This is a genomic window from Streptomyces sp. NPDC048269, from assembly GCF_040652395.1.
Lineage (GTDB): Bacteria > Actinomycetota > Actinomycetes > Streptomycetales > Streptomycetaceae > Streptomyces.
In genome coordinates this window covers 1-44,695 of the sequence record NZ_JBEZLW010000054.1, presented here as the reverse complement: position 1 = coordinate 44,695, position 44,695 = coordinate 1, and the positions used below count along the sequence as shown (strand labels likewise).

Annotated in this window: 42 protein-coding genes and 3 pseudogenes; 27 read left to right on the top strand and 18 right to left on the bottom strand. The window is 71.5% G+C overall.

The genetic code is table 11. The features are described from left to right. Positions 1 to 27: 27 nt before the first annotated feature. The gene (gene fusA, locus AB0D48_RS33035; protein WP_362405454.1) at positions 28 to 2,106 is read right to left on the bottom strand and encodes an elongation factor G; all 2,079 of its coding nucleotides are present in this window, start codon (positions 2,104 to 2,106) and stop codon (positions 28 to 30) included. Between the two features lie 469 nt (positions 2,107 to 2,575). Between fusA and AB0D48_RS33030 the strand changes: the two genes are divergently transcribed. From AB0D48_RS33030 to AB0D48_RS33015, 4 genes and pseudogenes are all read left to right on the top strand, one after another. Then, a complete protein-coding gene (locus AB0D48_RS33030) occupies positions 2,576 to 2,950 on the top strand; it encodes a hypothetical protein (protein ID WP_362405451.1) in 375 nt (124 codons plus the stop codon). 170 nt (positions 2,951 to 3,120) lie between these two features. Beyond that, positions 3,121 to 4,074, top strand: coding sequence for an NmrA/HSCARG family protein (locus tag AB0D48_RS33025; protein WP_362405449.1), 954 nt, complete (start codon positions 3,121 to 3,123; stop codon positions 4,072 to 4,074). Between the two features lie 58 nt (positions 4,075 to 4,132). Then, positions 4,133 to 4,339: pseudogene (locus AB0D48_RS33020) on the top strand (helix-turn-helix domain-containing protein); the annotation flags it as partial. A 22-nt stretch (positions 4,340 to 4,361) separates the two neighbouring features. Beyond that, positions 4,362 to 5,294 (top strand): MerR family transcriptional regulator, encoded by a 933-nt coding sequence (locus tag AB0D48_RS33015; protein ID WP_362405446.1) that lies wholly within the window; start codon positions 4,362 to 4,364, stop codon positions 5,292 to 5,294. 11 nt (positions 5,295 to 5,305) lie between these two features. On the opposite strand, the gene AB0D48_RS33010 is transcribed toward AB0D48_RS33015, so the two are convergent. Beyond that, positions 5,306 to 5,671: a hypothetical protein gene (locus AB0D48_RS33010; protein WP_362405444.1), complete on the bottom strand. Its 366-nt coding sequence runs from the start codon at positions 5,669 to 5,671 to the stop codon at positions 5,306 to 5,308. A 196-nt stretch (positions 5,672 to 5,867) separates the two neighbouring features. Between AB0D48_RS33010 and AB0D48_RS33005 the strand changes: the two are divergent. After that, positions 5,868 to 7,761: pseudogene (locus AB0D48_RS33005) on the top strand (NAD-binding protein). Between the two features lie 54 nt (positions 7,762 to 7,815). On the opposite strand, the gene AB0D48_RS33000 reads toward AB0D48_RS33005, so the two are convergent. Further along, on the bottom strand, positions 7,816 to 7,971 hold the full coding sequence (locus AB0D48_RS33000) for a DUF6131 family protein (RefSeq protein WP_362405441.1): 156 nt from the start codon (positions 7,969 to 7,971) through the stop codon (positions 7,816 to 7,818). A 216-nt stretch (positions 7,972 to 8,187) separates the two neighbouring features. Between AB0D48_RS33000 and AB0D48_RS32995 the strand changes: the two genes are divergently transcribed. The 3 genes from AB0D48_RS32995 to AB0D48_RS32985 all read left to right on the top strand — a co-directional run bounded on the left by AB0D48_RS32995 (position 8,188) and on the right by AB0D48_RS32985 (position 11,175). After that, on the top strand, positions 8,188 to 8,715 hold the full coding sequence (locus AB0D48_RS32995; protein WP_362405439.1) for a hypothetical protein: 528 nt from the start codon (positions 8,188 to 8,190) through the stop codon (positions 8,713 to 8,715). A gap of 167 nt (positions 8,716 to 8,882) precedes the next feature. Then, complete coding sequence (locus AB0D48_RS32990; protein WP_362405436.1) at positions 8,883 to 10,034, top strand: alpha/beta hydrolase-fold protein; 1,152 nt, start codon at positions 8,883 to 8,885, stop codon at positions 10,032 to 10,034. Positions 10,035 to 10,089: 55 nt separating this feature from the next. Continuing rightward, the gene (locus AB0D48_RS32985) at positions 10,090 to 11,175 is read left to right on the top strand and encodes an RICIN domain-containing protein (RefSeq protein WP_362405433.1); all 1,086 of its coding nucleotides are present in this window, start codon (positions 10,090 to 10,092) and stop codon (positions 11,173 to 11,175) included. 296 nt (positions 11,176 to 11,471) lie between these two features. Here AB0D48_RS32985 and AB0D48_RS32980 read toward each other — a convergent pair whose 3' ends face one another. Then, complete coding sequence (locus tag AB0D48_RS32980; protein WP_362405430.1) at positions 11,472 to 12,761, bottom strand: alpha/beta family hydrolase; 1,290 nt, start codon at positions 12,759 to 12,761, stop codon at positions 11,472 to 11,474. 165 nt (positions 12,762 to 12,926) lie between these two features. Here AB0D48_RS32980 and AB0D48_RS32975 point away from each other — a divergent pair, with 165 nt between their 5' ends. Then, entirely contained in the window at positions 12,927 to 13,481 is a 555-nt protein-coding gene (locus AB0D48_RS32975; RefSeq protein WP_362405428.1) for a DinB family protein, read from the top strand. Between the two features lie 131 nt (positions 13,482 to 13,612). Here AB0D48_RS32975 and AB0D48_RS32970 read toward each other — a convergent pair whose 3' ends face one another. Then, complete coding sequence (locus AB0D48_RS32970; RefSeq protein ID WP_362405425.1) at positions 13,613 to 13,813, bottom strand: hypothetical protein; 201 nt, start codon at positions 13,811 to 13,813, stop codon at positions 13,613 to 13,615. A 158-nt stretch (positions 13,814 to 13,971) separates the two neighbouring features. On the opposite strand from AB0D48_RS32970, the gene AB0D48_RS32965 reads away from it, so the two are divergent. Further along, complete coding sequence (locus AB0D48_RS32965; protein ID WP_362405422.1) at positions 13,972 to 15,357, top strand: MFS transporter; 1,386 nt, start codon at positions 13,972 to 13,974, stop codon at positions 15,355 to 15,357. A gap of 111 nt (positions 15,358 to 15,468) precedes the next feature. Continuing rightward, positions 15,469 to 16,365, top strand: a complete 897-nt coding sequence (locus tag AB0D48_RS32960) for a DNA-binding protein (protein WP_362405419.1) — start codon at positions 15,469 to 15,471, stop codon at positions 16,363 to 16,365. 10 nt (positions 16,366 to 16,375) lie between these two features. On the opposite strand, the gene AB0D48_RS32955 is transcribed toward AB0D48_RS32960, so the two are convergent. The 6 genes from AB0D48_RS32955 to AB0D48_RS32930 form a co-directional block, all read right to left on the bottom strand. Next, a complete protein-coding gene (locus tag AB0D48_RS32955) occupies positions 16,376 to 16,651 on the bottom strand; it encodes an isoamylase early set domain-containing protein (protein WP_362405416.1) in 276 nt (91 codons plus the stop codon). A gap of 161 nt (positions 16,652 to 16,812) precedes the next feature. Then, positions 16,813 to 18,183, bottom strand: coding sequence for an FAD-binding oxidoreductase (locus tag AB0D48_RS32950; protein WP_362405413.1), 1,371 nt, complete (start codon positions 18,181 to 18,183; stop codon positions 16,813 to 16,815). A gap of 195 nt (positions 18,184 to 18,378) precedes the next feature. After that, on the bottom strand, positions 18,379 to 18,636 hold the full coding sequence (locus tag AB0D48_RS32945; protein ID WP_362405410.1) for a dihydrofolate reductase family protein: 258 nt from the start codon (positions 18,634 to 18,636) through the stop codon (positions 18,379 to 18,381). 30 nt (positions 18,637 to 18,666) lie between these two features. After that, positions 18,667 to 20,010, bottom strand: coding sequence for a radical SAM protein (locus tag AB0D48_RS32940; protein WP_362405407.1), 1,344 nt, complete (start codon positions 20,008 to 20,010; stop codon positions 18,667 to 18,669). Between the two features lie 171 nt (positions 20,011 to 20,181). Beyond that, positions 20,182 to 20,688, bottom strand: a complete 507-nt coding sequence (locus tag AB0D48_RS32935; RefSeq protein ID WP_362405405.1) for a MarR family winged helix-turn-helix transcriptional regulator — start codon at positions 20,686 to 20,688, stop codon at positions 20,182 to 20,184. Positions 20,689 to 20,809: 121 nt separating this feature from the next. After that, the gene (locus AB0D48_RS32930) at positions 20,810 to 21,763 is read right to left on the bottom strand and encodes a helix-turn-helix domain-containing protein (protein ID WP_362405402.1); all 954 of its coding nucleotides are present in this window, start codon (positions 21,761 to 21,763) and stop codon (positions 20,810 to 20,812) included. Between the two features lie 149 nt (positions 21,764 to 21,912). Here AB0D48_RS32930 and AB0D48_RS32925 point away from each other — a divergent pair, with 149 nt between their 5' ends. The 3 genes from AB0D48_RS32925 (at position 21,913) to AB0D48_RS32915 (ending at position 24,254) form a co-directional block, all read left to right on the top strand. Further along, positions 21,913 to 22,914 (top strand): alpha/beta hydrolase, encoded by a 1,002-nt coding sequence (locus tag AB0D48_RS32925; RefSeq protein ID WP_362405400.1) that lies wholly within the window; start codon positions 21,913 to 21,915, stop codon positions 22,912 to 22,914. An 82-nt stretch (positions 22,915 to 22,996) separates the two neighbouring features. Further along, positions 22,997 to 23,578 carry a TIGR03086 family metal-binding protein gene (locus AB0D48_RS32920; RefSeq protein ID WP_362405397.1) on the top strand — a complete coding sequence of 194 codons (582 nt, stop codon included), beginning with the start codon at positions 22,997 to 22,999 and terminating at the stop codon, positions 23,576 to 23,578. Between the two features lie 49 nt (positions 23,579 to 23,627). Beyond that, positions 23,628 to 24,254, top strand: a complete 627-nt coding sequence (locus tag AB0D48_RS32915) for a nucleoside/nucleotide kinase family protein (protein ID WP_362405394.1) — start codon at positions 23,628 to 23,630, stop codon at positions 24,252 to 24,254. A 29-nt stretch (positions 24,255 to 24,283) separates the two neighbouring features. On the opposite strand, the gene AB0D48_RS32910 is transcribed toward AB0D48_RS32915, so the two are convergent. After that, complete coding sequence (locus tag AB0D48_RS32910) at positions 24,284 to 25,120, bottom strand: alpha/beta hydrolase (protein WP_362405391.1); 837 nt, start codon at positions 25,118 to 25,120, stop codon at positions 24,284 to 24,286. A 204-nt stretch (positions 25,121 to 25,324) separates the two neighbouring features. Between AB0D48_RS32910 and AB0D48_RS32905 the strand changes: the two genes are divergently transcribed. Continuing rightward, positions 25,325 to 25,879 carry a hypothetical protein gene (locus AB0D48_RS32905; RefSeq protein ID WP_362405388.1) on the top strand — a complete coding sequence of 185 codons (555 nt, stop codon included), beginning with the start codon at positions 25,325 to 25,327 and terminating at the stop codon, positions 25,877 to 25,879. A 124-nt stretch (positions 25,880 to 26,003) separates the two neighbouring features. Here AB0D48_RS32905 and AB0D48_RS32900 read toward each other — a convergent pair whose 3' ends face one another. Then, on the bottom strand, positions 26,004 to 26,729 hold the full coding sequence (locus AB0D48_RS32900; RefSeq protein WP_362405385.1) for a nucleotidyltransferase domain-containing protein: 726 nt from the start codon (positions 26,727 to 26,729) through the stop codon (positions 26,004 to 26,006). Between the two features lie 55 nt (positions 26,730 to 26,784). Then, positions 26,785 to 27,225 carry a hypothetical protein gene (locus AB0D48_RS32895; RefSeq protein WP_362405382.1) on the bottom strand — a complete coding sequence of 147 codons (441 nt, stop codon included), beginning with the start codon at positions 27,223 to 27,225 and terminating at the stop codon, positions 26,785 to 26,787. Positions 27,226 to 27,554: 329 nt separating this feature from the next. Between AB0D48_RS32895 and AB0D48_RS32890 the strand changes: the two genes are divergently transcribed. From AB0D48_RS32890 to AB0D48_RS32860, 7 genes are all read left to right on the top strand, one after another. Then, positions 27,555 to 28,835 (top strand): family 16 glycosylhydrolase, encoded by a 1,281-nt coding sequence (locus AB0D48_RS32890; RefSeq protein WP_362405379.1) that lies wholly within the window; start codon positions 27,555 to 27,557, stop codon positions 28,833 to 28,835. After that, on the top strand, positions 28,832 to 31,051 hold the full coding sequence (locus AB0D48_RS32885; protein ID WP_362405376.1) for an RICIN domain-containing protein: 2,220 nt from the start codon (positions 28,832 to 28,834) through the stop codon (positions 31,049 to 31,051). The genes AB0D48_RS32890 and AB0D48_RS32885 overlap by 4 nt, the downstream gene beginning before the upstream one ends. 19 nt (positions 31,052 to 31,070) lie before the next feature. Continuing rightward, the gene (locus AB0D48_RS32880; RefSeq protein WP_362405465.1) at positions 31,071 to 31,445 is read left to right on the top strand and encodes a hypothetical protein; all 375 of its coding nucleotides are present in this window, start codon (positions 31,071 to 31,073) and stop codon (positions 31,443 to 31,445) included. A gap of 227 nt (positions 31,446 to 31,672) precedes the next feature. Beyond that, positions 31,673 to 32,566: a hypothetical protein gene (locus AB0D48_RS32875; protein WP_362405373.1), complete on the top strand. Its 894-nt coding sequence runs from the start codon at positions 31,673 to 31,675 to the stop codon at positions 32,564 to 32,566. Positions 32,567 to 32,624: 58 nt separating this feature from the next. Next, positions 32,625 to 32,840 (top strand): hypothetical protein, encoded by a 216-nt coding sequence (locus AB0D48_RS32870; protein ID WP_362405370.1) that lies wholly within the window; start codon positions 32,625 to 32,627, stop codon positions 32,838 to 32,840. Positions 32,841 to 32,948: 108 nt separating this feature from the next. Beyond that, complete coding sequence (locus AB0D48_RS32865) at positions 32,949 to 33,353, top strand: luciferase family protein (protein ID WP_362405366.1); 405 nt, start codon at positions 32,949 to 32,951, stop codon at positions 33,351 to 33,353. Between the two features lie 457 nt (positions 33,354 to 33,810). Then, positions 33,811 to 34,638 carry a methyltransferase domain-containing protein gene (locus tag AB0D48_RS32860; protein ID WP_362405363.1) on the top strand — a complete coding sequence of 276 codons (828 nt, stop codon included), beginning with the start codon at positions 33,811 to 33,813 and terminating at the stop codon, positions 34,636 to 34,638. On the opposite strand, the gene AB0D48_RS32855 is transcribed toward AB0D48_RS32860, so the two are convergent. Beyond that, a complete protein-coding gene (locus tag AB0D48_RS32855) occupies positions 34,628 to 36,307 on the bottom strand; it encodes a carbohydrate binding domain-containing protein (RefSeq protein WP_362405463.1) in 1,680 nt (559 codons plus the stop codon). The genes AB0D48_RS32860 and AB0D48_RS32855 overlap by 11 nt on opposite strands. Positions 36,308 to 36,778: 471 nt before the next feature. Here AB0D48_RS32855 and AB0D48_RS32850 point away from each other — a divergent pair, with 471 nt between their 5' ends. From AB0D48_RS32850 to AB0D48_RS32835, 4 genes are all read left to right on the top strand, one after another. Then, a complete protein-coding gene (locus AB0D48_RS32850) occupies positions 36,779 to 37,546 on the top strand; it encodes an ABC transporter substrate-binding protein (RefSeq protein WP_362405460.1) in 768 nt (255 codons plus the stop codon). After that, entirely contained in the window at positions 37,543 to 38,343 is an 801-nt protein-coding gene (locus tag AB0D48_RS32845; protein WP_362405360.1) for an amino acid ABC transporter permease, read from the top strand. Before AB0D48_RS32850 ends, AB0D48_RS32845 begins: the two co-directional genes overlap by 4 nt. 34 nt (positions 38,344 to 38,377) lie before the next feature. Next, complete coding sequence (locus AB0D48_RS32840; protein WP_362405457.1) at positions 38,378 to 39,196, top strand: amino acid ABC transporter ATP-binding protein; 819 nt, start codon at positions 38,378 to 38,380, stop codon at positions 39,194 to 39,196. 303 nt (positions 39,197 to 39,499) lie between these two features. Beyond that, positions 39,500 to 40,471 (top strand): TAXI family TRAP transporter solute-binding subunit, encoded by a 972-nt coding sequence (locus AB0D48_RS32835; protein ID WP_362405357.1) that lies wholly within the window; start codon positions 39,500 to 39,502, stop codon positions 40,469 to 40,471. A gap of 49 nt (positions 40,472 to 40,520) precedes the next feature. Here the strand turns inward: AB0D48_RS32835 and AB0D48_RS32830 are convergent, their stop codons facing one another. From AB0D48_RS32830 to AB0D48_RS32820, 3 genes are read right to left on the bottom strand one after another with little or no spacing between them, the layout of a single operon-like run. Next, positions 40,521 to 41,888 carry a HAMP domain-containing sensor histidine kinase gene (locus tag AB0D48_RS32830; protein ID WP_362405354.1) on the bottom strand — a complete coding sequence of 456 codons (1,368 nt, stop codon included), beginning with the start codon at positions 41,886 to 41,888 and terminating at the stop codon, positions 40,521 to 40,523. Beyond that, entirely contained in the window at positions 41,885 to 42,613 is a 729-nt protein-coding gene (locus AB0D48_RS32825; RefSeq protein WP_362405351.1) for a response regulator transcription factor, read from the bottom strand. Before AB0D48_RS32825 ends, AB0D48_RS32830 begins: the two co-directional genes overlap by 4 nt. 33 nt (positions 42,614 to 42,646) lie before the next feature. Beyond that, a complete protein-coding gene (locus AB0D48_RS32820; protein ID WP_362405348.1) occupies positions 42,647 to 44,023 on the bottom strand; it encodes an MFS transporter in 1,377 nt (458 codons plus the stop codon). A gap of 397 nt (positions 44,024 to 44,420) precedes the next feature. On the opposite strand from AB0D48_RS32820, the pseudogene AB0D48_RS32815 reads away from it, so the two are divergent. After that, positions 44,421 to 44,695, top strand: a pseudogene (locus AB0D48_RS32815) (hypothetical protein); the annotation flags it as partial.

Here is a 44,695-nt window from a genome sequence, read left to right as displayed (position 1 = left end):
CGGGGGGCGGGGCGGCCGGACCGGCCGCTACCGGGTCAGCAGGGTGCCCGCGACCGAGGCCGGGACCGGCGCCAGGCCGGCCGGGCGGGTGGTGAAGGCGCCCCGGCCCTGGGTGCGCCCGCGCAGCCGGGACGCGTACCCGAAGAGCTCGGCCAGCGGCACGGCCGCGGTGATCACCGCGCTGCCGGACTCGGACGTGGACCCCGAGACCCGGCCGCGGCGCGCCGCGAGATCACCGAGCACTCCGCCCACACCGTCTTCCGGAACCGTCACCGTGACCTCCACGACGGGCTCCAGCAGCTCCATCGTGCTGAGGCGCAGCGCCTCGCGCAGCGCGAACCGGCCCGCCGCCCGGAACGCCATCTCCGAAGAGTCCTTGGAGTGCGTCGCCCCGTCGGTGAGCGTGACGCGGAGCCCCGTCACCGGGAAGCCCCCGAGGGGGCCCTCCGTGAGGGCGTCCCGGCAGCCCGCCTCCACGGCGCGCGCGTACTCCTGCGGCACGCGGCCGCCGACGACCGCCGACCGGAACTCGAAGCCCACCTCCTCCAACGGCTCGACATCGATGACGACGTGCGCGAACTGGCCCGCGCCACCGTCCTGTTTGACATGCCGGTGGACGAGCCCGCTCACCCCGCGTACGACGGTCTCCCGGTACGAGACCTGCGGCCGCCCGACGACGACCTCCACCCCGTGGCCGCTGCGGATCTTCTCCACCGCGACCTCCAGGTGGAGTTCACCCATCCCCGACAGCACGGTCTGCCCGGTTTCCGGGTCGGACCGCACCACCAGCGACGGATCCTCCTCGGCGAGCCGCGCCAGCGCGGCCGAGAGGCGCCCGGTGTCGGAGCTGCGGCGGGCCTCGACCGCCACCGAAACCACCGGATCGGCCACCGAGGGCGGTTCGAGGACCACGGGCGCGCCCGGCGCGCACAGGGTCGAGCCCGCCCGGGCCGCCTTCAGCCCGATCACGGCGACGATGTCACCGGCGACCGCCTGCTCCCGCTCCTCGTGCCGGTCGGCCTGCACCCGCAGGATCCGGCCGACCCGCTCCGTACGGCCCGTGCCGGAGTCCAGCACGGACTCGCCCTTGTGGAGCGTGCCCGCGTAGACGCGCAGGTAGGTGAGCCGGCCGGTCGCCGTCGCCGTCACCTTGAAGGCGAGGGCCGCGAACGGCTCCGCCGGATCGGGCGCGCGCTCCTGCTCCGTGCCGTCGGCCGCGCCGCGTACCGGCGGCATGTCGGCGGGCGACGGCAGGTACGCCAGGACCGCGTCCAGCAGCGGCTCGACACCGCGGTTGCGGTACGCCGAGCCGCACAGCACCACGACGCCGTCCCCGCGGAGCGTCAGCTCCCGCAGGGCGCGGGCCAGGGTCCGTTCGGTCAGTGCCGACGTCGCGCAGAACTCCTCCAGGGCGTCCGCGTGGAGCTCGGCCACCGTCTCCTCCAGGAGCCGGCGGCGCCGGTCCGCCTCCTCGCGCAGCGGCTCGGGTACCGGCCCCGTCTCGTACGAGTCGTGGCCGGCGCGCCAGAGCAGCGCGCGCATCCCCAGCAGGTCGACGACGCCGGTGAAGGCGTCCTCGCTCCCGATGGGCAGCTGGACCACCAGGGGAACCGCGCCCAGCCGCTCCCGGATCGAGGCGACGGCCGTGTCGAGGTCGGCGCCCGCCCGGTCCAGCTTGTTGACGAAGGCGATCCGCGGCACGCCGTGCCGGTCTGCCTGCCGCCACACGGACTCGCTCTGCGGCTCGACTCCGGCGACGGCGTCGAACACCGCGACGGCCCCGTCCAGCACCCGCAGGGACCGTTCGACCTCGTCGGAGAAGTCGACATGGCCCGGAGTGTCGATCAGGTTGACGCGGTGTCCTTTCCAGGTGCAGCTGACGGCCGCGGCGAAGATGGTGATGCCCCGGTCGCGTTCCTGGGCGTCGAAGTCGGTGACGGTCGTACCGTCGTGCACCTCGCCCCGCTTGTGGATGGCACCGGTCGCGAACAGGATGCGCTCGGTGATCGTGGTCTTGCCGGCGTCGACGTGGGCGAGGATGCCCAGGTTCCGGATGGCGGTGGTGGCGGGGGAAGTGGTGGCGAGAGGTCGCCGGCTGGTGCGCATGGCCCGAGGCCTTTCGAATGATTTCGAAGATGAGCAAGAGGGCAGCGCGATTCCCGGACGCGGTCCCGCCCCGCCCCGCGCGGCCGTGCCGCCGTCTGTCCGGGCAGGCCCGGGCGGACGGCGTAAAGGAAGCGGGGGAGAAGGGAACTAACAGTGCGTCACGGGCATACGGTGACGGCCGCGCAGCCGGCACCGCGCGCCGTGAGACACCGGGATCACGTCGTACCGGGACGGGGGAGCGACGGCGGCCGCGGTGCGGTGGATGCACATGGCCCGGCTCCCCTTCTCTTGTCTTCACTCGGCATGAGGCGTGCGACACCGCCCTGTCGGCGGCGCGTACGGCGAGTGTAGTGAGCGGGTCCGGTCGAGGGCACGGCATTTTCCGCGGCCCGGAAGCCGCGCCCAGACCATTACAAATGGGCATACTCCGGTCAGGAGGACCAGATTCTCGGCTGCAAGGGGGTGCGTCATGGCGCGGGTGTGTGTCGACGGTGACGATCTGGTGGTCCGGTTGGCCTGGTGGGAGAGGCCGGTGGCTCGGCGCGGTGACGTACGGGTCCCGCTGGCGAGCTTGACCCGCGTCGGGACCACGAGGGACTGGTGGCGCGCCCTGCGCGGAGTACGGGCTCGGGGCACGCTCGTTCCCGGCGCGCTGTGCCTGGGGAGGTGGCGGCACGCCACCGGCGAAGACTTCGTGGCGGTCCGGCGTACGCACCCGGACGTCGTCTTCGTCGACCTGCGGCCGCCGTCGCCCTTCGCCCGGATCACCGTCAGCGGCCCGCACTCCGAGCGCGTGGCCGCGACCGTGCGGGAGGCCATGGCAAGACCGAGGGCCCGGGGGTGATGGTCTCCCCGGGCCCTGGGCCGCGTACACCGCGGGGGACGCGGGGGACGCGGGTGTGTATCTGCGACATCCAGAGAAACGATCCGCCACCGGTGGGGTTACGGGGTAGGCAGCACCGGATCCGCGTGGCGTGACGACCCGGACGCGGAGAGTGTGCGAAGAAAGGAGTCATGGGCGAGAAGAAGACGATCACGGTGTTCGGTGCGACCGGCGCGCAGGGCGGTGGCCTGGTACGGGCGATCCTGGCGGATCGGGAGGGCGACTTCGCGGTGCGGGCGGTGACCCGCCGCGCGGACTCCGAGAAGGCCCGGGAGCTGGAACGGCTCGGGGTGCAGGTGATCCAGGCCGACATGGACGACGAGGCGAGCCTGGGACCGGCCTTCGAGCACGCGTACGGCGCCTACCTGGTCACCGACTTCTGGGACCACATGTCCGCCGAGCGGGAGAAGGCCCAGGCGCTGGCGCTCGCCCAGGCCGCGTCGCATGCCGGGGTCCAGCACGCGATCTGGTCCACGCTGGAAGACACGCGCGAGTGCATCCCGCTGGAGGACACGCGGATGCCCACGCTCCAGGAGCACTACAAGGTGCCGCACTTCGACGGCAAGGCGGAGGCCGACCGGTACTTCACCGAGGCGGGCGTACCGACGACCTTCCTGCGGTCCACGTTCTACTGGGAGAACCTGCTCGGCATGTTCTCCCCGCAGCGCGCGGAGGACGGCGCCTTCGAGCTGGTCCTCCCGATGGGCGACAGCAGGCTCTCCGGCATCGCGGTGGACGACATCGGCAAGACCGCACTGGCCGTTTTCAAGCGCGACACCGACCTCATCGCCGCCACCGTCAGCATCGCCGGTGAGCACCTCAAGGTCGCCGACATGGCGTCGGCGCTCTCGGAAGCCCTCGGCCAGACCGTGCGGTACCGACCGGTCACCGCGGGCGCGTTCCGGGCGCTGGGCTTCCCGGGCGCCGACGAGGCCGGGAACATGTTCCAGTTCTACGCCGACTGCGAGGACCACTTCACCGCGGCCCGCGACCTCATCGCCGTCCGCGAGCTCAATCCCGCGCTCCAGGACTTCCGGACCTGGCTGGCCGCCCATGGAGAGGAGCTGCGCGCCGCGTGGGCGTGATGCCCGGCCGTAGCGCGTGGGTGTTGATGCCCGGGACCACCGGGGCGACCTGGGGGACGCTCGGCAACTGGCGGTCCTGCGCAAGGCCAGCCTGGTGACCAGCCGCCGTGAGGGCTCCCACGTCCACTACGCGCTCACCAGCCCCCGGACCGCCGAGCTGCTGCGGGTCGCCCGCAGCATCCTCTCCGGCGTCCTGGAAGACCGGGCCGGACTCCTCGCCGACCCTGCGCGCCGCGGGGCCGCCGCGGGGTTGAGTCTCCCGTAGGGGGAGACGGCAAGGTGGGGGCATGGACAGCGACGCGCTCTACTCCATCGGGGAACTGGCCCGGCGGACCGGCCTGACGGTGAAGACCGTCCGGTTCTACTCCGACGAGGGGATCGTGCCGCCGACCGAACGGAGCCCGGCGGGCTACCGGCTGTACGACGTCGACGCGCTCGCCCGGCTGGACCTGGCCCGGACGCTGCGCGATCTCGGGCTCGACCTGGACACCGTACGGAAGGTACTGGACCAGGAGGTCTCGGTACCGGACGTCGCGCGGGCCCATGCCGACGCCCTGGACGTCCAGATCCAGACCCTTCGCCTGCGCCGGGCAGTACTGCGAGCAGTCGCCCGACGCGGCCCCACCCCCATGGAGTTGAACCTCATGCACCGACTCGCCAAGCTCTCGGAGGCCGAACGGCACCGGCTGGTCACCGACTTCGTCGACGACACCTTCGGCAGCCTGGACGCCAACCCCGAGTTCGTGGCCCTGATGCGATCGGCCATGCCCGTGCTCCCCGGGGACCCCACGCCCGAACAGGTCGAGGCCTGGGTGGAACTCGCCGAACTCTGCCAGGACACCGGCTTCCGTGAGGCCGTACGCCGCATGGCCGAGTACCAGGCACAAGAGCGCTCCCAGGGGGACGCCGGCAGCCTGCACCACGAACTCAACGAAGCCGTGCGCGAGCGGATCGACGAAGCCCTCGCGGCCGGGATCCTCCCGGCCTCCGCCGAGGCGGCGCCGATCACGGACTCCCTGGCCGCCCTCTACGCCCACGCCTTCGAGCGCGCCGACGACGGTGACCTGCGCCGCTGGCTCCTGGCCCGCCTGGAGACCGCCGCCGACCCGCGCGCCGAGCGCTACTGGGAGCTCCTCGCCACGATCAACAGCTGGCCGGTGTCGCCGAGCCTCGCCCCGGTGTTCACGTGGTTCACCACCGCCCTGAGCCCGCACCGGTGAGAGCGGTCGGCTCAGCCTCGGCCTTTGATGTGGTCGATGACTTCGGTGAAGGCCCGGGTGGGGGAGAAGTCGATGTATTCGCAGTCTTCCAGGGCCACGGGTGTGTGGCCGGGGGGCCAGTAGAACACCTGACCCGCCTCGTAGAGTTCGTCGCCGTCCGGCGTGCGCATCTTTAGCCGCCCCTTGACGAGGTGGCCCCAGTGCGGGCAGGGGCAGAGACCGTCGGGCCGTAGACCTTCAAGGGCCGGACCCATGTCCGTGCCCGCAGGGAAGCGGACGAAGGCGACCGACATGTCGCCGCCGATCTCCTGAGTCCGAAGTTCCACGCCTCCGCCTTCGATTGCGACAGGCGTGTCCTCGCGTGTGGTTGCTGTCATCGGGCGCGCTCCCTTGTCGGGGTGGTCGCGGTGGAGCACAAGACTCCACTCCAGCTTGGACCCGCGACCGGAGCGCCGCGAGAGGGGCGGGCCGGGGTGCGGCGGGTCCGCCGGGATCGTCGGCGGGACCGCAAGGCATGCTGGTCCGGTGCAGATTCCGCAGCAGGTTCTTCAACCCCCGGGCGCCGCGGACCGGATGGTGGTGTGCGGTGACGACGGACTGGCCCGCAGGCTGGCGGCCGAGCTCGGTGAGGTGTACGGGGAGCGGGTGACGCTGGTGGTGCCCCCCGCGAGCGCGCCACCGCTCGCGGTGGGCCCGCCCGCGCGGCGGGTGCGCTGGGGCCGCATCCCGTCGGCCAGGGCGTTGCGCGCGGCGGCGGGGGAGCGGCTTCCGGAGGAGCCGCAGGTCGTGGAGGCCGCGGAGCCGGACGAGGAGGTGCTGTCCGCCGCGGGAGTGGCCGGCGCCGCCGCACTGGCGCTCGTCTACGAGGACGACGACAGGAACGTACGGGCCGCCCTGGTGGCGCGGCGGCTCAACCCGAGGCTGCGGCTGGTGATCCGACTCTACAACCGCAAGCTCGGCCAGCACCTGGAGGACCTCCTGGACCAGGCGGCGATCGTCGCCGAACCCGGGCTCGACCCGCGCGAGCGGGACTCCGCCACGACCGTCCTGTCCGACGCCGACACGGCCGCGCCCGCACTGGCCGCCAGCGCGGTCGCGGGGACGAGCAAGGTGGTCCAGGCGGACGGTCTGCTGCTGCGGGCGGTCGAACGGATGCCTCCCGGCCGGGGCCGGACCGCCGACCCCGGCCTGTGCACCCTCGCGCTGCTGTCCGCGACATCCACCGACCCGGCCGGCAGCGAGAGCTCCGTCCTCGGGGATGAACGCGGGCTTCAACTCCTTCCCGACGACCGCGCGGTGGCGGCTGCCACGGGACGTGGCACCGTGGCCCTGGAAGCGGTTGCCCACGCGGCCCCGGCGCAGGCGGCGCCGCCCAGACTCGGAGCGGCTTCGCTGCCGGTGGCCTACCTGTTCTCCCGACGGCTGCGCTGGTCACTGGGCGGCATCGTCGCAGCCGTCACCGCACTCGCCGTGGCGTCCTGGCTGACCACGGGCGATCACCCCCTGCACGCCGCGTACATCACCCTGCTCGACATCTTCGCGATCAACGATCCGGCGGTCGGAGACCCCACACAGCGGCAGGTGCTGCAGATCCTGTCCGGATTCGTCGGTCTGCTCCTCCTGCCGGTACTGGTGGCGGCCGCGCTCGAAGCGCTGGGAGCGTTCCGCACGGCCACCGTGCTGCGCCGGCCGCCCCGCGGGCTGTCGGGGCACGTGGTGCTGCTGGGACTGGGCAAGATCGGTGCCCGGGTGCTGGCGCGGCTGCAGGAGCTGGAGATCCCGGTGGTGTGCGTGGAATCGGACCCGCAGGCCCGGGGTGTGGCACTGGCCCGCCGCCTGCGGGTGCCCGTGGTCGTCGGCGACGTCACCGACGAGGGCGTACTGGAGGCCGCCCGCATCCACCGCGCGCACGCGCTGCTCGCCCTGACCAGCTCGGACACCACCAATCTGGAAGCCGCGCTGTACGCCCGCGGGGTCAAGCCCGATCTGCGGGTCGTACTGCGCCTGTACGAGGACGACTTCGCGACCGCCGTGTACCGCACCCTGAAGGTCGCCCACCCGGACGCCCTCACCCGCAGCCGCAGCGTGACCCACCTCGCCGCCCCCGCCTTCGCAGGGGCGATGATGGGCCGCCAGATCCTCGGCGCCATCGCGGTGGAACGCCGGGTGCTGCTCTTCGCCGTCGTCGACGTGGCGGGGCACCCGCAGCTGGAAGGGCGCTCGATCACCGAGTCCTTCCGTCCCGGTGCCTGGCGGGTGATCGCCCTTGACACGGCCTCCCCCGAAGACCGCCGCCCCGACCTGGCATCCCTCCCCCGTGAGGGAGCTTGGGCCGGGGCAGGGACTGGTGTGGGAGCTGCACCCCGGTTACGTGCTCAAGCCCGACGACCGGGTCGTGCTGGCCGCCACCCGCCGCGGCCTGGCCGAACTCCTCGGCCGCGCCGGCGCACCTGCCGCCCGGCCCTGACCGGGCCGTGTACGGCAGGGGAATCGCGCCGGCCGACGGAGACGAATGGTGCCGCTAGTAGTAGTGGCGTCGACCTCCGACCGAGTGGCCGACGGCCCCCAGGATCCACAGGACCGCGCCGACGACGAGCAGGATGATGCCGATGGTCCAGAGGATCGAGATACCGGTGAGGAAGCCGATGATCAGCAGGATTACGCCAAGGACGATCATGATGTTCTCTCCAATCTCGCAAACGGCTCCTGCCCCGTTTCGGCGGGGTAATGCGCCGCTCCGGAATTCCGCGCACCCGGCCGGGTGACGGCCCGTGTCCGTGCGACAGCCTGCTGTGCCCGGTCCGCGGGGCCGGGCCGTACCCGCACCTCCGTGGCAGACTTCTTCCTTGATCACGAGGGCAACGGGCCCGCGTGCACACGGGAATGGGTTGAAGTGCGCAAGGCGAGGTGGGCGGCAGCGGCTGCCGGTGTGGTGCTGTTGGTCGCGGGTTGCGGCAGCGAGGGCGGTTCGGACAAGGGCAAGCCGGGTGACGTACCCTCCTCCGGCTCTTCCGCCCCTGCCAAGGCGGGGTCGGCCGGCACCCTGGACTCAGCGGCGGTGAAGAAGGAGATCGAGGGTGCGGCCACGGCGGCCGGATTCGCCGAGAAGGCGGGGGACGACGTCCCGGCGGCTCTCAAGTCCTGCATGGTCTCCTGGGCCGCGGACACCAAGAAGGCCGCCGACTCGAAGAAGTCCTACGACGACACGGTCGCCGCCCTGACCAAGGGCGGATGGAAGGAATCTCAGACCCTCGACCAGAAGCTCTCGGTCATCAAGACGCTGGACAAGAGCGGCTGGAGCATGAAGGCGAGCCACCACGGCAAGGCCGGTGCCATGCTGATGGTGTCGTTCATCGCCACGGACACCAGCCCCGCCTGCGAGAAGCTGTTCCAGGAAGACCTGGCCAAGAACAAGCAGTAGCCGGCGACACCCGGGCCGAGGACGCGAGTTCGCACTCGTGGCCTCGGCCCCCGGCTTCACAGCTCCGGCCGGCGCCGTCGGCATGACGTGGTTCCGGCCATTCAAAGCGGAGAAATTTTCTAGAACTAGACTCCAAATTGACGTGGCGTCTGGGCCACACTCGGCCCATGGCCAACAATCCCCTTCGAACATCCTCGACGAGACGGCGCTCATCCGCCCGGCTGCTGCGCGCGAAGGCGGCGGTCATCGCCTTGACGGCCGCCGTGCTCCTGCTGGGCACGCCGCCCGTGCACGCCGACCCCCAGGGGCCGCCCGCCATGACGGACGGGTCCGGCCTGACCCAGGTCTCCGCCGTGACGGGGACCGGGACCAACTTCGTGGTCACCGTTGTCACGCCCGAGGTGGCCGGCGAGCACCGCATCCGGATCCTGCTGCCCGCCGACTACGCGGCCAACCCGGCCAGGCGCTACCCGGTCCTCTACTTCCTGCACGGCGCGTCCGACAACCCCGGGAACCCCGCACTGGCCTACCCCGCACTCACGGCCGCCCAGTCGATGATCACGGTCATTCCGGACGGGGGCCTGCGCGGCTGGTACGCCAACTGGCTCGACCAGAAGACCGCCGCGGGGGCGCAGAACTGGGAGAACTTCCACATCAAGCAGGTGATCCCCTTCATCGACGCCAACCTGCGCACCGTCACCGGCAAGCAGGGGCGGGCCGTCGCGGGCATCTCCATGGGGGGCTTCGGCGCCCTGCACTACGCCCAGCGCCACCCCGACCTGTTCAGCCAGGTCGCGACCTTCTCCGGCGCCAACGACCTGTCCAGGGACCACGCGGTCATCCGCGCCGCCGTCGTCGCCACCCTGACCAACATCGGCGCCCCGCTCTGCGGCGCCGGCTCCGGTCCCTCCTGCGCCCTCGACTTCGGGCCCGCGGTGTCCAGCGACGCCGTCTTCGGCACGCCCTATCCGGTGTTCGACGCCGACTGGCGCTGGAACGCGGCCGATCCCACCGCGCACATGGCCGCCCTGGCAGGCATGGGCATCGCCGTCTACACCGGCAACGGAGGCGGGAATCCGGCCGACGGCGAGTTCTGGGTCGAGTCCGCGGCGCGGCACACCAGGGACCGGCTGGACGCCCTCGGGTTTCCCTACCACTACGTGAACTACGGCAACGGCTCCGGCTGGGGCGAGAACTGCCGCGGCGGCCACACCAGCGGCTGCTGGAGCCAGGACCTCGTGGACTACGTCCCGCGCCTGGAGTCGGCGTTCGCCGCCGGCGCGGCTCATGAAGGCCTCCTCACCCCGGTCACCCAGTGACCCCGGCCACCCCAGTGACCCCAGCACTTCCCGACCGAAACGAAAGGCCCCACCCATGACGTCAACCCCGGCCTCCGCGCCGGAACGCTCCACGGCCCTCCTGCGCATGCTCGCCGCCGCCCTGGCGACGTGTTGCGTCGCCCTGGGCATCATGGCCTCCCCCCTGGCGGCGGCCACCGCCCACGCGGACGAGACCTGCGGCTCCCCGCTCCAGTGCGTGAGCCTCAAGTCCGTCAGCAACGGCCGGCAGCTCGACGTACAGAACGGCTCGCGTGACGACGGGGCGTACATCGTCACCAACTCGGCGCCCGGCTACCACCAGTCCTGGAACCTGAACGTCGACCCGGCGGACTTCAGCTTCACCATCGTCAACGGCACCACCGGCAAGTGCATCGACCTCAGCTGGCCCGCGCTGCGCCAGCAGACCTGCCGCGGCCAGAAGAGCCAGAAGTGGTACTTCCAGCCGGTGGCGGGCTCCACCACCGCTTTCATGATCCGCAACGAGAGCGACAACTCCTGTCTCGACCTCATCGGCAACGCCCAGTACGACGACGCGTGGACCGGAAAGTCCAACTGCCACGCCGGCGTCAACCAGCGGTGGAGCACGAACTCGGCGGCCGCCTTCAACCTGGCCGTGGACCACGGCGCCCGGACCTGCCAGAAGGACCCCTCCAGCTGCTCCTGGTCGGTGAAGAGCGAGGCCCCCGCCGCGCCCCTGCCGAAGGTCTGCGCCTCCGCGGTCTGGTACAACAACTCCGGTTCCCCGGTCGCCCAGACCTTCTCGGTCACCAAGACCACCGGCTGGCAGAGCAGCATCACGACCCAGCTGTCGACGGACCTCAGCGCGGGCGCCGCCCCGGCACTGATGACGAGGATCAGCACCAGCCTGTCGTTCACCAACGTCTGGCAGGGCTCCACGAGCGTGGGCGACGCCATCCAGGTGTCGGTCCCGCCCGCGCAGTACGGATGGGTGACCCTGTCCGTGCTGGCGAAGAAGGTGACCGGCAACTGGACGTTCGACGCGCGCGGATTCCCCTGGAAGGCCGACGACACCATTACCGTCCCCGTCAAGGACGACCCGACCGGCGGTGCGACCCTCTACATCGCCAACACCAGCCCGACCTTCACCACCTGCTCCTGATCCCGGCCGCGCCGCCGTTCCCGGGACGGCGCTGACCACCGTCCGCCCCCTGTCGCCCGGACCCGCCGGGCGACAGGGGGTCGGGCCGGTGCGGCCGCAACGGACCCTTCCGATCGGCTTGTTGACCTGGTCATCATTCGATCAGGCTGCGCACATGGCCTCCGGACTCCCCGCCGACAACCGTGACTCGAGCCCCTTCACCGGCTGCGTCATCGAGGTGCGGTGGGCGGACGACGGACCAGGACCCGGATCGCCTTCGAGCCCGCCGCCGTGGAACACCTGCCTCCGGACAGGAGCTAGCCGGCCGGAGGCATGAGGTGCCTCGTGAACCAGTCGCGGGCGAGGCCGGCCACCGCGTCCAGCGTTCCCGGCTCCTCGAACAGGTGGGTGGCGCCGGGCACGACCTCCAGGCGGTTCTCGCAGCGCAGCTGTGCCTGGGCCTGCCGGTTGAGGTCGAGCACCGTCGTGTCGCGGCCGCCCACGATGAGCAGGGTCGGCGCCCGCACGCCGGCGAGCCGTGACCCCGCGAGGTCGGGACGGCCCCCGCGCGAGACCACGGCGCCCACGTCCGCGCCCGCGTCCGCCCCGGCGGACGCGGCCCACAGCGCGGCGGCGGCCCCGGTGCTCGCCCCGAAGTAGCCGATGGGGAGGGCTGCCTCGCGGCGCCTCAGCCAGGCCGTGGTCTCCGTCAGCCGCCGGGCCAGGGTCTCGATGTCGAAGACGTTCGCCCGGTCGGCCTCTTCCGCCGGTGTGAGCAGGTCGAAGAGCAGGGTGCCCAGGCCCGCCTGCCGCAGGGCCGCCGCCACCGACCGGTTGCGCGGGCTGCGGCGGCTGCTGCCGGAGCCGTGGGCGAAGACGACGACCGCCCCGGCGGCCGGCGGCAGGACGAGGTCACCGGCCAGCCCGACGCCGCCCGCGTCCACCTCGACCTCCGCACCGCGGGGCGGGGGGCGGTCGGCGCTCTGTGCCAGCAGGGAGACGACCTCCTCGTCGGGGGTCTGGGAGAAGTCCTGGTACCACTGTCCGACGGCGGAGAAGCCACGGGGCGTGGATAGGCACACCACGTCGTCCGCCGCGGAACGCAGCCAGGCGACCGCATCCGGTGGCGCCACCGGAACGGCCAGCACCACGCGCGCCGCGCCCATCGCCCGTACCACCTCGCAGGCTGCCGCGGCCGTGGCGCCGGTCGCGATCCCGTCGTCGACGACGATCACCGTCCGGCCGTCGAGCGGCACCCGCGTCCGGCCGGCCCGGAACCTTTTGGCCTGCCGGGCGAGTTCCGCCTCCTCGGCGCGCTCGACGGCGTCCAGATCCTCCTTCCGGACCCCGCTGCGGGCCACGATCTCCTCGCTGATGACCCGCACTCCGCCCTCGCCGATGGCGCCGAACCCCAGCTCGCGGTGGTAGGGCACGCCGAGCTTGCGGACCACGATCACATCGAGCGGGGCTCCGAGCGCCCGCGCCACGTGGAAGGCCACCGGTACACCGCCGCGGGGCAGGCCCAGGACGACGGGGTCCTCCTGCGACAGGTGCCTGAGCACTTCGGCAAGGCGCCGGCCGGCGTCCGCGCGATCGGCGAAGAACACGGTGGTGCACCCCCAGACCGAGGGGAGACGGAAACCACGTACGCACTTACTTCGAAACAACCCCAGATACGGGTTCCCCGCAAATCGGCGGCGCCCTGGCCCGACCTGCCGGACCCTGCCCGACCCGGGAGGAGTCGTCGATCACGGCCTCGATAGCCTCCCGCCATGACGACCCCACGCAGCAGAGCTGAATTCTTCGTCGGCCCCGCGCAGGACGGGCGGTTCCGCGGGCCCGCGACCGGTGACGAGCGGAGCATGCTGGTCGGCTTCCTGGCGGATCAGCGCGCGACCCTGGAGATGAAGTGCGCGGGCCTGGAAGCGGAGTTGTCCCGGCGGTCGGTGGAGCCGTCGACGCTCTCGCTGCTGGGCCTGGTCCGGCACCTCGCCGACGTGGAACGCCGCTGGTTCCGGCAGGTTCTGGCCCGTCAGGACGTGGCTCCCCGCTTCTCCTCGGAGGCCGAGCCCGACGGGGACTTCGACGGGGCGGAGTCCGGGGACGCCGAGGCGGTCCGCGCGGCCTGGGAGGCGTGGCGGGCCGAAGTGGCGTTCGCCGACCGCTTCGTCGCCGGAGCGCCCGACCTCGACGTCGAGGGCGACGACGCGTGGCGCGGGAGGGTGTCACTGCGGTGGGTGCTCATCCACCTGGTCGAGGAGTACGCCCGGCACAACGGACACGCGGACCTGCTGCGCGAACGGATCGACGGGGCGATAGGCGTGTGAGCGGCGGCCGGGTGGCGGCGTAGGCGCTCACCCCGGACATCGGCCGGACGAGGCCCCGGCCGGACGAGCGGCCCGGCCGGGCGACTGCCGCCCGGCCGGGCGCGCTGCGTGCGTGGGCGAGGGAGCTCCGGTCAGAGCTCCTCGTCGCTCAGGTCCTCCTTGTCGCGCATCAGGTCTTCCTCGCGCCGACGCTTCATTTCGTCGGGGCCCTTCCCCCCGGGGGAGGGCCGGCTCGGCTCGGGGTGGACCGGGTCCTGGCCGGGGCGCATCAGGCGCTCCTGCTCCTCGCGGCCCTTGCCCGGTTCCTGGCGCTTGGCCTTGCTACCGCCCATGAAGGTCACTCCTTGGATGCGTGTGGAAGGGGTCGTGCTCCACCCACGCTGACACGGAAGGTTGCCGAGCGCTCCTTTTGGTCACCCGATGCCGAAACGAGAGGCGCGGGGGATCATGAGTACGTACCGCATCGAACGGACGGGCCGCCATGACCTCCGTGAGCAAGCGAAGCCCGGGTCTCTTCACCACGCGAGACCGCGCCGTCATCGCCGCGGCCGCCCTCTCCATGCTGCTGGTGCAGATGGACTGGTTCGCCCTCAACCTGATGCTCCCCGTGATCGCCCGCGAGTTCCGCACACCGACGACCGACCTGCAGTGGCTGGTGAGCGGCTACATGCTGGCGCTGGGCGCGCTGATGATCGTCGGCGGTCGGGCCGCCGATCTGCTCGGCAGGCGCAGGGTGCTCGTGTGGGGCCTGGGGGGCTTCGCCGCGCTGTCCGTGGTGTGCAGCGCCGCGCAGAGCGTCGGGTGGCTGATCGCCGGACGGGTCGTCCAGGGGGCTGCCGCGGCGTTCGTCTTCCCCGTGGCCGTCGCCGTCGTCACCGCGTACTTCCGGGACGACCGCCAGGGCAGGGCAGTGGCCACGGTGCTCGCGTTCAGCGCCGTCGGGACCGCCCTGGGCCCCTTCGTGGGCGGTGCCTTCGCCGAGCACGTGAGCTGGCGCGCGGTCTTCCTGCTGAACGTGCCCTTCTGCGTGGTGGCAGCCGTACTGATGCTGCGCTCCGTAACTGAGACGCGCGACGAGCAGGCGGTGCGCGGGCTGGACGTCCCCGGCGTCGCCACCCTCGCTGGCGGCATCAGCGGCATCATGCTCGCGGTGGACCAGGGCACGCACTGGGGGTGGGGTTCGCCGTCCACCCTGCTCTGTCTGACCGGGGGCGCCGCGCTGCTGGCCGCCTTCGCCGTGATCGAGCGCCGGGCCGATGAGCCGCTGCTGGACCTCGGGCTGCTCCGCAACGGCCCGTTCGTCCTCGTCACGGCCGCCGGTTCGCTGTCCAACGTCGTGTACTGCCTGGTGGCGGTGCTGTCCGCGCTGTACCTGCAACAGGCCCGGGGGCTTTCGCCGCTGGAGTCGGGGCTGGTGTTCCTCGCGCTGTCCGGCGGAGCCGGGGCCGCGAGCTACTGGTCGGGCCGGCTGGCCCGGCGGTGGCGGGCGGAATCGCTCATGGCCGCCGGGATGCTGCTGAGCGGAGTCAGCCTGTTCGCCCTCACCTGGGCCACCTCCCTCGCCCTGTACACGGCCGTCTTCGCCCTCGTCGGCATCGGGGTGGGCCTGGGCTGGGCGCTCACCCAGGTGGCGACCCAGTCCTACGTCCCCGCCTCCCGCCTCGCGGCGGCATCCGGCTTCGTCCTCACCTCGCTGGTGCTGCTGGGCGCCGTGGCGGTCGCCGTGGCATCCACCGCACTCGAAGCGGTCAGCGGCTCCGCGGCCGGAGCGGCCGCCGACGGGCCCGCGACCGAGGCGGTCCTACGGGTGGCAGCCGCCCTCTCCCTCGCGGGCGCGGCCGCCCTCGCCGCACTGGCCCGGCCGCGGACCGGATGAGCCGAGGACCGGGCGAATTCCGGTAGGAGGCAGCGGGCTCGTGCAGCATGCTGGGGTCCGGGGTCCGCAGACACGCCGGGCCGGGGACCGCGGTGGGGCAGGGGGCTGAACGTGCCGGAACTCCCGGTGGACGAGGTGAGGGCCGCGACCGAGAGGCTGGTGGCACTCGACGTGACCGCCGGGGCCCGGTGGGCGGCGGGAGCGGCACTGGACGCCGTACGCGGCGCCGGCCGGCGCCCCGCGCGCAGCGACGCGGAGCGGGCCGCGCTCGCCGAGCTGTTCCAGGTCGCGGCGTGGATCACCTTCGACGCCGAGCAGCACGACACCTCGTACCGGCTCCATCTCCGGGCCCTGCGACTGGCCCGTGGCGGCAGGGACGGACCGGCCGCCGTCGAACCGCTGATCCTCGCGGTACTCGGCATGCAGGAGGAACACCTGGGCCGGCCCGCCCGTTCGCTGCGGATCGCCTCGTCCGTCCTGGCCCGCGAAGACCTTCCGGGCCGGGTGGCGGCGATCTTCCACGTACGCGCCGGCCGGGCCCTGGCCCGTATGGGGCGCGGGCCGGAGGCCCTGCGGTCCCTGCACACCGCCGCCCAGCTGCTCGCGGACGGCCCCACGGACCGGGACCCCGCGTGGGCCTGGTGGTTCGACCAGCGGGAATTCGACGGCCACCACGGACTCGCGCGGGCCGCGCTGGGGGAATGGGACAGGGCGGCCGCGCTGCTCCACGGTGCGGCACACGCCGACGCCGACGGACCCGCCTACCGTGTGCTGTTCGCCGCCGAACTGGCCCGGACCCTGGCCCGCGCCGGTGACTGGCGCGAGGCCGACTCGGCCATGTCGACGCTGGTGAGGGCCGTGCCGGCCGTCGGATCGGTCCGCGCGCTGCGCGCGGTGGGCCACGCGACCCGGCTCGTCGAGCGCGGCCGGCGCGTACCGCGCCGCACCCGCGACACCGCCCGCCACCTCGCCCTGCTGCTTCCGGGGCGGCGCAGCGGTCCGGCCTGAGGGATCGGGTTCAGGTGTGCAGGCGGCTGTTGGGGCCGTCCTGGTCGCCGGCGGTCTCGTCGTTGAACCAGTAGTCGCCGGCGGCCAAGTACCGGAAGGAGTGGGTCCGCTCGCTCGGCAGCTCGACGGTCACCGCGCGCTTGCCGTCCTTGCGGGGCCGGAGCGTATGGGTACCGGGCTGCCAGTCGTTGAAGTCGCCCACCACGCTCACGGGACCCGGGGGCCGGTCGGCGGGCAGGATGAAAGTGACCTCGGTACGGTCCTTGCGCAGCTTGCGTTCCAGCACGGCAGAGGCTCCTTCACAGGGGTCGGGGCCTCCAGCGTGACACACATGGTCACGACCGGCACGACGATCATCGCGGACTGTCACTGCGGTGACCGGTGCCTGTGAAGACGAAGGGATCCCGGGGGAGTTGCTCTGCGAGGATGGTGCTGACGGCCCGCTGACTAGGGCTTGATGTTCTGGTTGAGGTGGAACAGGTTGCCCGGATCGTACGTCCGCTTGACCTGCACGAGCCGGTCGTAGTTGCCCTTGTAGTTGGACCTGATGCGGTCCTGGTCGTCGTCCGCCATGAAGTTGATGTACCCGCCCTCCTCCGAGTGCGGGGCGGTCGCCTCGTAGTAGTCGCGGACCCAGGCGGTGTTGGCCTCGTTGTCGGCGGGGTCGGGCCACATGCCGGCGATGACGGTGGCGAACGTGGCGTTGCGGTAGGCGAAGGCCGTCGCGTCCTGCGCGACGCGGTGACAGGCGCCGTTGATGGGGTAGATGTGCACGGTCGAGTTCACGGCCGGCAGCTTCGGTCCGTGCACGAGATGCGCCTCGATCGCGGCGTCGCTCAGCTCGGTCACGAAGTTGGCCTTCCAGTAGTGCTGGAGGCCGGGCGGTACGAGCGCGTCGAAGGCGCTGTTGAGCGCGGGATACGGCATGGGGCCTACGTGCTCGGCGACCACCGGCGCGATGTCGTGGAACGCCTGGAGGGCACGCTCTCCCTCCTCGACGGGACCGGACCAGCACGACACGATCAGGATGAAGGCGTCGCCGTGCCGGTTCTCCGGGATGAAGGGGAGCGGCGGGGCGAGCTGGAAGGCCGGGAACCCGCCGAGTTGCTCCGGCGCGTCGGCGATGAGGTCCTGGAAGGACCGCAGGACGGTTGCGGCGTCGTCCAGTTCGTAGAGGATCGGGCCGCCGTAGATGTCCTTGACGGGGCTGAGCCGGAATTCGAAGGACGTCACCGCGCCGAAGTTGCCGCTGCCGCCGCGCAGGGCCCAGAAGAGGTCCTCGTTCTCCTCCTCGCTCGCGACGACGAGCCGGCCGTCCGCGGTCACCACGTCGGCCGAGATCAGGTTGTCGCAGCTGAGGCCCAGTCCCCGGGACAGGTAGCCGATGCCGCCGCCGAGGGTGAGCCCGCCGACACCGGTGGTGGAGATGATCCCGCCGGTCGTGGCCAGACCGAAGGCGTGCGTAGCCGCGTTGAAGTCGCCCCAGGTCGCCCCGCCCTCGGCCCGCGCCGTCCGCCGCGCGGGATCGACACGGACCCCTCGCATCCCGGACAGATCGGCCACGACGCCGTCGTCGCAGGTACCGAAGCCGGGCACGCTGTGCCCGCCGCCACGGACCGAGAGGTCGAGCTCGTTCTCCCGTGCGAAGTCGACCGCGGCCATGACGTCACCCGCGTTGGCGCAGCGCACGACGACGGCCGGCCTCCGGTCGATCATCGCGTTGTGGACCCTGCGCGCCTCGTCGTAGGCATCGTCCTCGGGGGTGACGACCGCCCCGCGTGCGCGTTCCCGCAGTTGCTCGATCGAGGGCTTGCCCATGGCGATCGCTCCTGTGCGTGGGGGGAGGTGCAGCCGGCTGTGCCCGCTCCTGCTCGGACGGCCGGCTCATGCCACGCCCGCCGCCGGACTGCCTCTGTTTCCACGCTACGCCGCTGGGACGAAGCCTCAACCGGAGGCCTCAGCCCGAGGCCTCGACCCCAGGTCCCGGCCGGGCCGACCGCCTCCGGTCAGGACCTAGTGATCGGATGGCGACAGGTGCGTCTTGGCGTCGACGTAGGTTGCCCGGCCCGGTGGTTCGGCAGGGGCGTAGTGGAGGTTCAGTACGCCGGTCCGGAAGGTCTCGGAGGAGATCAGCTCGAGCGGGATCGCGGCGCCGTCCTCCTCGAAGAGCCGCATGCCCTTGCGCACGGCGATCGGATGCACCAGCAGGTGCAGCTCGTCGAGCAGCCCCGCGGCCAGCAGCTGCCGCACGACGGAGACCGAGCCGCTCATCCCGATGACGGCGGCGCCCGGCTCGGTCCGTCAGGAAGCCGTCTCCTCCAGGCCTTCCAGGCCCTCCAGGCTGTCCATGAACGAGCTGACGGAGAACACCGCGCGGCCGGGACCGGCCGGGCCGTAGCCGGGCGGGGAGCTGAGGCCGTACTCCTCCAGCGTCGCCCGGTAGGTCTCCAGCAGCCGGATGTGGTATTCGAGCGGTGCGCCCTGCGGATTGGCCTTGCCCAGGGGTGTCGTCGGCTCCGGGCACCAGGTCGTGAAGCGCGGAACGACCCCGTTCGACATGAAGAACCGCAGACCCTCGGCGGTCGACTCGATCGCCTCGCCCACCTTCGTGAAGCCGAAGGGCTCGGCCATCTCGATGCCCGCCACGAAGTTCGGGATCACATTGCGCGCACCGAACACCTCGGTGGAGTCCAGGATCCTGCGGTGCCACTCGTCGCGGCCGACGTAGCGTTCCTTCCCCGGGCAGTGCAGCTGGAACAGCCGGCGGTCCCACACCTCGAAGTTGGGGTGGTAGATCCGGATGCCGTGGTCGTGGAAACGCTGCACGTCGTCACGGGGCAGCGCCTGGGCGACGACCTTGCCGATCCAGCGGCCCGGAAACCGCTCCTCGATGGCCTTCGCGTAGTGGCCGTAGAAGTCCGCTTCGTCGCGGCCGGCGACCTGGGAGGTGATCGAGCCGCCCGTGAGGGTGTAGGCCCGGGAGGTGCCGGCGGTGTCGTACCGATCGATGATCTCCAGGGCCTCCAACACCTCCTCCACCGGCTTCACCCCGGTGTACGGCCGTCCGGCCGCCTTGTGCTGGCGCCAGTTGTGGTTGATGTCGCAGAACTGGCACTCCTCCTTCGCCCCGAAGTACTGGCACACCCGGAAGACCGTCAGGTAGACGAGGTAGCCCCACTGGATGGTCGGTGCCACCTCCATCACCGACTTGCCGTTCGACAACGTGTGCCGGTAGTACTCCGGCATCGGCGGCAGCCCGACGTCCGCGATCCGTACGCCGTCCAGGTACAGGCCGAGCGTGCCGTCCTCACCGCCACGCACGACGTACGGGGAGTCCGGATTGACCCGTACGGACACGACGGTGCGGCGCAGCTCGTACGGTCCGCCCGTGAGCACGATCTCCTCGGGAGGCCGGTTCAGCGCGGCCGCACCGAGCTCCGGCAGCGTGCGGTGGTCGAAGGAGAAGATGAAGTAGGACTTCGGCTTGACGTCGCCTGAACCCCCGTCGGCGGTGCCGCTGAGCGCGGACTCGTCGAAGGCCATGCCACCCCGCAGGAGGTCCTCCTTGATCACGGCTTCCCGGGGGACGTGCGGGAAGCGCCCCATCAGGTCCTCGACCAGTGCGGTACGGCTGATGCTCGCCACGTGTGGCTCCATTCCTGATTTGATTCGACTGCGGGCGTGGAGCACCGCATGCCCCGTGCGCCCGTGCGCCCGTGCGCCCGTGCGCCCGTGCGCCCGTGGCTTCGTGGGTGAACTCCAGCCCTTCGCGGAACGGCATGGAGCAGGTCCGCGAGGTGATGGGCCACTGCGGCCCTACGCGCTCCCGGGGCGGAGCAGCGGTGGGGTCTCTCCGGTACGGACCCAGTCGGCGAGGCCGGCGAGGCCGGCGAGGTGGACAGTGGCCCGGGCCGCTTCGAGTTCGGCGCCCAGGGCGGCCCGGTAGGTGGACGTCGCCGCCGCGTAGCGTTCCCGCCCGGCATCGGTGACGGCGGCGGTCACCGCCCGGCCGTCACCGGCGCCGGGAGTCCGTTCGGCCAGTCCCTGGGCTTCCAGGCGGGCGATCAGCCGGGTGGTCGAGCTGTCCTTCATCCCGATGCGCTCGGCCAGTTCGCCCATCCTCAGCGCACCCCCGCTCTCCGGGCGGCTCAACGCGCACATGGCCCGGTACTCGGAGAGCGGCAGGGCGTGGCGCCTTTGCAGCACCTCGTCGAGCTGACGCTCCATCCGGCCCAGCAGCCGTACCGCCGTGCACCAGCGGTCGTCCTCGGCGTCATCGGCCGGGGCAGGGGGAAACTCCCCGGATTCCAGGGGCACATCCATGGTGTCAAGCTATCTCCTTGCTCATGCAAGATCCAAGGAATCGGACAAACGGCCGCAGCCCCGGGGCAACGGCCCCGGGTGCGGGACCTGGGGGAGGGCAGCCGGAGCGGAGGCCGGCTCGCTACGGGGTGCGCGTGAAGGAGCGGCGGTAGGAGCGGGGCGGCACCCCGCGTCGGCGTACGAACTGCTCGCGCAGGACGGCCGCGCTGGTGTAACCCACCGTGCGGGCGATCTCCTCGACGGGCAGGTCGGTGGTCTCCAGCAGCTCTTCGGCGCGGCTCAGCCGCAGGTTGACCAGCCAGGCGTGGGGGGTCGTGCCCGTCGCGGCCGTGAACCGGCGGGCGAAGGAGCGCTTGCTCATCACGGCCCGCCGGGCCAGCTCCGCGACGGGCAGCGGCTCGTGGAGGTGCTCGCGGGCCCAGGCGAGGACCTCGGTGAGGCGTTCGTCCTGCGAGTCCTCGGGGACGGGGGCGGCGAGGTACTGCGCCTGTCCGCCCTCGCGGTGCGAGGGCAGTACGAGATCGCGCGCGATGGCGTTGGCCGTCGCGGCGCCGTACTCGCGCCGCAGCAGGTGCAGGCAGAGGTCGAAGCCCGCGGCCGCTCCCGCGCCCGTGATGACGCGGCCTTCGTCGACGTAGAGGGCGTGCGGGTCGACGGTGACCTCCGGGTGGCGGCGGGCCAGGAGTTCGGCGAACCGCCAGTGCGTGGTGGCCCGCCGCCCGTCGAGCAGCCCGGCGGCGGCGAGCGCGTAGGTGCCGACGCAGTGCGCCGCGACCAGAGCCCCGCGGGCATGGGCGGCGGACAGTGCCTCCAGTACGGAGGGCGCGAGCGGCGCCCGGAACTCGGCCCACGGCAGGGCGATCACCAGGTCCGCGGAGGCGATCCGGTCGAGGCCGTGTTCGACCGTGACCGCCACGCCGACGTCGGTGGGAACGGGCCCGGGCCGGTCGCCGCACAGGGTGAAGTCGAAACGGGGCAGCCCCGCGCGCGCGGCGAACACCTCGGTGACGACACCGACCGCGAGCATGCCGACACCGGGCGGGGCGTAGGCGGCGACACTCACGAAGGGCGGCATGCGGGGAGTGTGGCACGTTCCCCGCGATCGGCGGCAATCTGACGGCCGGTGCTCCCTACCGCATGGATCACGGCAGCTGCGCCGCTGGTTGCGCAGGTGGTGGCCGAATCCGGACGATCATGAGTGCGTCAACTCTTAGGCTCCACGACATGGATGACACGACGCGAACGAGCGGGCCGGACGGTCGGGGACGGCAGTCGCGGCGGGGTGTGCTGCGGGCCGCGGTGGCCGGCGCGGGGTCCGCCGCGATGGTGGGAGCCGGAGCGGACGCGGCCGTGGCGGGGGAGCGGCCGAGGGGCGGCGCGGTGACTTTCGTGCTCGTCCACGGAGCGGGCAGCAACTCCTACGGCTGGTCGGCGCTGCTGGGCGAGCTGGGCCTGCGCGGCCACCGCGCGGTGGCCGTGGACCTGCCCGGACACGGCCCCGGGGCGTACTTCCCGGTCTCCTATCAGGCCCCGCAGGATCCGGAAGCGCTGCGCACCGAGCCCTCGCCGCTCTCCAAGGTGACCCTGGCCGACTTCGCCGCGCACGTGACGGCCGTCGTGCGGCGGGCGCACCGCAACGGACCGGTGGTGCTCGTGGGCCAGAGCATGGGCGGGGTGACCCTCAATGCCGTGGCCAACGCGGTGCCGGAGCTGATCGCGCACCTCGTGTACGCCTCGGCGTTCTGCCCCACCAAGCGGGCAACCATGCTGGAACTGATGTCGACTCCCGAGGCGGCGTCCAGTGCCATCGCCCTGATCCCCGCCGTCCGTACGGCCCCGGAGCTGGGGGTGACCCGGGTCAACTGGCGCTCCGGCGCACCGGACCTCTTCCGGGCGGCGAAGGAAGTGCTGGGGGCCGACCTGCCGGACGAGGAGGTCCGCGCACTGCTCAACATCCTGGAACCGGACGAGTCGGCGGCGATCGCCGGCAGTGACGCCCGCGGCCTGCCGCAGTCGTGGGGCAGGGTGCCCCGGACGTTCCTGCGGTTCACCGCGGACCGCGCGATTCCGCCCGCGTTGCAGGACCTGATGATCAGGGACGCCGACGAGCTGACCCCGGACAACCGCTTCCGCGTACGGTCCCTCGCCGCGTCCCACATCGGCCCCCGGGACCCGGCGGTGTTCGCCGACGAGCTGGAGCGCGTCGCCCGGCTGTGCCGTGGGTGAGGACGCGGCGGCCCGGACGGCCCCGGCCGGGGAATGGGCGGGGCTCCCCGTCGCAGCCCGGGCGGGGCCCTACCGTCGGTGCATGGACAACAGCAGCAGCATCAGCTCTCTGCTCGGCGCGGCCGCCGCGCGGGCCGTGCCCGCCGTGCGGGCGGTGCGGGAGGAGCAGCTCGGCGATCCGACGCCCTGCGCCCGTTATGACGTACGGAAGTTGACCGATCACCTCTTCGACGTCGTCGTGAACTTCACCCGGCTCGCCCGGAAGCAGCCCAGCCGCTTCCAGGAGGACCCGCACCACGTGGGTACGGGCGACTGGCGCGGGCTGTTCGCCGAGGAGGCCGGCCGGCTGGCCGCGGCCTGGGGCGAGCCGGGTGCCGAGGAGGGGACCACGGGCGGGATGCACCAGCCCGCCCGCACCGTCGGGACCCTGGTGCTGCTCGACATGACCGTGCACGTCTGGGACCTCGCGCGAGCCACGGGGCAGGAGTTCACTCCCGACCCGGCGGGCGTGGAGGTGCTCGCCGGGGTGATCGGAGACCTGGCCCCGGCCGCACGTGACGCGGGGATGTTCGACGAGCCGAAGCGGGTCGCGACGGACGCCTCGCCCTTCGAAGCGCTGCTGGCCGCCACCGGCCGGGATCCCGGCTGGCGGCCTTCCGCCTGAACCACGCCCGGAGCCCTCGCCCGGAGACGTGCTGGGGCAGGATACGGACGTGGACACGACGGAACTCGTAGCACGAGCCCGCGCCCTGGCCGGTGGGGCCGGCCAGGGCGGCCGGCGGATCCTCGGGATCGCGGGGCAGCCGGGGGCCGGTAAGTCGACGCTCGCCGAGCGGCTGGCCGCGGAACTGGGCTCGGCGCTGGCCGTGGTGGTGCCGATGGACGGGTACCACCTCGCCCAGGCCGAGCTGGAACGGCTGGGCCGGGCCGACCGGAAGGGCGCCCCGGACACCTTCGACGCGGCCGGGTACACCACCCTGCTGCGCCGGCTGCGCGAACCGGGCGGCAGTACGGTCTACGCGCCGGCCTTCGACCGCTCGCTCGAAGAGCCGATCGCCGGAAGCATCGCCGTCCGCCCCGCCGTACCCCTGGTGATCACCGAGGGGAACTACCTGCTGCACGACGCGGGGGAGTGGGCGCGGGTGCGGACCCTGCTCGACGAGGCGTGGTACCTCGCCCCGGACGACGGCCTGCGGATCCGCCGCCTGGTCGACCGGCACGTACGCCACGGCAAGGGCCACGCCGACGCGCGCGCCTGGGTGGCCCGATCGGACGAGGCCAACGCCCGCCTGATCGCCCCCGGTCGAGACCGGGCCGATCTCGTCCTCGACCTCGGCTGACGCGCGTCCCACGTCGGCGTGATCGGGTCTCAGCCGCCCAGGAACGCCGCAGTGGCGGCCACGAACCTGCCGGCGTCGTCGATCCAGGGGTAGTGACCCGCCCCCGGCTGCACGACGAGTGTGGAGTGGGGGAACAGCCGGCCGAACTCGGTGACCGTCGGCGGAGGGCTGTTCAGATCGAACTCCCCGGCGAGCAGCAGGACCGGGACCTCGCAGGCGGCGAGGGCCGCACGCGTGCTCTCCGGGTCGAAGGCACCCTCGGCCGCGAACCGGGCGACTGCCTCCGGGTTGCCGGGCCGGCCGGCGGCGTGGTGCCGCTGAGCCGTCGCGTCCCACCGGCCGCAGAAGAAGGGGGCGACGGCCTCCCAGTCGCTGCCCCTGCCGTCGGTGATCGCCTCCAGGGCGGCGAAGGCCGCCGGGAACCACGGCTCGTCCTTCCGCAGCAGCGCGAGCTCGCGTCGTGTCTCTCCGGTGATCGGTATGCCGACGGCCCGGGTGCCGGGGGTGATCAGGGCGAGTCGGCCGACGTTCCCCGGATACCGGGCCGTGTACTGCGCCGCGATGTTCGCGCCCGCGGAGTGCGCGAGGAGGTCCATCACGGGGAGTCCGAGGTGTTCCCGCAAGGCCTCGACGTCCTCCACGAGACGGTCGCAGCGGTAGGAGGAGGAGTCTTCGGGAACCGCCGACCGGCCGGTGCCGCGAAGGTCCAAAACGATCAGCCGGCGATGCGCGGACAGGCCGCCGAGGTCACCGAGATAGAGGGAGTCCGTCGGGCCTCCGGGGACGCAGACGACCGGGTCGCCGTCGCCGTCGCCGTGGACGCGGTAGGAGAGCAGGGTTCCGTCGGGCGCGGTGAAGGTGGGCATGGCGTGCATGGTGTCACTGGTCAGACCGCTGGGTTCGAGCTGCTCACGGAAGACCGGGATGGGGGCCCGGTTTTCCGATGGGCCCAGGGCGGGCGCAAGGAGGGTTCCCCGTTGTCGGCACCACCCTGTGCAGGTGACGGTGACCCATTCATATAGCGTGACCACGTCAAAGAGACAGGTACACGCCCACGGGGGACTTCCCATATGACTTATCCGCCGCAGCAAGGCCCCGGCCCGTACGGCCAGCCCGGTCCGTACGGACAGCAGCCGCCGCAGGGGTACCCGCCCCAGCCGGGGCCGCCGCCTGGATACCAGCAGCAGCAGATGTACCCGCCCCAGCAGCAGATGCCGATGCAGCCCCCGCCGCCCCAGCACCAGCAGTGGGCCGGGCCCGCGCCCGTACCGGCGCCGCCCTCCCGGAGCGGGGGCTTGGGGTTCATGAAGATCCTCAAGATCATCGGCGTCGTGATCGTCCTCATCGCCTGTGCGGTGGGCTACTTCCTGAGCCGCGACGATGCCGACAAGGCGAAGGTCGGGGACTGCCTGAAGAACAACGGGTCCACCGTGACCCCGGACCTTCAGGTGGTGAAGTGCGGGGGCGCCGACGCCAAGTACAAGGTGGTCGCGGTGATCCCCGACACGCTGGACACCTCCAAGTGCGAAGGCAAGTCGGACATCGGCTACCACGAGCAGACCCGAGGCTCCCGCCGGAGCTCGGGCAAGCAGTTCGTGCTCTGCATCAACGAGGTCAAGAAGTAGCCGCAGCCGCGAAGCCCATCCGAAGTGCGTACGGGTGGGCCGGCGCGGTACCCGGCCCCGCCGCCTGCGCGGCCGGACCGGGCCCCCTCGGGCCACGGGGCCTGTCAACGCCCGGTAGGAGCGGTCACCGATCCGGCGACCCCCGCCAGGTCCGGCGGTATCCCTCGCGGACCGGCCCGCCGACGAGGTCGAGAACCTCCGACGCCGCGCCGGTCATGGGCGACGGGTCTCCCGACTCGCACAGGGACAGGTGCCCTTCGAGCAGGGCGGCCCCGAGCCGTGCGTCCGCCTCCAGCAGGCGCCGCGGCAGCCATTTCCCGCCGCCGATCCACGCGCGGTGGTGGTCACAGAGCAGATCGGCCGCAGCGTTGAGCACGTACCCGGCCACCGCGAGCCGCTCCATGCGGTCGTCCGCGTCGGCCAGGTCGTCCAGTGCGTCCGTCAGCCCGTACCTCCTGGTCTCGACGGTCTGCTGATCCAGTGCCGGCGGCCCCTGGCGGAGGTCCGCTTCGGCCAGGGCCCGGGCACGCCCGGCCTCGCCGTCCGTGTCGACCAGGACGAGTCCGGTGGCGTACATGCTCTGCATGACCGCACGGCGTGTGGCGACGTCCGCGGCGAAGAGCTCCGCGAGGCCGGCGCGGGTGTGGAAGAAGAGCTCGACGACCCGTCCCTCGAACCGGACGGTTTCCCGGCCGGTCTCGCCACCGTCCCCGATGAGCACGGCGATGTCCAGGTCGCTGCCGGCGGTTGCCCGTCCGGCGGCTGTCGATCCGGCGAGGACCACGGAGCGCGCATCGGGGAAACGGTCGCGGGTGAGACGTCGCGCTTGGTCGACGGGATCAGCGTTCATGTCGGTCGGCCTTTCAGGAACCTTGAGCAACGGCGAGGGGGTTCTGCGGGCCCGGTCAGGACCGCCCGGAGCCGGAGCCGGAGCCGGAGCCGAGGTCGAGGTCGCGGGGGCCATAGCCGGACCCGAGGTGGGCGATCTCCTGCTCCACGGTGACGAGTTCGTCGTGGTGGCGGTCCATGAGCCTCAGCTGCTCTGCGTAGCGGATCAACGCGGCCAGGAGCAGCGCCGTCCGTTCCGGCTCCATCGCGTGCATGCGACGCGCGGCGGCGACGGACTCGGCCCGGAGCGCGAGCGCTATCTCGGGCCGATGGGCGAACTCCTGTCGGCTGTAGTCGTACAGAGCGACCGTCAGGAGGGGCAGATACGCCAACGGGCTCACCTGGACGAGAACGCGAAAGGCCGCGACCTGCTGCCGGATCGGCAGCGTCTCCGATCCGAGGAGAGCCACCCGGGCCCGCAGTACCGCGTCGTGATTGATGTGCGCCGTGTCATTCATGAGGGTGATTCTGAAAGCCGCACGGGTGCCCAAACAAGGGCATTCGGCTGTGCCGTTCGTCCTACGAAAACGCCGTCTGACCTGTCATGATGGATACGTCTTCACCCCTGCGCCCCCCTCGGACGGTCTGTCAGCCGCCGTGATGGCAGCGGCGCGTGGCCCCGAGCGCCCGGATTCCCCCGCCTTCACGAACGTGAGTCAAGTGCGGGACCTTGACAGGGAATTTGTTCACTTCTTAAATCACGTAATGAACTAAGTGCCCCCCGACTCCCCACCCCCGCATGCCGATCTGTCATCGGCTGTCATGCGCATGCCTAGGAAGGAGATTCATGGACTTCCCGCGCTTAACCCGGCGCTCACTGCTGTCCCTTGTCCCGGTTCTCGCCCTCGTGTCGTTGTCCACCGGACCGGCGCAGGGGCTGCCCGCAGGTAATGCCTCCGCCTCCGCGGCCGTCGCCTCCGCGTCGTCCGCGTCGGCCGCCGTCACGTTCTCCGACGAGTTCGACGGGCCCGCCGGCGCAGCCGTCAACGGAGCGAAATGGCAGATCGAGACCGGCGACAACGTCAACAACCACGAGCGGCAGTACTACACCCGAGACAACCGCAACGCCGCCCTGGACGGCCAGGGCCATCTGGTCATCACCGCCCGTCGGGAGAACCCGGGCAACTACCAGTGCTGGTACGGAAGATGCGAGTACACCTCCGCCCGTCTGAACACGGCCGGCAAGTTCACCACGACGTACGGCCGCGTCGAGGCCCGGATGAAGATTCCGCGCGGGCAGGGCATGTGGCCCGCCTTCTGGATGCTGGGTGACGACATCGGCCAGGTCGGATGGCCGGGCTCGGGCGAGATCGACGTCATGGAGAACGTGGGCTTCGAGCCGTCCACCGTCCACGGCACCCTCCACGGCCCCGGGTATTCCGGATCCGGGGGAATCGGCGCCGGCTACACCCTGCCCGGCGGGCAGGCGTTCGCCGACGCCTTCCACACCTTCGCCGTCGAATGGAGCCAGGACGCGATCACCTGGTCCGTGGACGGCGCCGTGTACCAGCGGCGCACCCCCGCCGACCTCGGCGGCCGGCAGTGGGTCTTCAACAAGCCGTTCTTCCTGATCCTCAACCTGGCTGTCGGCGGGTACTGGCCCGGGGACCCCGACGGCGGCACCGCCTTCCCCCAGCAGCTGCTGGTCGACTACGTCCGGGTCACCACCGGCGGCGGTCAGCCCGGCGGCGGCGCCATCACCGGCATCGGCGGCAAGTGCGTGGACGTAGCGGGGGCCGCCACCGCCAACGGGACGCCCGTACAGCTCTACGACTGCAACGGCACGGCCGCCCAGCAGTGGAGCATCGCCGGCGACGGCACGATCCGCGCACTGGGCAAGTGCCTGGACGTGGCCTCGGGAGGCACAGCCGACGGTACGAAGGTCCAGCTGTGGGACTGCAACGGAACAGCGGCCCAGCAATGGGCCGTTCCCGCAGCACGCGACATCGTCAATCCGCGGGCGGACAAGTGCCTCGACGCCGCGGGCAACAGCTCGGCCAACGGCGCCCGGCTGCAGATATGGACCTGCACCGGAGCCGCCAACCAGAAGTGGACGGTGACCCGGTGACCCGGATCGCCGGACCGTGGGTCACGGCCTTCGTGATCGCGGCCTCGGCCGCCTCTGTCCTCACCGCAGTCCAGCCCACCCGGGCAGCAACCCCCGCCTCCTCACGGGCCTCGGCCGGGCCGGTGGCCGCCGCCCTGCCCACGGGCTGGTCCACCGTGGTGAACACCGGCAGTGGCAAGTGCCTGGACGCGCGGGCGGCAGCCACCGCGAACGGTACGGCGGTGCAGCAGTACGCCTGCAACAGCAGCACCGCTCAGCAGTGGAGTTTCACGCCGACCGGCGACGGGTTCGTCCGCATCGACAACCGCAACGACGCCCACCAGGTCGTGGACGTGAGCAACACGTCCTCCGCCGACAACGCCGCCGTGCACCTGTGGACGTACGGCGGAGGCTTCAACCAGCAGTGGCAGGCCGTCGACGAGGGGGGCGGCACCTACCACTTCGTCAGCCGGCACAGCGGCAAGTGCCTGGACGTACCCGCCGCTGCCACCGCCGACAGCGTCCAGTTGGTGCAGTACACCTGCAACGGCACGGCCGCCCAGCGCTTTCAGGTCGCGCCGGTGAGCACCGGGCCCGGGGACGTCGATCTCGGACCGAACGTGGTCGTCTTCGACCCGTCGATGCCTTCCGCCACGATCCAGAGCCGACTGGACTCGATCTTCCAGCAGCAGGAGACCAACCAGTTCGGCCCTCAGCGCTACGCGGTGATGTTCAAGCCGGGTACGTACAGCAACGACGTCAACGTCGGCTTCTACACCCAGGTCCTCGGCCTCGGCCGGTCGCCCGACTCGGTGACCGTCAACGGCGCCGTGCACGTGGAGGCGGACTGGTTCCCGCCGCACAACGCCACCCAGAACTTCTGGCGGGGCGCCGAAAACCTGTCGGTGAACCCCACGGGCGGCACCGACCGGTGGGCGGTGTCCCAGGCCGCGCCCTACCGGCGCATGCACCTCCGCGGCGATCTCGCACTGGACGACGGTGGCTGGGCCAGCGGCGGGTTCATGGCCGACAGCAAGGTCGACGGCCAGGTGCGCTCGGGGACCCAGCAGCAGTGGCTGACCCGCAACTCCCAGCTCGGCAGCTGGAACGGCGCCAACTGGAACATGGTCTTCGTCGGCAGTCAGGGCGTGCCGGGCAACAGCTTCCCGGATCCGCCGTACACCACGGTGAACCAGACCCCCGCGGTCCGCGAGAAGCCCTTCCTGTACGTGGACGGCGCGGGCGCCTACCAGGTGTTCGTACCCTCCCTGCGGACCAACTCCTCGGCGACGAGCTGGGCGAACGGGAACACCGCGGGCAGCTCGCTCGGCATGGACCGGTTCTTCGTCGTCAAGCCGGGAGCGACCGCTGCACAGATCGACGCGGCCCTGGCGGAGGGGAAGAACCTACTCGTCACGCCTGGGGTCTACCACCTGAACCGAACCCTGCGGGTCACCCGTCCGGACACCGTCGTCCTGGGACTCGGCCTCGCCACCTTCATCCCTGACAACGGTGTCACCGCCATGACGGTCGCCGATGTCGACGGGGTCAAGGTCGCGGGCGTGCTCTTCGACGCGGGCACCACCAACTCGCCGACCCTGATGGAGGTAGGCCCGGCCGGCTCCGCGGCCGGTCACTCGGCGAACCCCACCTCACTCCACGACGTCTTCTTCCGGGTCGGAGGAGCCGCCGTCGGCAAGGCGACGACGAGCCTCGTCGTCAACAGCGACCACGTCATCGGCGACCACATGTGGATCTGGCGCGGCGACCACGGCAGCGGCATCGGCTGGAACAGCAACACGGCGGACACGGGCCTCGTGGTCAACGGCGACAACGTGACCATGTACGGACTGTTCGTCGAGCACTACCAGAAGCACCAGACGGTCTGGAACGGCAACGGCGGGCGCACGTACTTCTACCAGAACGAGATGCCCTACGACCCGCCGGACCAGGCCGCCTGGATGAACGGCTCCACGCAGGGCTACGCCGCGTACAAAGTCGCCGACCACGTGACCAGCCACCAGGCCTTCGGACTCGGCAGTTACTGCTTCTTCAACGTCAACAGCAGCGTGACCGCCGAGCGTGCCTTCGAGGCCCCCGACCAACCGGACGTGCGCTTCCAGCACATGGTGACCGTCTCGCTCGGCGGCACCGGGACCATCCGGCACGTCATCAACGACCGGGGAGGGCCTTCCAACTCGTCCACCAACGTGGCCGACGTGGTCAGCCATCCGTGAGCCGCGTCCGGGCCGCACGGTGAACCCGGGCGGCCCGGGTTCACGTGCGCCGGCGCACCCCGCCGAACTCGCCAGGCTCGCACGGGCTTCGGGCCTGGACTTCATCAACTCCTCCGATCACCACACACCCTCGGCGCACGCGGCCTGGGGCCCGGTCGCCGGGACCGCGCCCGAGCCGGCCATCGCCTCCAGCGACTACCACCGGGATCCGGACCGGGTGGGAACACCGCAGACGGTGGTCCTGGCCGACGGCCTGTCCCGCGAGGCGATCCTGGCCGGGCTGCCGGGCTGCCGGGCTGCCGGGCTGCCGGGCTGCCGGGCTGCCGGGCTGCGGGGCCGCGAAGGGCGGCGGGCCGGCCGCGCCCGCCCCTGCCGGGACCCCCGGCGGCGCTGACCAACCAACCCGATCTGGCCGGCCTGAATCGAAGAAACGATTATGTGGGTGGGGGCTCACACGGCGGCACGCAGTGGCACGCAGCGGCAGGTGGTGGATGCGTGTCCATCGTTCGACTGGCATCCACACACGTCTGGACGCACAGGCGCATGATCGGGCCGCCCCTTGGTGAAGCTCGTGGCGTCCGGCAGCCGCCGCTGTCCCGCAACGAAAGGTCGGCAACGTCCATGTTGATCGTCCAGCTCGCCCTCGTATCAGAGACCCAAACCAACCAGATCAGCCCCTCGCAGCTCACCCGCGTGGCCGCTGCCCTGCAAAAACAGGCCACCCGAGATTTCGGGCCCATCTGGGACGTCAACGCAACGGTGGACGCCTTCGACAGACTGGAGGACGTTCCCGTCGGGTACTGGCCGCTGATCGTCGTCGACGACGTTCCCGACGCGGCGGGCTTCCACACGGATGAGAACGGACAGCCGTTCTCCCTCATCGAGTTCGGCGCAAGCTGGTCGCTGACGGCGAGCCACGAGATGCTGGAGATGTGTGCCGACCCGTTCGGTAACCGTCTGGTGTCCGGCAAGTCCCCCCATCCGGACCAAGGCCAGGTCGAGTTCCTGGTGGAGGTGTCCGACCCCTCGGAGGCCGAGGAGTTCGGCTACACCATCAACGGCATGCTCGTCTCGGACTTCTTCACGCCGAGATTCTATGATCCGGTCGTCGTCGAGGGCGCCCGCTACAGCTTCGGCGGGCACATCAAGGAGCCCCGTCAGGTGCTGCGCGGCGGATACATCAGCTGGCGCGAGCCGGTCTCGGACGAGTGGTGGCAGCAGACCTGGTTCAAGGGCAACGAACCGAAGTTCCGCAATCTGGGGCGCCTGACGGGCAGCGGCAGTCTCCGCGCGGCCATCGACGCCAGGACCAAGACGGTCAGCCGCCTCGCCGCCAGCGCTCCGGCCTCCAAGTCCTTCAGCGACGCGAAGGCACTGACGGCGCGGGTCAAGGAGACCACGAACGCCCGGGCCGAAGCATGGCGCGCCCAGATCGAGAGACTGAAGGCCGCGAACCCCGAGGCAAAAGCCTGGAAGGGGAACGGGAAGGCGAAGGGCAAGGGGAAGGGGAAGTGACGGTGGCCAGCACCGCATTTCGGGCCCGGCCCCCAGTCCGCCTGTCGGGGAGGCCGTCGTGAGCGATGACGCTCAGCAGCGCAAGGCTCGCGCGGACAAACTACGCCGGAGGATGCACCGCCCCGCGTCCGGCTCGTCGGAGCCGGCCCCCGCGGACGAGGAGCCGCCGGAGGGGGAGAGCCTGAAGGAAGGCGTCGAACGACGCATGCGCGAACTGGATGAAGCCGATCGCGAAGATCACCCCCCGCCCTCGGGCGAGAACGGCGAAACGTGACCGAACAGCGCTCCTCCACCAGTGGTTACGGTGCTCCCGGAAATACCGGAGGGTGTGATTCGGTCAAGGGCCTTGTGGTGCCGGTCGGGAGGCGGGCAGGCTCGGGGGATGAACACAGCTAGGCTCGCCAGTGAACAGCTGATGGGTTGGTCCGCCCTGAGCGAAGGCCGGGCCCTTTGCGGCGCGGGGTTCGGGCTGAACGCCGGTCTGCGGGAGATCGTTCACTTTCACGGCGATCACGAAGCCGATGTCCACCTGACCCACGCGATGATCACGAAGCTGCGGCCGGCCCTCGCCGGGTCTTCCGCCATCCGCCTGCGAGCCGGATCCGAATGGGTCACGCTGCGCCTGGACATCGGATCCGACATCGACCTGTTGGCCACCCTGGTCAGCGCGGCCCTCGCTGCCGGGGCCCGAGCCGATGCCGAACCGGACGGCGCCCACGTCCGCCGCCCGGCGCCGTGCACCCGCCTCGGAAAACCGGGCGCGGCCGTCCTGTCCCCCTGCCTGTGAGCCCTGCGGGCCGCCCTACGACCGGGCCTTGACGCGGCCGACGAGGAGCCGGACGGCGCTGATGGTCAGGTCGGGATCGTGCACCTGCTTCACGTACGCGGGCCATCGCGCCGAAGGCCGTCCGGATGTCCGTGCCGAAGGCGTCGACGAAGACGAGGCCGGCCGTCCTCTCGGGGTGCTGCTGGGCGTACAGGTAGGCGCCGGGGGCACCGGCCCGGGCGGCCGGGGTGGGCTGCGGCGGAGGCGGGCGACCCTGCCACCCGAGCCTGCCCACCCTCACGAGCACCGACGTCGCGGCTCACTTCGAGTTCGGCCTGCGCCTGCTCGCCGAGGGGCCTACGGCACCTGGACGGCGGGGAGCGGCGACCGGGTCGGCCGGGCACCCTCTCGTTCCGGCTGTGGGTTTGACGTAACGTCACCTTCGCCCGTACACGCCCCGGACTGGAGGAGGCCCGAGGTGCCGACCGCCCCGGACAGCCACTACGCCGACGAGCTCGGCCGGACCAATCCGTCGGAGACGGCCCGGCTGCGGGCACTCACCGATGCCCTCGACGCCGATACGGTGCGTCGCCTCGACGCCGCCGGTCCGGCGCCCGACGCGCGGGTCCTGGAGGTCGGGGCCGGCACCGGCACGGTCGCCGCGTGGCTGGCCGGCCGGTGTCCGCGGGGGCTGGTCACCGCCACCGACCTGGACATCACCCATCTGCCCGCGGACCTGCCCGGCCACGTGCGGGTGGTGCGGCACGACGTGACCCGCGACCCGTTTCCCACGGGGTCCTTCGACCTGATCCACGCGCGCTGCGTCCTGCTGCATCTGCCCGAACGCGAACGCGTGGTGGAGCGGATGCGGGACTGGCTGGCTCCCGGCGGCACGCTCCTGCTGGAGGACGTGGTCCACTTCCCCCACACGGGACTCCCGCCCGGTGATCCCGTCCGCCACTCCGTCGAAGGGATCTGTGCCCTCCTCGCCGATTCCTACGGAATGGAACCGGACTGGGGCCTGCGCGCACCGGATGTGCTCCACCGGCACGGATACGAGCAGATCAACGCCGAGATCGCCCTGCCGGCTTTCCGGCAGGGCGCCCCGATCGCCGATTTCTGGTACCGGACGGTGGCCGCCCTCGCACCCCGCCTCCGGGAGTACGGCTCCATGACCGAAGCCGGGATCGACGCCGCACTCTCGGCACTGCGGGACCCGGACCGCGTCTCCTTCCCGCTCGGAGTCCTCGCAGTCCGGGCCCGCAAGCCGTCGCCGGCCCCGGGGACCGCCCCGGTCAGCCGGTGAAGCCGGCGGTGATGGAGGTGAACTGCCAGTCGTTCTGGGCGATGCCGGAGCAGGTCTCCTGCAGGCCGCCCCCGGCGCAGCCCCGGTCGCGGTTGACGGACCAGAAGGCGAGACGGGCGATGTGGTGGGAGTTGGCCCAGTTGCGGATGTCGGTCCAGTTCTGGACGGTGGTGGTCTCCTGGGTGTCGCTGACGCCGTTCATGCCGGAGATGCCGATGTGGGAGTAGGCGGTGGCGTCGTCCCAGCCGAAGGTGGACTTGAGCTCGGTCTTGAGGCCTTCGGTTGCGCTGACGGTGCTGGCGTACATGTCGGTCGAGGCGTTGCCGAAGTCGAACGGCATGATGGTGAACACGTCGATGCCGGCATTGAGGGCCTTCGACTGATCGATGAGGCGGTTGCCCCACGACGTGGGGCCCGTGGTGCCGGTGCCGAAGGTCAGGATGGTCTTGAGGCCGGGATTGTTCTGCTTGACGATCTTGAGTGCGCCGAGGATGCGGTCCTGGACCACGGCGTTCTCGAATTCGTCCGTGTTCTCGATGTCGACGTCGATGGCCTTGAGACCGTAGGCGTCGATCACTTGCTGGTACGCGCCGGCCAGCGCTTCGGGGGTGGCGCAGTTGGGGCCGAGCTTGTTGCCCTGCCAGCCGCCGACGGACGGGACGATGTCGCCGCCCGCCGCGCGGATCGAGCTGATGGTGCTCTGGTCCGCACCGCCGGTCAGCGGGCGCTGGCCGTCCCAGGCAGGGCTGCATCCGCCGGAGGAGAGGATGAAGGCCATGGTGAACCACTTCGCGCCGGTCGCGTTCATCACCGTGGTCGCGCTCGGCGGGTTGCCCCAGCCGAGGTAGAGGTACGGCGCGGCCTGCTTGAAGCCGCTCGGCGCGGTCCCGTTGTCGGTGGTGACGGTAGCCGCGTTGGAAGCCGGTGAGGTGTTGCCCGCCAGGTCACGGGCGCGGACGGTGAACGTGTACGGGGTGTTGGGGCCCAGCCCGGAGACCGTCGCGCCGGTCGTGGTGGACGTGGCCACCTTGGCGGCGCCCTGATAGATGTCGTAGCCGGTGACGGCAACGTTGTCAGTGGAGGCCGTCCAGGTGAGCGAGACGCTGGAGGAGGTCTTGCCGGTGGAGGTGAGGCTGCCCGGCGCGGTCGGAGCGACGGTGTCGGTTCCGCCGCCGGGGCCCTCCAGGATGACGTCGTCGGCGTAGTAGGTCCCCTGCCCGTACCAGCCGTTGAGGTAGATCTCAGCGCTGGTCTGGGAGGGGCCGGTGGTGAAGGCCACGGTGAGCTTGGTGTACGAGGTGGCGGAGGGGGTCCAGGTGGACGCGCCGCCGGCGACGCCGAGGTACACGTAGCTGCCGCGGACCCATGCGGAGAGCGTGTAGGAGGTGTTGGGCCGGACCGCGACGGTCTGGGTGCACTTGGCGTTGTCGGAGGCACTGGCCGCGCCGGCCAGTGCCTTGCTGCCGCCGTGTACCGGGGAGCTCACGACGGAGCCCAGGCCTCCGCTGCAGGACCAGCCCGCCGCGGTACCGCCCTCGAAGTCGCCGTTCGCCAGGAGGTTGGCGCCGAACGCCGCTCCTGGGGCAGTGAGCACGGCGGCCGCGCCGAGCAGGGTGGCGCCCAGGCCACAGGCCACGCGGGTACGGGTACGGGTACGGGTACGGGTCATGCGGGCACGGGTGGTGCCGGTGCGGTTGGGCATGGGAGTGCCTCCATCGTGGGGGAAGGTGAGCAGCCCGAAAGGTGACGTGCGGCGTGGCCGGGAACTTATGCCTCGGATGCGCCGCCGTCAACTGGTCTGGACCAACTTGGCGTAATGGGAAGGTTTCCCAACTGTTGCTCTTGACACAGGCGTTGTTCGAAATGGAGCATCGGGGGCGGACCCGCACGGTCCGATCGGGCGGCTGGCCGGCGGGCGACGGGATCCGGACGGAGTGGGGTCGCGGCTGCGCCGCATTCCCGATGATCCGTCGGCGCGCGCCGCCGGGGGCTTACGATCTCGACGGACGGTCACGTCCCGCGACCGCCGCCAGCCCCGCACCCGTGGAGGTCAACCGTGTTCTGGACGGCCGAAGGACGCAGCACTCGCCGCAGCAGCCACCGCATCCGTGCCGTGGTCGGCGCTGCCGCCGCCGCGGGGATGTTCCTCGCCGCCGGCTGCTCCTCCGGTGACGACGGCCCGGGGGAGGCGGCCGGGGGCGTGCGCGTCGTCGAGAAGGGCAAGCTGACCACGTGCACCCATCTGCCGTACCCGCCGTTCCAGTTCGAGCAGAACGGCAAGGTCGTCGGCTTCGACGTGGCCCTGATCGACCTGGTCGCGCAGAAACTGACCGTCGAACAGAAGATCCTCGATACCCCGTTCGAGAACTTCAAGACCGGTGCGTTCCTGAACTCGGGCCAGTGCGACCTCGCCGCAGCCGGTATGACGATCACCGACGAGCGCAAGAAGAACGTCGATTTCTCCGTCCCGTACTTCGACGCGACCCAGGCGCTGCTCGCGACCAAGAAGAGCGGGGTCACCTCGCTCGCCGACGTCAAGGCGAAGGGCAAGAAGCTTGGCGCGCAGGCAGAGACCACCGGCGAGAGCTACGCCAAGGCCCAGGGTTTCAACCCGGTCGCCTTCGAGAGCTCGGACGCGGTGCTCAACGGGCTGCGCACCGGTCAGGTCGACGCGGTCGTCATCGACTACCCGGTCGTCCAGGGCTGGCTCAAGGACAAGGCGAACGCCTCGGAGTTCGTCCTGGGGCAGAACATCGAGACCGGCGAGAAGTACGGGTTCTCCGTGAAGAAGGGCAACACCGCCCTCCTCGCCGCGATCGACGAGGTGATCACGACCGCCAAGGCCGACGGTACCTACAAGAAGCTCTACGAGCAGTGGATCGGCCCACTGCCCCAGGCCACGTCGTGACCTCTCGGCTGACCCGGCGCCAGCGACGCCGCCTCTGGCAGGGCGTTCAGTACGCGATCTTCGCGGCCGTGGTGGTCGTGATCGGCGTCCTGGCCGACTGGGACCGGCTGCAGAACCAGTTCGCGCAGACGGACCTGGCCATCCGGCTCTTCCCGAGGATCATCACCATCGCCCTGCGCAATACGGTGGTGTACACGACGTCCGGGTTCCTCTTCGGCCTGGTTCTCGGTCTTGTCATCGCCATGATGAGGCTGTCGTCGGTGGCTCCCTACCGCTGGGTCGCCGGTGTCTACATCGAACTGTTCCGGGGTCTGCCCGCCCTGCTGATCTTCATCTTCGTGGGTGTGGCGGTGCCCCTGGCGTTCCCCGGGACCGAGATCCCCGGCGGCACGTACGGGAAGGTCGCGCTCGGTCTCGGTCTCGTCGCGGCTGCCTACATGGCGGAAACCATCCGGGCCGGCATCCAGGCGGTGCCCAAAGGGCAGATGGAGGCGGCCCGCTCGCTGGGTTTCTCGCACGGCCGGGCCATGGTCTCGGTGGTCATCCCGCAGGCGTTCCGCATCGTCATCCCCCCGCTGACCAACGAACTGGTCCTGCTGTTCAAAGACTCCTCCCTGGTGCTGTTCCTGGGAGTGACGCTGCAGGAGCGGGAACTGACGAAGTTCGGCCGGGACCTCGCCAGCGAGACCGCCAACTCCACCCCGATCCTGGTCGCGGGTCTGTGCTACCTCCTCGTGACCGTGCCACTGAGCTTCGTGGTGCGCCGTCTGGAGGCGCGCGCGGACAAGGCCACGTGAGGACGAGATGCCACAGGAAGCGGGAGCGGTGGACATGACGGCGGCGGACCGACCGGAGATCGAGATCAGAGGGCTGCACAAGTCCTTCGGCGCCAACCACGTCCTGCGAGGCATCGACCTGGACATCGCCCGCGGCGAGGTGGTCTGTGTCATCGGGCCGTCCGGGTCGGGCAAATCGACTCTGCTGCGCTGTGTGAACCTGCTGGAGGAGCCGGACGAGGGTCAGGTCTTCGTCGGCGGTACGGAGGTCACCGACCTCGATGTCGACATCGACGCCGTGCGCCGCCGCATCGGCATGGTCTTCCAGCAGTTCAATCTGTTCCCGCACGTGAGCGTCACCGAGAACCTCACGCTGCCGCAGCGGCGGGTGCTCGGCAGGGACAAGGCGCAGGCCGCCGCCGTCGCCCGGGAGAACCTGGAGCGCGTGGGCCTCGGCGAGAAGGCGGACGCCTTTCCCGCGCAGCTGTCCGGCGGTCAGCAGCAGCGGGTGGCGATCGCCCGGGCCCTTTCCATGGGGCCGGAGGTGATGCTCTTCGACGAGCCGACCTCGGCGCTCGACCCGGAACTCGTCGGCGAAGTGCTGTCGGTGATGAGGGTTCTGGCCGGCGAGGGCATGACGATGATGGTCGTGACCCACGAGATGAGCTTCGCCCGCGAGGTCGCGGACCGTGTCGTGTTCATGGACGCCGGAGTGATCGTCGAGCAGGGCCCGGCGACACAGGTGATCGCCCATCCGCTGCACGAGCGGACCAGGAACTTCCTCAACCGCATCCTGGACCCGGCAGCCACCGACGCACCCGCCGCCGACGGCCCCGGCACGGGGAAGCCGGCTGACGGGCCCTCCGAACGCTGAGGCAGGGGCATCCGTCGCCGAGTTCCGCGTCGTGGCCTATCGAGGGCCGCCGCCGGCTGCCATCCAAGGTGCCGGACCGAGCACCCGTGCCAGCTCCCGGTGGATCTGCTCCGCCTCCCGGCGTGTCTGACCGGGCACGTCGCCGCGTTCCCTTATCAACTGGGCGTAGATCGGTGCGTCATTGGCAGTGCTCACGTACTGGCTCCCCTTCTCGGGCCGGTGCCCGCAGCCGGGCTGAATGAGTGTAGGCGGGTGTGACGGGTGGACGAGCAGGCGGCCCCCGGCGCTGGTTAGGCTTCTGCCGTGACCAGCGCAGGGTGGAGCCGTCGACGGGTGATGGGCGCCGGGCTCCACGCGTGCGCGGCGGCGCTGGCGGCCGGCTGTGCGGGGAGTTCCGGTCCGGTGCGGAGGCTGCGGCTCGCGACGGGGCCGCAGGGCGGTCCGTACAACGCGTTCGGGAAGGCCCTGGCACAAGCCGTCGCCGTGAGCGGGCGCCGGCTGGAGATCGTTCCGGTGAGCACCGCGGCGAGCGTGAACAACTTGCGGAAGCTGGACGACGGGTCGGTCGAGTTGGCCCTGGCCATGGCGGACGCGGCCGAGGACGCGGTACTGGGACGCGAGTCGTTCTCCCGCCCGGCCGCGGTGACGGCGCTGGCACGGGTCTACGTGAACTACACCCACCTCCTCGTCCCGGCGGCCGGGCCGGTGAAGTCGGTCGACCAGCTCGCCGGTCGTCCGATCGCGGCAGGTGCGGCGGGGTCGGGCGTGCAGGTGGTGGCGGGGCGGGTGCTGCAGGCGGCCGGGCTGAGCGGCGGTCCCTCGCCGGCGGACGAGCGGCAACTGGGCCTCGCCGAGTCGGCGCGGGCGCTGCGCGAGGGCGCGGTCGACGCGCTGTTCTGGTCCGGGGGCGTGCCCACGCCCGCTCTGTCGGAGCTGGCGCGCGAGCTGCCGTTGCGTTTCCTGCCGCTGGACGGCTACGTGGGCCCGCTGCGGCAGCGCTATGGCCCGGTCTATACGGAGGTCACGATTCCGGCCGCCGTATACGGGCTGACGGAGCCGGTGGGAACCGTCGGGGTGGGCAACTACCTCCTGGCCCGGGACGACGTACCGCACAGTGCCGTGCGCGAACTGCTCCAAGTGGTGTTCGACCGGTGGCGCGACCTGCTGCGGGAGGTGACGGCGGGCGCGCGGCTGGAGCCCCGCTTCGCCATCTCGACCGGGCGGGTACCCCTCCACCCGGGGGCGGTCGCGCACTACCGGTCCGTGTACGGCTGACCGGGATCAGCTGACCGGGACCGGCTGAGCGCGCCCGGAGCGTGGCGGGTCACGGAGCCGGGAGCCGAAGCTCCACGACCATGCCGTGCGGGGTGTTGCCGCTGACGTCGAGCCGTCCGCCGCTGATGCGGGCGATCTCGTCGGCGATGGCCAGTCCCAGGCCGCTGCCGGGCACGTTCTGGTGCTCCGGGGCGCGCATGAAGCGCCTTAGCAGCAGCGGCAATTGATCCTCCGGAACCCCCGGCCCGTCGTCGGCGACCCTCACGACGGCAGTCCCGTCCGCGCCGCGCGTGGCGCGCACCTCGACGCGGCCGTCACGCGGCACGAACTTGACGGCGTTGTCGAGGACCGCGTCCAGGATCCGGCCCGCCGCATCGGGCAGGGCGCGGGCCCGCAGCCCTTCCGGGAGCCCGGGCGCCGTCAGTTCCAGCCCGGCGTGGCCGAAGACCGGAGTCCAGGCCGTCACCCTTTCCCGTACCGCCCGTGACACGTCCTGATCCGTCAGCTCCCCCGTGCCGGACTCCACCCGCGCCAGGGCCAGCAGGCCGTCGAGCAGCTCCTCCAGGCGTTCCGCCTCGTCCAGGGCACCCGTGTGCTCGGCCCGGCCGGGCCCGGGGGCGATGTGCGGTTCGACGTTCTCCAACCGCAACACCAGCGTCGCCAGCGGATTGCGCAGCTGGTGGGAGGCATCGGCGACGAAGTCCCGCTGGCGGCCGATGGAGTCGGCCATGGCCTCCGCCATGGTGTTGAAGTGCCGCCGCAGACGACGCAGTTCCGGCGGTCCGGTGCCGGAGACGGCCCGGGCCTGGAGGCTGCCTGCGGTCAGCCCCTCCACCGCCCGGTCCAGATCGAGGACCGGACGCATCAGCCAGCGCGCGATCCCCGCCGCGACCAGCGCCGCCGCCGCGAACGCGGCGGCCGCCCCGGCTGCGATGAGCGACCAGCGGACCGTCACGTCCCGGCGTGCGGCGTCGGTGGGTACGGCCATCAGGACCGCCCCGCTCACCCGCTCGTCCCGGCCCACCGGTTCGGCGAGCACGACGGTCGACGGACCCCAGGGTCGAACGGTGGGCAACCGGTCCGTGGAGCGGCCGGTGAGTGCGCGGTTGCGGGCGTCCGCCGCGTCGGCGGCGGGCCCCGCCCCGGACCGCGCGACCGTCGCTCCCGTCGTGTCGACCACGACGACCCCGGTTCCGTACAGCTGGGTGTACCGCCTGATCTCGGCCGACAGCTCCGACCGGTCGGCGTCGGTGCGCATCCGGTCGGCGAGATCGGCGAACCTCGCCGCCTCCGAACGCCGTTGCAGGAGCAGGTGCTCGGTCCGTCCGCGCGCGTAGGCGTCGGCCAGGGGGAGGCAGAGCAGCAGCGCCGCGGCCCCCATGAGCACCATCAGCACGGCGAGGAGCCTGCGCCTCACCGGGCGCTGCCCCCTTCGCCGTCCCGCCCGGTCGGACATCCGAGCTGGTAGCCGAACCCGCGGACCGTGCGCACCAGGCCGGAACGGCCGGTCTTGGCGCGGATGCCCGCCACGTGGACGTCCAGCGAGCGGGAGGCGGCGAGGAAGGCGTCACCCCAGATCCGGTCCAGGATCTCCTCGCGGGAATGCACCTCGTCCGGGCGGGCGGCCAGGAAGGCCAGTACGTCGAACTCGCGACGGGTCAACCGGACTTCGGCGCCCGCCACCGTGACCGTACGCCCCGCCAGGTCGACCTCGACGTCCCCGCTGCGCACGGGCCGGACCCCGGGGGCGGCGGAGCCGGCCGTACGGGTCTGCACACGGCCGGACGACGCTCCCGTGCGGCGGCGTACGGTGTCGATGCGGGCCATCAGCTCGGCCATCCGGAACGGCTTGACGACATAGTCGTCGGCGCCCGCCCGCAGTCCCTGCACGATGTCGCGCTCCTCGCAGCGCGCGGTCACCACGATCAGCGGCGCGTCACATACGGTACGCAGTCGCCGCAGCAGCTCCAGCCCGTCCAGGTCCGGCAGGCCCAGATCGAGGAGGACGAACTCGGCTTCGCGGACGAACCGCAGGGCGTCCAGGGCCCGGCCCACCCTGCGGACGGTGTGCCCGCGCTGGGCGAGGGCGGTGCCGAGGGCCTGGGCCATGCGGTCGTCGTCCTCGACGAGAAGCGCGTGCATAGTCAGTTCCCTCGCCACCTGTGAACCGGGGCATCAGCTTACGGGAGCCGCCTTGGGCTGCTCCCGGTCGGCGTCGTCCGCCTCGGCCTCCGCGCGGCTGAGCGCGGCATTGCGCGTGTCCGGCATCAGCACGTAGGTGACCAGGGAGATCAGCGCGCACCCGGAGACGTACCAGAAGAACATCGTCTCGTGACCGCTGCTCTTGAACCACAGCGCCACGTACTCCGCCGTGCCGCCGAAGAGCGCGTTGGCGATCGCGTACGGCAGTGCCACGCCCAGGGCGCGCACCCGGGTCGGGAAGAGCTCGGCCTTGACCGCCGCGTTGATCGAGGTGTAACCGGTGACGATCACCAGCGCCAGCAGTGAGAGCCCCAGCGCGGTCCAGTACGAGGACGCCGACCCGAGCGCGGTCATGATCGGGTACGTGCCGACGGTGCAGCCCACCGCGAAGGTGATCAGCAGGGGACGGCGGCCGATCCGGTCGGACAGCATCCCGGCGAACGGCTGGAGCACGGCGAAGAGCGTCAGAGCGGTGAAGCTGACCAGCGTGGCGGTCGTCTTCGCCATGCCCGCGCTCCCCACCAGGTACTTGGTGAGGTAGGTGGTGTACGTGTAGTACGCGACGGTGCCGCCGAGGGTGAGCGCCATGACCAGGCCCGCCTGCCGCCGGTGCTGCCACAGGACCTTGAGCGTGCCGCGCGTGCTGTCGTCGTGGGCGTCCTCGCCCGACGACTCCTCCTTGAACGCGTCGGTCTCCTGCAGCCGTCGCCGCAGCCAGAACACGATCACCGCGAACAACGCCCCGACGACGAACGGGATCCGCCAGCCCCAGCTCTCCAACTGGGCAGTGGTCAGGGTGTGCTGCAACGTGATCAGGATGCCCAGACCGAGCAGCTGCCCGCAGGTCATCGACACGTACTGGAAGGAGGAGCCCAGGCCGCGCCGGTTGCGGGCCGACGCCTCGGTGAGATAGGTGGCGCTGGCCGCGTACTCGCCGCCGATGCTCATCCCCTGGAGCAGGCGCGCGAGCAGCAGCACCAGGGCGCCGAAGTAGCCGGCCTGGCCGTAGGTCGGGGCGACGGCGATCAGCAGGGCGGCCACCGACATCATGGTGACGGTGAGCGTGAGCGCGCTCTTGCGCCCGTGCCGGTCGGCGGCGCGGCCGAGGATCCAGCCGCCGACCGGCCGCATGAGGAAGCCGACCGCGAAGATCCCCGCCGTGTTCATCAGCTGTGTGGTCGGGTTGTTGCCGGGGAAGAAGGAATCGGCGAAGTAGATCGCGAAGCTCGCGTAGACGAACCAGTCGTACCACTCGACGAGATTGCCGAGCGATCCGCCGATGAGGGCGAGACGGCGCTTCCGGCGTTCCTCCGCGGGCGGCGATCCGGGCAGGGTGGCGGACGAGGTCATGGCGGCTCCAGACGGAAGTCCCTGTGGGGACGGGGAATTGCCCCGGCGCACTCCGGCCGTGGGCGAGCTCCCAGAGCATGCGTCCGCCACCGCACCCGGACAAGGTCCACCACCCAGATCTAACGTTCCGCTAAGAAAGCACTCCGCTCTGCCAGGATGGGTAGGTGGACGGGGGACGTCCCTGTGCACGCGCGCGACGGAGGAGGCCGCAGTGGAAGAGCAGATGGAGGCGCAGGGCCCGAAACTGCCACCGTCGCACCCGCCGAGGACTCCGCCGCCGCAGAAGAAGCCGGTCGAGGCTCCGCGGCCACAGCCCGCGACGAGGCCGAAAGCGGTGACGAGCCTCCAACTGCCCCCGCCGGGCGGGCGGAAGGTGGCGGCCGTCGCTCGTGGCCGCATGGCCATCCGGAATCGGCGAGTCGCCAACTGGTCGCTCGCGGGCGATCCCTGGGCCGCGAAGAAGGCCGTTGCCCGGGTCCTGGAGACCGTCCGGAGCTGGGGCTACATCCGGCCGGGGGACGCGCCGATGGAACAGACGGTGCGGCTGCTCGTCGGCGCGGCCGTCGCCGACTCGGGCAAGCGGATCAGCCTGCACGTGGCCGACCAAGAGGGGATGCTCCTCGTCGTCGTGCTCAGCCACACGGCCGCGGAGCCTCGACCGGCTTCTTCTGC

What these genes read in the sequence shown, in the direction of transcription:
- fusA (WP_362405454.1), bottom strand. Translation starts at nt 2,106, where the DNA reads ATGCGCACCAGCCGGCGACCTCTCGCCACCACTTCCCCCGCCACCACC.
- AB0D48_RS33030 (WP_362405451.1), top strand. Translation starts at nt 2,576, where the DNA reads ATGGCGCGGGTGTGTGTCGACGGTGACGATCTGGTGGTCCGGTTGGCC.
- AB0D48_RS33025 (WP_362405449.1), top strand. Translation starts at nt 3,121, where the DNA reads ATGGGCGAGAAGAAGACGATCACGGTGTTCGGTGCGACCGGCGCGCAG.
- AB0D48_RS33015 (WP_362405446.1), top strand. Translation starts at nt 4,362, where the DNA reads ATGGACAGCGACGCGCTCTACTCCATCGGGGAACTGGCCCGGCGGACC.
- AB0D48_RS33010 (WP_362405444.1), bottom strand. Translation starts at nt 5,671, where the DNA reads ATGACAGCAACCACACGCGAGGACACGCCTGTCGCAATCGAAGGCGGA.
- AB0D48_RS33000 (WP_362405441.1), bottom strand. Translation starts at nt 7,971, where the DNA reads ATGATCGTCCTTGGCGTAATCCTGCTGATCATCGGCTTCCTCACCGGT.
- AB0D48_RS32990 (WP_362405436.1), top strand. Translation starts at nt 8,883, where the DNA reads ATGGCCAACAATCCCCTTCGAACATCCTCGACGAGACGGCGCTCATCC.
- AB0D48_RS32985 (WP_362405433.1), top strand. Translation starts at nt 10,090, where the DNA reads ATGACGTCAACCCCGGCCTCCGCGCCGGAACGCTCCACGGCCCTCCTG.
- AB0D48_RS32975 (WP_362405428.1), top strand. Translation starts at nt 12,927, where the DNA reads ATGACGACCCCACGCAGCAGAGCTGAATTCTTCGTCGGCCCCGCGCAG.
- AB0D48_RS32970 (WP_362405425.1), bottom strand. Translation starts at nt 13,813, where the DNA reads ATGGGCGGTAGCAAGGCCAAGCGCCAGGAACCGGGCAAGGGCCGCGAG.
- AB0D48_RS32950 (WP_362405413.1), bottom strand. Translation starts at nt 18,183, where the DNA reads ATGGGCAAGCCCTCGATCGAGCAACTGCGGGAACGCGCACGCGGGGCG.
- AB0D48_RS32945 (WP_362405410.1), bottom strand. Translation starts at nt 18,636, where the DNA reads ATGAGCGGCTCGGTCTCCGTCGTGCGGCAGCTGCTGGCCGCGGGGCTG.
- AB0D48_RS32935 (WP_362405405.1), bottom strand. Translation starts at nt 20,688, where the DNA reads ATGGATGTGCCCCTGGAATCCGGGGAGTTTCCCCCTGCCCCGGCCGAT.
- AB0D48_RS32930 (WP_362405402.1), bottom strand. Translation starts at nt 21,763, where the DNA reads ATGCCGCCCTTCGTGAGTGTCGCCGCCTACGCCCCGCCCGGTGTCGGC.
- AB0D48_RS32925 (WP_362405400.1), top strand. Translation starts at nt 21,913, where the DNA reads ATGGATGACACGACGCGAACGAGCGGGCCGGACGGTCGGGGACGGCAG.
- AB0D48_RS32920 (WP_362405397.1), top strand. Translation starts at nt 22,997, where the DNA reads ATGGACAACAGCAGCAGCATCAGCTCTCTGCTCGGCGCGGCCGCCGCG.
- AB0D48_RS32910 (WP_362405391.1), bottom strand. Translation starts at nt 25,120, where the DNA reads ATGCCCACCTTCACCGCGCCCGACGGAACCCTGCTCTCCTACCGCGTC.
- AB0D48_RS32905 (WP_362405388.1), top strand. Translation starts at nt 25,325, where the DNA reads ATGACTTATCCGCCGCAGCAAGGCCCCGGCCCGTACGGCCAGCCCGGT.
- AB0D48_RS32900 (WP_362405385.1), bottom strand. Translation starts at nt 26,729, where the DNA reads ATGAACGCTGATCCCGTCGACCAAGCGCGACGTCTCACCCGCGACCGT.
- AB0D48_RS32895 (WP_362405382.1), bottom strand. Translation starts at nt 27,225, where the DNA reads ATGAATGACACGGCGCACATCAATCACGACGCGGTACTGCGGGCCCGG.
- AB0D48_RS32890 (WP_362405379.1), top strand. Translation starts at nt 27,555, where the DNA reads ATGGACTTCCCGCGCTTAACCCGGCGCTCACTGCTGTCCCTTGTCCCG.
- AB0D48_RS32875 (WP_362405373.1), top strand. Translation starts at nt 31,673, where the DNA reads ATGTTGATCGTCCAGCTCGCCCTCGTATCAGAGACCCAAACCAACCAG.
- AB0D48_RS32865 (WP_362405366.1), top strand. Translation starts at nt 32,949, where the DNA reads ATGAACACAGCTAGGCTCGCCAGTGAACAGCTGATGGGTTGGTCCGCC.
- AB0D48_RS32855 (WP_362405463.1), bottom strand. Translation starts at nt 36,307, where the DNA reads ATGACCCGTACCCGTACCCGTACCCGTACCCGCGTGGCCTGTGGCCTG.
- AB0D48_RS32850 (WP_362405460.1), top strand. Translation starts at nt 36,779, where the DNA reads ATGTTCCTCGCCGCCGGCTGCTCCTCCGGTGACGACGGCCCGGGGGAG.
- AB0D48_RS32840 (WP_362405457.1), top strand. Translation starts at nt 38,378, where the DNA reads ATGACGGCGGCGGACCGACCGGAGATCGAGATCAGAGGGCTGCACAAG.
- AB0D48_RS32825 (WP_362405351.1), bottom strand. Translation starts at nt 42,613, where the DNA reads ATGCACGCGCTTCTCGTCGAGGACGACGACCGCATGGCCCAGGCCCTC.
- AB0D48_RS32820 (WP_362405348.1), bottom strand. Translation starts at nt 44,023, where the DNA reads ATGACCTCGTCCGCCACCCTGCCCGGATCGCCGCCCGCGGAGGAACGC.